Source organism: Paracoccus benzoatiresistens (genome assembly GCF_026913015.1).
GTDB classification, from domain to species: Bacteria; Pseudomonadota; Alphaproteobacteria; order Rhodobacterales; family Rhodobacteraceae; genus Paracoccus; species Paracoccus benzoatiresistens.
The window spans coordinates 1-56,665 of record NZ_JAPTYD010000010.1 but is presented as its reverse complement, the minus strand read 5'-3'; the positions used below and the strand labels follow the sequence as shown (position 1 = coordinate 56,665).

The window sequence follows — 56,665 nt, the reverse complement described above, 5'->3', positions numbered from 1 at the left end:
CGGGTTCGAATTCAGCAAAGGGCCGCATCCGGATCGCGCCGCCGACGTTGTTGATGAGGATGTCGATGCCGCCGAAGATGTCGGCGGCATGGCGCATCGCCGCCTCGGCCCCGTCCCAGGTTTCCAGGTCGGCGTTGAAGGCGGCGGCCTCGCCCCCGGCCTCGGCCGCGACATCACCCACGAAATCGGCCCGGTCCACGAACAGCACCCGGCCGCCCTCGGCCGCGGCGCGCAGGGCGACCGCGCGGCCGATGCCCTGCGCCGCCCCCGTCACCACCAGCACCTTGCCCGCAAAGCGCCCAGGGAAGATTGCCCCGGTCATGCGGTGGCCTTCAGGGGCAGGTTCGGGGTGAACTTCTCGTAATGGAAGCTGGCGGGCCTGATGCCCTGTTCGTCCAGATAATGCCGCACGGCATCGACCATCGGCGGAGGACCGCAGAGATAGACCTCGACCCCCGGACCGGCCAGTATCTCATCCGGCATGTGCTGGGTGACCCAGCCCTTGCGCGGGTGGTCCGAGGCCGGGTCAGCCACAACGGTCGCGAAGGTGAAGTTCGGCAGGCGGCTGGCATATCCGGCAAGCTGATCCACCAGCACCAGATCCAGATCGCGCGTCACGCCATAGATCAGGTGGATGTGGCGCCGCGACCCGGCCCGGGCCAGCACCTCCAGCATCGACAGGAAGGGCGCAAGCCCGGTGCCGCCCGCCAAGAACAGCAGCGGGCCGTCACCCTCGCGCAGGTAGAAGCTGCCCATCGGGCCGGTCAGGGTCAGCCGGTCGCCCGCCTTGGCGCGGGCCAGCCAGTTGCCCATCAGCCCGTCGGGGATTTTCTTGATCAGGAAGCCAAGCCGATGTTCCCCGGGAGCCGAGCTGAAGGAATAGGACCGGTGCCCGCCACTGCCCGGCACGTCGATGTTGACATACTGGCCGGGCAGGAAGGCGGGGGCGGCGTCGCCGTCGTCCACGGACAGTTCCAGCACCACGGCCGCGTCGTGATGCGGTTCGATCCGCGTGACGGTCGCCGCAAAGGTTTGCTGTCCCGTCTTGCACGATGCCGCCGTCACCGGCACCGACAGCACGCAATCGGAGGACGGCACCATCTGGCAAATCAGGACAAGGCCTTCGGCGGCCTCGTCCTCGGTCAGGGCGTCCTCGATGTAGTCCTCGCCCAGGTCATAGGCGCCGCTTTCGGCCCTGCATTTGCAGGTGCCGCAGACGCCGTCCGAACAGTCCATCGGCAGGTTGATCTTGTTGCGGAAGGCGGCATCGAGAACCTTCTCGCCTTTCTTGCAATCGACGAAGCGGGTCACGCCGTCCTCGAAGTTCAGTGCGATCCTGTAGCACATGGTCGCCTCCTCCTTGCGGTTGTGCGGGTCTGGCGGCCGTCAGACGTGATAGACGTCGATGACCTGGCGGATGTAGTCGTTCTTCAGGACGATCTTCTTGGCCGCGATCAGCAGGCCGTCGCCGTCCCGGCGCAGGGTCACGAACATGGTCCCGAAGAACTGGTCGGTGGTCTTGTAGCGGTGGTTCAGCGTGTGGAAGTTGTAGCGGACATCCACCTCGGCCCCGCGGTCCGCGACGATCTCGACGTTCAGGACGGCGTGGCTGGTGCGCGGCTCGGGCGTGGATGCGCCCGACCGTTCGGTCTTGATGCGGAAGACGCGGTCTTCCAGACCGTCGCGACTGGGATAGTAGATCAGCGAGATCTGGGACTGCGGATCATCGGTCGTCTGGTCGTTGTCGTCCCAGGCGGGCATCCAGTAGGTCACGTCGGGCGCATAGCAGGTCAGCCAGTCGTCCCATTGCCGGTCGTCCAGCAGGCGCGCCTCGCGATACAGGAAGGCGCAGATGGCGTTGTAATCCAGGCTGCTGGTGATGGTGTGATCAAGGCTCATGCCACTTCCCCCTGCTTTTCGGTGGCCAGCGCGTCGCGCATGACCCTGGCCCAGTATTCGTGCTGGCAGACGAACAGCCCCTCGTCCTCGCTGCGTTCGCCCGAGATCAGCGGGTTCAGGCCCATGCGGCGGGCGTTCTCGTCCGGGCCGTGGATCCACAGGGGCGCGCCGCGCGACATGTCGTTCCACAGGGCCACGCTGCCCGCATAGGCCGTCTGGCAGGCGCGGAATTCCTCGAGGTCGTCGGACGTCCCCATGCCCGAGACGTTGAAGAAATCCTCGTACTGGCGGATGCGGGTGGCGCGTTCCCCGGCGCTTTCGCCCTTGGGGGCGAAGCAGAAGATGGTGACCTCGGTCTTGTCCACCGACAGCGGGCGGACGACGCGGATCTGCGTGCTGAACTGGTCCATCAGGAACACGTTCGGATAAAGGCACAGGTTGCGCGTCTGGTTGACGATGAAGCCCGCCTTGTCCTCGCCCAGGCGGGCGGCGATTTCCTCGCGGCGGTTCCAGACCGGGCGAACCTCGGGGTTCTTCGTGTTGGTCCACAGCAGGATATGGCCGTTGTCGAACCCATAGACGCCCGCGACCGACTTGCTCCAGCTGTTGGCATCCACAGCCTTGGTGCCGGTTTCGCTGCGCCGGTCCATGGTCGTGGCATAGTTCCAGTGGACGGAGCTCACGTGATAGCCGTCGCAGCCGTTTTCCATCTGCAACTTCCAATTGCCGTCGTAGATGTAGGACGAATTGCCCCGCAGCACTTCCAGCCCCTCGGGGGCCTGATCGACGATCTGGTCGATGATCACGGTGGTTTCGCCGAGGTATTCCTCCAGCGGGGCCACGTCGGGGTTCAGGCTGCCGAACAGGAAGCCGCGATAGCTTTCAAACCGCGCCACCCGGGTCAGGTCGTGCGAGCCGTCCTTGGCAAACCCGTCGGGATATTGCGTGGTCTTGGCGTCCTTGACCTTGAGCAGCTTGCCGGTGTTCGAAAACGTCCAGCCGTGGAACGGGCAGGTGAAGCTGCCCTTGTTGCCCTGCTTGCGGCGGCAAAGCATCGCGCCCTTGTGGGCACAGGCGTTGATGACCGCGTTCAGCGCGCCGGTCTTGTCGCGGGTGATGACGACCGGCTGGCGGCCGATCCAGGTGGTGTAATAGTCGTTGATTTCCGGAATCTGGCTTTCATGCGCCAGATAGACCCAGTTGCCTTCGAAGATGTGCTTCATCTCCAGCGCGAACAGATCCTCGTTCGTGAAGATGTCGCGGCGGCAGCGGAACAGGCCTGCCTCGGCATCGTCCTGCACGGCAACGGCCAGCAGATGATCCAGATCGCGGGCCTTTTCGATGATCGCGGACATGCGTTCTCCTCCTCCAGGGGCGGCGCGGCCTGGCCCCTGCCATGATGCGGTGATGAAAGGATGGGTGGGGCTGGGCGGCCCTCCCTCCCGGGGGCCGCCCAGGGACGCCGCTCAGGCGGCGGCGCGGCGGCGCTGTTCGTTGACCTGGTTGTCCACGCCGTCGATCAGCGCGGTCAGGTGGATGTCGAAGCAGATCTCGGCGAAGGGACCGTTCAGGCCATTCGCGTGGATGCTGTCCTCGTCCGTGCGCTCGATGACGTGGGGGACCAGGCCCTCGCGTGTCGCATAGGCGAAATCGTCGTCGATCAGCGGATCGCCCTCGATGTTGATCTGGGTGGTCAGCTTGCGGTGATCGTCGGCGCTGACGAAGAAGTGGATATGAGCCGGACGCTGGCCGTGGCGGCCAAGCGCGGTCAGTACCTTCTCGGTCGGGCTGCCGGGGGGCACGCCATAGCCGCTGGGCAGGATGCTCTGGAACTTGTAGCGGCCGTTGTCATCGGTGATGATCGTGCGGCGCATGTTGAAGGGCGCCTGCTTGCCGGTCGGGTCGAAGTGGGAATAGAAGCCGCGCGTGTCGCAGTGCCAGACCTCGACCTTGGCACCGACCAGCGGCTTGCCGTCGGCCCCGTGGACGGTGCCGTGCATGACCAGCGTGTGACCATTGGTGTCGGTGCCGTCATCCAGCCGCGCAAAGCCCACTGATTCCGGCGCGCCGGCCACATAAAGCGGGCCTTCGATGGTGCGCGGGGTCGGGTTTTCGATCCCCAGTTCGGCGTCGATGGCGTCCAGACGCTCGTCCAGGAAATGGTCGATCCCCAAGCCCGGCGAGATCAGGCCCGCCTGACCGGCGGCGCCCAGGTCGTTCAGCCAGGCCACGCCGGTCCAGTATTCGTCGGGGGTGATGTCCAGGTCGTCGATGGCCCGGAACAGGTCCGACATCAGCCGATGCACGATCTGCTTCATGCGCGGATCGCCATCGTTGTTGTTCATCCCGCTGAGTTCCTTCAGGAACTCCTGCACATCGGGGCGGTCGAAAATCTTGACGGTCATTCTTCTCTCCTCCTGGATTGGCTTGGAAACTGGGCGGGCTGGCTCCCTCTGCCGTCCCGACCGGATGGCTTCAGGTGTCATCCTCGCGGATGGCGGACGGGTGGCGCAGCAGCGGCGTGACCCTGATCTCCATGAAGGGAAACAAGGGCAGGCCCGACAGGATGTCGTGCAGTTCGGCATTGTCGCGGACATCGAAGATGCTGACATTCGCGTATTGCCCGGCCATCCGCCAGATGTGGCGCCATTTGCCCTGGCGCTGCAGATCCTGCGAATAGGCCTTTTCCCGGGCCAGGATGTCCGCGCGTTCGTCGGCGGGCAGGTCGCGCGGGATCTTCACGTCCATGATCACGTGGAACAGCATGGTCACACCTTTCCGGGCAGGCTGATCGTCTTGCGGATGCCGTCGCGGGCGAAGAAGGCCACGCGATCCTCGTCCAGCGTCACGCCCAGGCCGGGGCCGCCGGGAACCGTCAGTTCGAAGCCGCTGTAGTCCAGGGGCTCGGCCAGGATGTCCTCGGTCAGCAGCAGGGGGCCGAACAGTTCGGTGCCCCATTGCAGGTTGGCGAAGGTCGCGAAGGCATGGGCCGAGATCACGGTGCCCACCGCGCCTTCCAGCATGGTGCCGCCGTAAAGCCCGATCCCTGCCGCATCGGCAATCGCCGCGACGCGCAGGGCATTGAAGGCGCCGCCGCTTTGTTCCAGTTTCACGGCAAAGACGTCGGCGCCCTGGTTGCGCGCGATCTCGAAGGCGCTTTCGGGGCCGGTCAGGGATTCATCGGCCATCAGCGCCACGGGGAAGCGGCGCACCAGCCGGGAAAGCGCGGCGGTGGAGGCGACCGGCTGTTCCACCAAGTCGCAGCCCGCATCGGCCAAGGCGGCCATGCCGAAGGCGGCGTCGCCCTCGGACCAGGCCATGTTCACATCGACGCGCACCGCCGCGCGGTCGCCAAGCGCGGCCTTGATGGCGGCCACATGGGCGATGTCCTCGCGGATGGAACGCGCGCCGATCTTCAGCTTGAAGACCCGGTGGCGGCGCAGATCCAGCATCCGCTCGGCTTCGCCAATGTCACGGGCGGTGTCGCCCGAGGCCAGCGTCCAGGCGACCGGCAGCCGGTCGCGCCGCCGCCCGCCCAGCAGTTCGCTGACGGGCAGTCCAAGGCGCTTGCCATGGGCGTCCAGCAGCGCGCATTCCACGGCGGACTTGGCGAAGCGGTTCTCGCGCACCATCTTGCCGATACGCGCCATGAGCGCCTGCACCCGCGTGGCGTCCTGGCCCATCATGACCGGCGCGAACCAGGTATCGATGTTGGTCTTCATGCTTTCGGGGCTTTCCCCGCCATAGGCGAGGCCGCCGATGGTGGTGCATTCGCCGATGCCCACGATCCCGTCGCTGCAATGGATGCGCACCAAGGTCAGCACCTGGCCGTTCATGGTCGCGACCGACAGCTTGTGCGGGCGAATGGTGGGCAGATCCAGGATCACCGTCTCGACCCGCGTCACGACGGGTGCGGCGGCAGAGGATATGGCAAGGGGGACATATGGCTGGTTCATGGGCAAAGATTGCCTTTTTCCGCCGCCCCGCGTCCAAGACCATTTGCGTTTGCAGCGATACCCTGAGGGTATTAAGATCAAGAATACGGGACCAATCAGCAAGTTGCCGCGCTTCAGGATACCCTGAACAGGTGTAATTTTCGACCCGCAAGCCCTGGGGAATCACCATGGACCTACGGCAAATGCGCTATTTCGTCGCCGTCGCGAACGAGCGCAACTTTACCCGCGCGGCCGAGATTCTGCATATCGCCCAGCCTCCGCTGAGCCGCCAGATCCAGCTTCTGGAGGAGGAGCTGGGCGTGGTGCTGATCGTCCGCAAAAGCCGCCCGGTCAAGCTGACCGATGCGGGACGGCTGTTCTATGAACAGGCGCTTCAGGTGCTGGGGCGCGTCGATCAGATGAAGGATGCGACGCGCCGTGTGGGCATGAACCGCAACCGCGTGCTGTCCATCGGCTTCGTGGCATCGACCCTGTATGGCGGCTTGCCGCTGCTGGTCAGGAAGCTGCGGCAGAATGCGCCTGAACTGGACATCCAGCTGCTTGAACTGCTGTCGGTCCAGCAGATCCCCGCGCTGAAGGAAGGGCGCATCGACATAGGCTTCGGCCGTCTCAAGCATGGCGATCCGAACGTCGTCGGCACCGTCCTGCGCGAGGAGCGGCTTGTGGCCGCCCTGCCCCGGGATACGCCCCTGGCGCGGGATCCCTTGCCGCTGCCGCTGGCTGCATTGGCGGGGCAGAAGCTGATCATCTATCCCAAGGAACCGCGTCCCAGCTATGCCGACCAGGTCATGAGTCTGCTGCAGAACGCCGACGTGCGCCCGGGGGATGTGCTGGAAGTGCGCGAGATCCAGACCGCGCTTGGCCTGGTCGCCGCCGAGTCGGGCATCTGCCTGATACCGTCATCCGCACGGCAGATGCGGTCGGACGTCCAGTATCGGGTCATCGAGAACCCGGAAGCGACCTCTCCGGTCATCCTCAATCACCGGGCGGGCGATACGTCGCGCTACATCGATCTGGTCAAGCAGCTCATCCGTGACATGTATGCCGAAAATCCGGACTGGCTTTCCGCCAACAACGTTCGCGCACTGGGCACCGGCCATGGCACATGACGGGTCGGGCTTGGCGCCCATGAAGCCTGAAGCTCAGCCGTTGAAACGCGCCCGATAGGCCGAAGGCGTCTCGCCGGTGGCCAGGCGGAAACGGCGCGAGAAATACGGGGGGTCGTCGAAGCCAAGGCGATAGCCGACCTCGGCCACATGCAGGCGGGTGAAGGCCAGAAGCCGCCGCGCTTCCGTCATCAGCACGGTCTCGATATGCCGCGAAGCGCCCTGGCCTGTCGCCATCCGGCAGATGCGGCTCAGATGCCCCGGCGTGACCGCAAGCGCCGAGGCATAATCGGCCGTGCCCCAGCCCTTGTCCATGTTCTGCGCGATCAGCCTTTCGAATTCCAGCATCCTGCGGCGCGCCAGGGGCTCGGCCGCCTGCCCGCCCCGCGCCGCGATTTCCGCGACCGAGATCAGCAGAGCCTGCGACAACGCGACCAGAAGCCCGGCGCGGAAATGTCCCGGGTCGCGGAAGGCGTGGTGGATCTGCCCCGCCAGTTCCGCGACACGTTCCCCTGCGCGCCGGCGGAACGGCCGTGACAGGTGGTGCGCCATGTCGCCAAAAGCCGAGGCCACGCCCGAAAGGATGCTGAGCGGAAAGGACAGGACCAGCCCTTCGCTGCCCATGCCGAACTTGAAGCCATGCACGAAACCTGCCGGCAGGAACAGAAATTCGCCGTCGCGCATCATCTCGGTTTCCCCGTCGATGCAAACCTCGGCGCTGCCCCGCCGCATGACGAAAAGCTGCGCCATGTCCCGGTGCCGATGCGGGGCGATCACCCAGTCATGCAGCCGCGCCCGGTCCCAGATCCGTTCGCAGTGAACGACGTCGGGAAAGGCTTCCGTTTCGCCAAACAGGCTGAAGATGGGGATCTGCAATCGCGCGCTCATGCACGAAAAATACCATCTCATGCCGCGCCCGTCCATTCGTGCCCCCCGCAGCCTGCGCTAGAGAACGGCCAGGGCACGGAACGGGAAGATCATCATGGATACGCAGGTCGTCATCATCGGCGCCGGGCCATCGGGCCTGCTTCTGTCGCAACTGCTGAACCGTGCGGGCGTCGCCACGGTGATCCTGGAGCGCAGCACGCGCGACCATGTCCTGTCGCGCATCCGTGCCGGCATCCTGGAATGGGGCAGCGTCGAGATGCTGCGCGAGGCGGGCGTCGGCGCGCGCATGGACGCCGAGGGCATCCCCCATGACGGCACGCTGATCACCGACGCCGACATGGTGGTCCATATCGATTTCAGGGCCCTGACCGGCAAGCAGGTCATGGTCTATGGCCAGACCGAGGTGACGCAGGATCTGTACCGGGCGCAGGACGCCATGGGCACGACGATCATCCATGGCGTGCAGGATGTGCGCATCCTGGACCTGGACGGCCCGCAGGCGTCGGTGGAATACACGCTGGATGGCCAACAGCACCGCCTGGGCTGCGCCTATGTCGCTGGCTGCGACGGCTTCCACGGCGTTTCCCGCAAGACCATCCCCGAGGCGAAGCGGTGCGAGTTCGAACGCGTCTATCCCTTCGGCTGGCTGGGCATCCTGTCGCGCACGCCCCCTGTCGCGGACGAACTGATCTATGCCAATTCACCCCATGGCTTTGCCCTGGCTTCGATGCGCAACGAAGGCCTGGTGCGCTACTACGTCCAGGTTCCGCTGACCGACCGGGTCGAGGACTGGCCGGACGACCGCTTCTGGGCCGAGTTCAGGCGCCGCATCCCCTCGGATGCCGCGGCGCGGCTGGTGACGGGGCCGTCGATCGAAAAGTCGATCGCACCCCTGCGCAGCTTCGTCAGCGAGCCGCTGCGATGGGGTCGGCTGTTCCTTGTGGGCGACGCCGCCCATATCGTGCCGCCGACCGGGGCCAAGGGGCTGAACCTTGCCGTGTCGGATGTCTTCTATCTGCACCAGGCGCTGATCGCGGCGCTGAAGGGTGACGAATCCGGCATCGATGCCTATTCCGGCCGCGCCCTGCGCCGCATCTGGAAGGCGATGCGCTTCAGCTGGCAGATGACGATGATGCTGCACCGCTTCGACGACGAGGACAGCTTCGCCGCCCAGATGCGCCGCGCTACGCTGGCCCATCTGGCGGAATCCGAAACGGCGCAGCGCGACCTGGCCGAAAACTATGTGGGCCTGCCCTACTGACCGGCCGCCTCCTCCAGCGTGGCGATCAGCGCCTGAGCCGGGGCCGACGGCTCGTCGCCCTCGCGCAGGGATATGCCAACCGGGCCGCCCAGAAGCTCGTTGCGGATCGGCAGGATGACCAGCGAACCCGCCTCGATCTCGGGGCGGACGACGCCTTCGGATATGAACCAGACGGTGTCCGACCGAGTCACGACCTCTCGTCCGAAGGCCAGCGAGACGTTTTCATAGGCGGGCTGCGGATCGGTGATGCCGACCGAATGCAGCCAGCTTCGCACCGAGGCCGAGATCATCGCCCCCGCCGGCGGCAGCATCAGGGGATGATGGACCAGCTCGGCATAGTCCCAGTCCTGCCGCAAAAGGGGATGGCCGGCGCGCACCACCGGCACGACCCGCTCCCAGTAGAGGCGCCTGAAGCGCAACCCCTCGGTATTGCCTGCGGGCGGCATCCGGCCCACGACCAGATCCAGCTGCCCTTCGCGCAGCAGGGACAAAAGCAGCCAGTTCGGCCCGGTCATCACGTCCAGCAGCACGTCGGGCCGGACGTCACGAAAGGCAAGCGCCGCGCGTGGCACCAGGCCCGTCGCGGCGGTGGGCAACACGCCGACATGCAGGCGCGGGCGTTCGGGCAAAGGCGACAGAACCAGCTTCTGCGCGCGTTCCAGATCGGCCAGCGCCGTGCCCGCATGGGTCTGATAAACCCGGCCCGCCGGGGTCAGCGCCAGCTTGCGGCCGGACCGGTCAAACAACTGGACGCCCAGGATCTCCTCAAGCTCGCGGATGGTCTTGGATGCGGCGGGCTGGCTGACATGCAGCGTCTCGGCCGCCGCCGACAGGCTGCCAAGGCGCGCGGTTTCAAGAAAGCAGCGCAGGTGGCGCAGGCGCAGGTGGGAATGAAGCATCGATAACTTGCAGGTTATGACAGGGTTGCAGCATTATAATTTTCCTCCGCTTCCCTGTCATGCCATAACCTGCGCAGGGGGAACGAGAATGCAGACCATTTCCACATCCGGCATCACCTTGCACATCCGCGACGAAGGTCCGCGCGATGGCCGCGTCCTGATGCTTGCCAATTCGCTGGGCACCGACCTGCGGGTCTGGGACGCGCTGTTGCCCTTGCTGCCCGCCGGGCTGCGGATCGTCCGCTTCGACAAGCGCGGCCACGGGCTGTCGGACGCCACGCCCGCGCCCTATACGCTTGACCAGCTGGTCGCCGATGTCGAAGGCCTGTGCGACGGCCTTGGACTGACGGACATCACCTTCGTCGGCCTGTCGATCGGCGGGCTGATCGGCCAGGGCCTTGCGGCCAGGCGGCCCGACCTGCTCCGCGCGCTTGTGCTGATGGACACGGCGGCGCAGATCGGAACGGCGCAGATGTGGCAGGACCGCATCGACGCGATCAACGCGGGCGGTGTGGAGGCCCTGGCGGACCCGATCCTGGAGCGCTGGTTCACACCCGCCTTCCGCGCCGCCAACCCTGAATTCGCCCTGTGGCGCAACATGCTGACCCGCACCAGCGTGGCGGGCTATACCGGCTGCTGCGCGGCCATCGCGGGCGCGGACCTGACCGAATCCACCCGCGCGCTGCGACTGCCTGTCATGGCGATTGCGGGCGACCAGGACGGGTCCACCCCGCCCGATCTGGTCCGCGCGACCGCCAAATTGTGCAGGGCGGAATTCCACATCATCCCCGACGCGGGCCACATCCCCTGCGTCGAACAGCCCCAGGCCACCGCCAGGCTGCTGACCGATTTTCTTGAAAGGACCGCCTCATGATCGACCGTCACGCGCGAGGAATGCAGACCCGCCGCGCGGTTCTGGGCGACGCCCATGTGGACCGGGCCGAGGCCGCGAAATCCGATCTGGACCAGCCCTTCCAGGACCTGATCACCGAATCCGCCTGGGGGACCGTCTGGTCGTCCGACGCGATCACGAAACGCGAACGCTCGATGCTGACGCTGGCCCTGCTGGCCGCGACCGGCAACTTCGAGGAAATTCCCATGCATGTCCGGGCCACCGCCCGCACCGGCGCGTCCAAGCGCGACGTTATGGAGGCGTTCCAGCATGTTGCCATCTATGCCGGCGTTCCCCGCGCGAACCACGCCATCAAGCTGGCAAAGCAGACCTATGCCGAGATGGAGGCGGCATCCGAATGAACGATCTTGGCCCGCTGATCCCGCGCGACCGCGAGATGCATCCCGAACCCTTCTGGCCCGACTACAAGACCTCGGTCGCGCGCTCGCCCCACCAGCCGCTTCTGTCGCTGGAATCCGGCCCGTCCGAGGAAACCGGCCCGACCTTCGGGCATTCCAGCTTCGGCCCGCTGGACAACAACCTGATCCTGAACTGGACCAAGGGCGCCGCCCCCGCCGTGGGCGAGCGCATCCTGATGCATGGCCGCGTGCTGGACGAGAACAACCGCGCCGTCCCGAACACGCTCGTGGAGATCTGGCAGGCCAATGCCGGGGGCCGTTACCGCCACAAGAAGGACACCTATCTGGCCCCGCTGGATCCGAACTTCGGCGGCTGCGGGCGGACGCTCACGGACGAGAACGGATACTACCAGTTCCTGACCATCCGTCCGGGCGCCTATCCCTGGCCGAACCGCGGGAACGACTGGCGGCCGATGCATATCCACATCTCGGTCTTCGGGCACAGCTTCGGCCAGCGCCTGATCACCCAGATGTATTTCGAGGGCGATCCGCTGATCCCGCTGTGTCCCATCGCCGCGACGATCCGCAACCGATCCCAGCTTGACCGGCTGGTGGCGCCGCTGGACATGGCGCATTCGCGGCGGCTGGATTTCCTGGCCTACAAGTTCGACATCGTGCTGCGGGGCCGCCGCCAGACCATGTTCGAGAACAAGCCCGAGGGGATGTAAGATGGTGCAACCGCTGAACCACCAACCCGAAACGCCGTCCCAGACCGCGGGCCCCTATGTCCATATCGGGCTGATGCCGACCTATGCCGGGAACGCCGGCTATTATGACGAGGAGATCGGGGTATCCCCCATTTCCGACGGCGCCAGGGGTGAGGTCATCGAGATCGTGGGCTCCGTCCATGACGGCACCGACTGGGCGCTGCGCGATGCGCTGATCGAAAGCTGGCAGGCGGATAGCGCGGGCAGGTTTCCGGGCCAGGACGGCGCCGATCCGGCGGTCAGCGGCCATTGCCGCTTTGCCGCCGACGCGGTGACCGGCGAATTCACCCTGCGCACCGTCAAGCCCGGCCCGGTGCCGTCACGCTATGGCAGGGCCTTCGCGCCGCATATCTCGCTTTGGATCGTGGCGCGGGGGATCAATATCGGCCTGCAGACCCGCATCTATTTCGAGGACGAGGACAATGAGGGCGATCCCCTGCTGGCCCGCATCGAACAGCGCCCGCGCGTGGACACGCTGATCGCGAAGAAGATCGGCGAAGGCAGGTACCGCTTCGACATCCGCCTGCAAGGCGAGGGCGAGACGGTGTTCCTGGACATCTGAGAAATCGTTGCAACCTTTACGGCGCGGTCCCCGGTGGCCGCGCCCTTTTGCATGGGGCAGGACATGACTGACGTTTTCGACCATCCCTGGCTGGGCGGGCTTTTCGCGGATCCCGACATGGCCGCGCTGTGGTCGCCCCAGGCCCAGATGGCCGGGATGCGCGCCTTCGAGGCTGCCTTCAGCCGCGCGCTTGGCCGGGCGGGACTGGCCGACAGCGCACGGGCCGAGACTGCAGCCAAGGCTGCCGAACAGACCGCGTTCGACATGGACGACCTGCGCGCGGGAACCGGACAGGACGGCGTCGTCGTGCCGCGTCTGGTCAGGCAGATCAAGGCGGCGGCAGGGGATGCGGCGGATGCCGTCCACAAGGGCGCGACCTCGCAGGACGTGATCGACACGGCGGCCGCGCTTGCCATGCGCGACACGCTGACGCTGGTCGATGCCCGGCTGGCGCAACTGGCCGCGGCGCTGGAGGATCTGGGCACCCGCTTCGGCGACCGCCCCCTGATGGGCCGCACCCGGATGCAGGCCGCGACCGAAATCACCGTCCGCGACCGGATCGCGCCCTGGCTGCTGCCCCTGGCCGACCACCGCGCCCGCATCGCCGAGGCACGCCCCCGCATCGTTCGGCTGCAACTGGGCGGCGCCTCGGGCGACCGCAGGGATCTGCGCGACAAGGCGGAGGCCGTGGCGGCGGACATGGCCACGGCGCTTGGGCTGGAAAATCCGGCCCGCGCCTGGCACGCGATGCGCGACGGGGTGGCGGAATTTGCGGGCCTCTTGTCGCTGGTCACGGGAACCCTGGGCAAGATGGGTCAGGACGTGGCGCTGATGGCACAGCAGGGGATTGCAGAGATCGAGCTGTCCGGCGGCGGCACGTCGTCGGCCATGGCGCACAAGCAGAACCCGGTTCTGGCGGAACTGCTGGTGACGCTGGCAAGGGTCAACGCAGTGCAGGTCTCGGCCCTGCATCAGGCCATGGTCCATGAACAGGAACGGTCGGGCGCGGCCTGGGCGCTGGAATGGATGGTGCTGCCGCAGATGGCGCAGGCCACGGGGCGCGCCTTGGCGGCGGCGATCCGGCTTGCCGGTCAGGTCAGGCGGATCGGCACGCCGGAATAGCAGAAAGGGGCGCCTTGGCGCCCCTTCCCCGTCACACCTTCTGGCGGATGACGGTTGACTGCACCAGCGCCAGTGCGCCCAGCAGGCCCACAACCGCGAAGACATAGAAGCCCCAAGGGTGCCCCAGTTCCATCGACACCAGCGTGCCGCCGACCAGCGGCCCGGCGATGGCCCCAAGACGCCCGACGCCCGCCGCCACGCCAAGCGCCGTCGCCCGCACGCCCGGCGGATAGTTCGAGGCCACGAAGGCATAGACCAGCACCTGCGCCGAGAAAACGAAGCAGCCCGTCAGGAACACCATCGGATAAAGCAGCACCGGCCCCATCCGGATCGACAGCACCGCCAGCAGGATGCCCCCGCACAGGAACCAGGCGACAGCCGCGACCTTCAGCCCGATGCGGTCGCCCACCCGGCCCGCCACCAGCAGCCCGCAGATCGCACCCGCATTCAGCAGCAGCAGCAGCCACAGCCCGCCGGTCAGGCTGTAACCCGCCGCCACCATCAGCTTGGGAAGCCAGGTGTTCAGCGCATAGACCAGCAGCAGGCCCATGAACGAGGTCACGCAGATCGCGATCGAATTGCGCAGGAACTGGCCGCGGAACAGCGTGGCCAGGGATGTGCGTTCCTCGGGGGCCGGGGTCGCGTCGGGCAGGTCCAGGCCGTGGCGCGCGGCGATGGCCTCGGCCTCGGCGCGGCGCCCGGTGGCGATCAGGAAGGACGGTGATTCCGGCAGCATCCGGTACATGATGGGCGCCAGGATGAAGCCCGGAATGGCGCCGACCGCGAACATCGCCCGCCAACCCAGCGAGGGCAGGACCAGCAGGCCCAGCAATGCCGTGGACACCGCCCCCACGTGATAGCCCGTCATCACCGTGGTCGAGGCCTTGCCCGCCCGGCCGCTGGAAAACTCGGTCACCATGGCGATGGCCGTGGGCAGGCAGCCGCCAAGGCCGAAGCCCGCCAGGAAGCGGAAGATGCCAAGCTGGACATAATCCTGCGCAAAGGCACAGGCCAGCGTCAGCAGCGAAAAGACCAGAACGGCAAAGATCATCACCTTGCGCCGGCCAAGCCAGTCGGTCGCGATGCCGATGGACAGCGCCCCCAGCGTCATGCCCACAAGGCTGATGGTGGATACGAAGGTCGCCTGCGCCGGGGTCATCCAGGGCAGTTCGCCGCCCGTCAGCGTGGGGATCAGCGCCCCCAGGACGACCAGGTCGAAACCGTCCAGGACAACGGCGATCCAGCACAGGACCGCGACAGCGCGCGCGGCGCCGTAAGAGGTTGGTGTCAAGTTTGTCTCCTTCCCATGGGGGATGGCGACAGGCTCCCTTGACCCGCTGCCGCGACCAGCGGCCGCCCTCATCCCCCGCGCGACACTATCATGCCGGGGCGATGAGACAATGCGCGACACTTATCCTGGGGCATGACATTTGCACCGGATCCTATATCCCTCCGGTTATGGTTTGCCTATGCCGCCCGAGGCATCCTCAGCCCCAGGATCCGGCGCGCCTGCTGCCAGGTCGCGACGGAACGGCCGTGTTTCGCGGCGATCTCGGCCGCGCGCCGGACCAGGGCCGCGTTCGACGGGGCCAGCCGTTCGCGGTCCAGGCGCACGTTATCCTCCAGCCCCGTCCGGGCATGACCGCCCGCGCCGATGGCCCATTCGTTCAGCACGATCTGGTTCGGCCCGATGCCCGCCGCGCACCACGGCGCATCCTCGCCGAACAGGCGCCGGACGGTGTGGACATAGTAATCGAACACCTCGCGGTCGGCGGGCATGGCGTTCTTCACGCCCATCACGAACTGCACATAGGGCCGGTCCCTGATCTGCCCCGCCTTCCACATTCCGTGCGCCTTGAGGATGTGGGACAGGTCGAAGGCCTCGATCTCCGGCTTGATGTCATGGGCCAGCATCCCGGCCGCCAGCCAGTCCACCAGATCGGGCGGGTTCTCGTAGACGCGCGTCGGAAAGTTGTTCGACCCCACCGACAATGACGCCATGTCGGGCCGCAGCGGCAGCATCCCGCCCCGGGCCTGGCCCGCACCGGACCGCCCGCCGGTGGACAGTTGCACGATCATGCCGGGGCAATGCTTCTCCAACCCTTCCTTCAGCCGCGCAAAGCGGTCGGGGTCGCTGGTGGGTTTCCCGTCATCGTCGCGGACATGGCAATGCGCGATGGTTGCGCCAGCCTCGAATGCCTCGTGCGTGGATTCGATCTGTTCCTCGATCGTGATCGGCACGGCGGGGTTGTTGTCCTTGGTCGGCAGCGATCCGGTGATGGCCACGCAGATGATGCAGGGATTGGTCATGGTAGGCCCTTTCCTCGAGTTACGTCCTTACACCCTTTCCAGTGCGACCGCGATGCCCTGCCCCACGCCGATGCACATGGTGGAGAGAGATCGCCTGCCGCCGGTCCGTTGCAGTTCCAGCGCCGCCGTGCCGGTGATGCGCGCGCCTGACATGCCCAGCGGATGGCCAAGCGCGATGGCCCCGCCGTTCGGGTTCACCCGCGGATCATCGTCGGCAATGCCAAGGTCGCGCAGCGTGGCAAGCCCCTGGCTCGCAAAGGCCTCGTTCAGTTCGATCACGTCGAAGTCGGCCTGGGCCAGCCCCAGCCGCGCCATCAGCTTCCTTGATGCCGGGGCCGGGCCGTAGCCCATGATGCGCGGGGGAACGCCCGCCACGGCCCCGCCCAGCACCCGGGCGATCGGCGTCAGCCCGTGCCGCCGTGCCGCGGCCTCGGAGGCCAGGATCAGCGCCGCCGCCCCGTCATTCACGCCCGAGGCGTTGCCCGCCGTCACCGTGCCGCCCTTGCGGAACGGCGCCTTCAGGCCTGCCAGCGCCTCCGCCGTCGTTTCGCGCGGGTGTTCGTCGCGGTCTACCCGTTTCGGATCGCCCTTGCGCTGCGGGATGTCCACCGGGGTGATTTCCTGCGCCAGGCGCCCGTTGGCCTGCGCTGCCGCCGCCTTCTGCTGCGAACGCAGCGCAAAGGCATCCTGGTCGGCGCGGCTGATGGCGAAATCCTCGGCCACGTTCTCGGCCGTCTCGGGCATCGAATCGACGCCGTATCGCGCCTCCATCAGCGGATTGACGAAGCGCCAGCCGATGGTGGTGTCGTAAACCGCGTTGCTGCGGCTGAAGGCGCTTTCCGCCTTGGGCATCACGAAGGGCGCGCGCGACATCGACTCGACCCCGCCCGCGATCATCAGATCGGCCTCGCCCGCCTTGATGGCGCGGGCGGCCGCGATCACCGCGTCCATGCCCGAGCCGCAGAGGCGGTTGATGGTGGTGCCCGGAACCTCGACCGGAAGACCGGCCAGCAGCGAGGACATGCGCGCCACGTTGCGGTTGTCCTCGCCCGCCTGGTTGGCGCAGCCATAGATCACGTCGTCAACTGCCTGCCAGTCCATGCCCGGGTTGCGCGCCATCAGCGCCCGCAAGGGAATGGCCCCCAGGTCATCGGCGCGCACCGAAGACAGCGCCCCGCCAAAGCGGCCGATGGGCGTGCGGATGTAATCGCAGATAAAGGCTTCGGTCATCTCATACCTCGGGGACGGTCAGGTCGGCCACCGCGCCGTCCAGATGCAGCGGCGCGCCGGTCAGGGATTGCAGTTCGTCAAGGCTGACGGCGGCCAGCTTCTCGCGCAGCACGAAGCGGCCGCCTTCGATGTCCACCACCGCCAGCGAGGTATAGATGCGGGTGACGCAGCCCACCCCGGTCAGAGGCAGGGTGCAGCGTTCCACCAGCTTGGGCTTGCCGTCCTTGGTGACGTGATCGGTGATGACGGCCACGCGTTTCGCGCCATGGACCAGATCCATCGCGCCGCCCACGGCAGGCACGCCCTTGGGGCCGGTGGACCAGTTCGCCAGATCGCCGTTCTGCGCGACCTGGTAGGCGCCCAGGATCGCCACATCCAGATGCCCGCCCCGCACCATGGCGAAGCTGTCGGCATGATGGAAGAAGGCCGTGCCGGGCTTGATCGTCACGGCCTTCTTGCCCGCGTTGATCAGATCCCAGTCTTCCTCGCCAGGCGCGGGCGCCTCGCCAAAGCCGAGGATGCCGTTCTCGGTGTGAAAGATCGCCTGCCGCCCTTCGGGCTGAAAGCGGGCGACCATCTCGGGGAAGCCGATCCCAAGGTTCACATAGGCGCCGTCGTGGATGTCCTGGGCTGCGCGCCAGGCGATCTGGGCGTTGGAAAGCTTTGTCATGCTTGCACCTGCGGGTAATGGGCGTTGGCGCGGTTGAGATCCTCTTCCTGCGCGGGGTCCGCCACGGCGACGATGGCGTCGACGAAGATGCCGGGGGTGACGACCGCTTCGGGGTCGATGCCGCCCGGCTCGACCGCGCGGCTGACCTGCGCGATGGTCCGCGCCGCAGCCATCGCCATGATCGGCGCGAAGTTCCGCGCCGCCATGCGATAGGTCAGGTTGCCAAGCGTGTCGCCGGTTTCAGCCTTGATCAGCGCGAAATCTGCCTTGAGCCAGCGTTCCTGGACATAGGAGCGCCCGTCGAAATCTGCGACCGGCTTGCCCTTCGCCAGATCGGTGCCAAAGCCGGTCGGCGTATAGAAGGCCGGGATCCCTGCCCCGCCCGCGCGGATGCGTTCGGCCAGCGTGCCCTGCGGGACCAGTTCCAGCTCGATCTCTCCGGCCAGGTATCTTTCGGTGAAGACGCGAGGGTCGGCCGAGCGCGGGAACGAGCAGATCATCTTTCTGACCATGCCCTGCTCGATCATCGCGGCGATCCCGACATGGCCGTTGCCCGCGTTGTTGTTGATGACCGTCAGGTCTTTGGGGCTGCCGGTTGCCAGGTATCGGTCGATCAGAGCGTGGATCAGTTCGATCGGGGCGCCAGATCCGCCAAATCCGCCAATCATCACCGTGGCGCCGTCGGGGATCCCTGCGACGGCTGCGGCCAGACTCGCGATACGCTTGTCCATGAAACCTCCTGCGTTTGGCCGTGGGTTAAGGCCTCTTCGGCACCTCCGCAAAGAAATCCGTTCGCATCTTGATCTTTGTTCGCATCCTGTAAGAAGCTGTGCGCATGGCGAACAAGAGGGATACCATCGGTTCACTGGGCAAGGGCCTGCGGGTGATCGAGGCGTTTCGCGCCGAACATCCGCGCATGTCGATCTCTGACGTGGCCGAGGCGACCGGCCTTGACCGCGCCACCGCGCGGCGCTGCCTGCTGACGCTGCACGACCTGGGCTATGCCGATTACGACGGCAAGTTCTTCACGCTGACCGCCCGGGTGCTGCGGTTGGGCATGGGAGCGCTGGCGGCGATGCCGCTGGCGCAGATGGTGCAGCCCTGGCTGGACCAGCTGTCGGACCGGATCGGGCAGTCCACGTCGGTGTCGATCCTGGACGGGACCGAGATCGTATATCTGGCCCGCGCGGCGCAGCGTCGGGTCATGTCGATCGGCCTGATGCCGGGATCGCGGCTGCCCGCGCATTGCACCTCGATGGGGCGCGTGCTGCTGGCGGCCCTGCCCGCCGATCAGGCCCGCGCGCTCGTCGAGGCCTCGGACCTGACGCCGCGAACGCCGCACAGCCTGACGGACCCAAACGAGATCATGGGCCGGATCGAGGCCGCCCGCCGCGACGGATACGCCGTCATCGACCAGGAGGTCGAACTGGGCCTGCGATCGATCGCCGTGCCGCTCTATTCGGTGCATGGGCGGGTGATTGCCGCGATCAACACGGGCGTCGCGGCGGTGCAGGCGGACGCGGGCGGCCTCGCGGCGCTTTACCTTGAACCGCTGCTCAAGGTGCAGGAAGGATTGAGGCGGGTGCTGCGATAGGCGCGGGGCAGCGCCGCCTGCCTGCGCCCATCGTCACGCTACACCCCTGCGGGCCCTATTCGGTCGTGTCGGCGCCTTCGGCGACCACCTTCGGCTTTCGCGACCGCTTCGGCTTGGGCGCGTCGCCCTCTGCCGTGGCGGTTGTTCCAGCCCGCCGGCCTCTGGTTCCCGTTGCGCCGGCTTCCGCCTGCCCGGACGCTGCCCTGGACTTCCGCCCTTTTGCAGCCTTTGTCCCCTCCGCGCCTTCTTCAGGCAGGGCTTTCGGCTTGCGGCCGCTGGTCACACCCGGCTGATCCGCCGCCACTTCGGCAGCCGCCTTCGGCCGGCGCGTCCGCTTTGCGGTGGGCGCGGATGATTGTGCATCCTCCTCCGCGGCGATCTCGCGTTCGGCCTGCGACCAATGTTCCCTGTCCTGGCCGTGCGGCTGGCCGGCCTGCTCCCACAAGGCATGCGCCCGGTCCCGGATCTTCTGGAGGCGTTCTTCGTCCATGATGAGTCCTCGTCTTGCCATAGCCTGAATCGTGGATCCTGCGAATTCAGGAGCCGGATCGCCGGCGGGTTGGATATCTGCGCCTCACCGTGGCACGGTCAGGCAACCTTGCCAATGGCTTCCGGCGCGCACCTGATCGTTCCCTCGGGCAGCCCCGGCAGGCCGCAGGTCGGAATCAGCACGCCTTGCCGCCGGAATATCTCCACCCCGCTCCCGTCGATGCGCAAGTGGGCAGAGCTTCCAGAAAGAGGGGACCCCGTCTCTATTCTCCATAGTTCCGCGTGAAGATCCGCCCGACATGCTCCAGTGCCGTCGGAAGGGCGTCCAGCCAGAAGATCCAGTCGTGGCTGCCTTCGCGCACCTGGAAACGGTGCAGGATCCCCGCCTGGTCCAGCGCGACATGGGCCGCCGCATTTCCCTCAAAGAAGGGATCGCCCGATGCGAGGTCCAGATACAGCCTCGGGATGCGGCGGAAGGGTGTCGGGTCGGTGCGGGCCGCGATCTCGACGATGTCGGATGTCCGCCAAGCCTCGTTGAGGCGGGCTTCCCCCAGCAGGCTCGGCCCGTATGCCCCCGAGAAGCGCTGGTCGAAGGCCTGCGGGTCCATCAGCGCAACCTGCCGGGGCGTGCGAAGCGCGGCGCTGAGCGCGGCGGCGCCGGCGAAAAGGTCGGGCCGCTGAAGCTGGTTCAGGATCGCGGCATGGCCCCCCATCGACAAGCCTAGAAGGGCGCGCATCTGCATGCTGCCGATGGCCTGGTGCGCCGCCTCGACCTTGGGGATGAACTCTTGCAGGAACATCGACCGCCAACGGTAGGATCCGTCGGCATCGTCCAGGAAATAGGTGGCGCGAGGATCGCTGGCCGGCCTGCGCCCGTCCGGCGCCACGGCAATGCAGGGGGGCATCTGGCCGTCCCGGATCATGCGGTCCAGAAGGATGTCGATCCCCGCCATCCGGAACCAGTCGGCGGGCTGCCCGTCCGCCCCCCCGTGCAGCAGGTAAAGGACCGGATAGCGGCGGCTGTGCTGCCGGTAATCGGGCGGCAGGTAAAGGGAATAGCCCACCACATGGCCCAGGATCTCGCTCTGGACGATCTTCGCCTCGTGCACGGTCCCCGACCAGGCCCGGATGCCCAGAAAGGGAATGGCCAATCCGGCGGCCAGAGCGGTGCGCCTTGTAAACCTGACCAAGTGTTCCTCCTGCATCGTCAAATCCGTCAGAAATCCCAGCGGTAGGACAAGCCCAGCGAGCCGCCATGGAACAGCTCGACCTGATCCGGGGACTGGTTCCAGGGCCAGCGGTTGTTGGCATAGTTCGAATAGTTCAGCGTCACCCGGTCGTTCAGCACATAGCTGGCCGAGTAGGAGTAATCCGCATCGCCCTCTTCCTGCGTGCCGGGCGGATAGGCCAGGGCCGTGAAGCGGACCGTCAGGCGCGGCGTCACGTTCACGCCGCAGTTGACCCCGGCGTTGGATGAGGCCGAGCGGGCGACGCTGACGAAGCCGGTGCAGGTCAGGGCCCGGTCCGGCATGGCCTTGCTGGCCAGCGGAAGCCTTGTAAGCCTTGTTGACAGTTGCAGGCGCCCCTCGCTCAGGCCCGCCAGCGCGCGGCCCCCCGCAAGGGCTGCGGTATAGTTCGCATAGGTCAGCGTCACCTGATCGGTGATGCGCCAGTTCAGCGCATAGCTGTAGGTCAGGTCTCCGCCATGCCGGTCCCCCGAGACCGGATAGGTGGTCAGGCCAACGCTGAAGGTCAGGCGGTCGCCGAACCGCCCGCTGCAACCGATATTGAGCGAGATCTGCCCGACCTCGGCCATGTCCTCTCGGCCAAGTCCGATGGCGCTGCCAAGGGCGCAACGCGTCAACGCCAGCCGCGGGGTTGTCGTCGCAGGCGCTGGCTGCGGTCTTTGAACGGCGCGGGGCGGTGGTGGCATTCGTGCCGGGGTTGCGTAAGCGACGGCGGCAGGGCGGGCCGGCGTTGCAGGTCGGGCAGGTCTGGCGGTCACGGCGGGACCGGGCAAGGATGCCTGCGGCCGATCCTCGTTGCGCCCCGGTCGGGTGAGCGGCAGGAGGTTGACCCGCTCCCGCGCGTCGCGCGGGGCTGCCGGGGATGACGTGGTCGGCCGTGGGCGCGGCGCCGGAGAGGTATCCGGGGTCGATTGCCGCGGGCTTCCGGGCGCAGCCGCATCGCCTGCGGCTGGCGCGGAAGCCGGAGCCTCGGCTTCCCGGCGATCGGCATCGCTCCCCTCCTCTCCCGGCGCAGGTCCCGGCCGGGGATCGCGATTGTCGGCGTTGCCGGGCTCAGGATCGCCCGGGGGCAAGGGCGCGGCCTCTGGCTGGCGTTGCGATCCTGCGGAATCCGACGGCGGGCGCGTTTCGCGGGGATTGCTCTCTTGCACGGGTGCGGGCGTTTGCGGAACCGGTCGTGGATCGGCCGCTTCCCGGGTAGGGGCTGCGGGAGTCGGCGCGACCGATACGCTCGGGGACACGGGCGCCGGCCGGCACACGAGAACCTCGGACCCGGGCGCAGGCATGTCGGTTTCGCCGACCGCTGGCACCGTCCAGCACAGGAATGCCCTCGGTTCCGCAGATGGCGGGGCGCTTTCGCGGGCCGCGGGCGCTGGCGCTGGCGCTGTTTCCGCGCGCGAGAGCGCCGGTTCGCGCGCGATTGCCCTTTGCGCTGCGGGTGGTTGCGCGGTTTGTCGAGAAGCGGGGGCCGATGCCGACCCCTCCTCCGGGGAAGCCGGCGCCGGTTCCCGCGTCAGTGTTCTCGGCCCTGCGGGTGTCGGGGCGATTGTCCCCGCAGCGCGGGAGGGTGCTGCCGCTGTATCCGCAGACACGGGCGCGGGCTTGCGCGCAAGCGTCCTTGGCTCTGCGGCTGGCGGAGGGGTTTGGCGGGCCGCAGGGGGTGGTGCTGCCGCCGCTTTCGGGGCGGCGGGCAAGGGCTCGCGCGCAGGTGCCTTGGGTTCGGCAGCCGGCCGGGCGGTCTTGCTGGCCGCGGGGGTGGGCGGCGTCACCCGTGGCTCGGGACCCAGGAGGCAGCTTCCAAGTTTTCGGGCTTGTGGCTGCATCCCTTCCGGCACCTCGCCGAAGTTCCAGTAGGTGCAGGTGCGGTCCCGGGGATTGCAGGAAATCTCGATCCGCCAGGCTTCCATATGGGCCCCGCCGCCGATCGTGCCCAGGCCGCCGGGATAAAGGCGATAGGACAGATCCGCCAGGCGGCCCTGCTGCCACCGCCCGGGAAAGCGGGCGTTCGGCACATCGGCATAGCGCACCTCCACGGAGGTGGCGCCGTCCGGTGCCACCGACAGGTCAGGGCCGGGACAGGACTGGGCACTCAGCGCCGCGGCGGGCACGCCGATCAGCAGCAGGACGGCACCCAGTGCGGCGGGCTTCACCGCGGCACATGCATCAGCGGTCCCGTGGCCCGGAAAGCCTGCGCCGCAAGGACAGTGGCGTTGGTGTTGGCCGTGAAGGAGCCGTTGACGCTGCCGTCGGCCTCGTAGATGCCCTCGGGCCAGCCGCGTGCCGGATCGGCGAAGGGCACCACGGCGGCAACCATTTCCTGCGTGTATTCGGTCGAGAAAAGCGCATCCCAGCCGAAGGCGGCCTTGGTCGAAAGGGTCCGGCGGCTGTCGATCCTGTCGCCGCCAAAGGTCAGCACGGCCCAGGGCGATCCGCCGCCCCAGACCGAGGCATAGGCGAAATGGGGTTCCTGCGACAGATGGCCTTCGCTGACGCCGGTCAGCAGCCCCGTGTTCCGATAGCGCATTTCCTGCGCGCGATAGACCACGGTCGCGAAGACATGGGTCAGCGCGTCGAAGCCGAATTCCAGGCCGTCGAACAGATAGGGTTCGCTGGTGGTCAGCGCGGGCGTGCTGTTGCGGTTCAGGCGCGTGTCCACGGGGATCGGCACGCCCTCGACCCGCAGGACCTGCAGGGTGCTGCCGACATCCATGGCCGCCGTGGCGTCGAAGCCCCACAGCATCATCCCCTTGGCGGCATAGCGTTCATAGCCGATTCGCCCTTCCTGGTTCTCGCGCACGGATCCCTCGATGACGGTGGCGCCGTTCAGCCGCCCTTCCCGGACCATGCGGTCCAGATCCCAGCCGTCCACGACCCGCACCACCTCGTCGGCCAGGTCCGGATAATGGCGCTGCACCAGTTCAAGCGCGATCAACAGCCGTCCGATGTCCAGGGCCGACCACCCGAGCCCGATCGACGTCGGGCGGTTGGCATAATCGACCATCTGCAGCGTCCGGGTGTCATAGGCCTTGTTGGGAAGGCTGTTTTCGAACAGGACCAGGCGCGACAGGGCGTCCACCACCTTGGCGGCACGCTGTCCGGCCTCGGCCTCGGTGATGAGTCCAAGCCGCTGGGCCGAGATGACGGCCACGATATAGGAGGCCGTTTCCCACATCGTCGTCGAGGGATACTTGTCCACCGACCCCACCAGCCCGGTGTCGGGATCGGTGTTGTTCCGGAAATAGGTCCAGGCGATGCGCGCATGTTCGTCGCTCTGCTGCGCGCGGCCGATGCCGTCCGCCAGCGGCAGGGGCACGACCTCGTCAAAGGCGGCAAGCGCGTCGGGTTCATCGGTACGAATGTGTCCGGCCCTTTCCAGATAGAAGATGAGCGTCACCCCCAGACACAGGGCGATGATGAAGATGATGTGGCTGCGCGCATTTGTCAGGTTGGTCCGCAGGCTCATTGATCGCTTTCTCCTGTCAGTTCGGCTTCGGGCTTCCACATCGCCGCCCTGATGATCCCCGACATGGCGAGGCAGTTGTTGAGGCCCCACAGGGCATTGGTCACGACGCCGGTCACGCTGTGGCCCGTATCGGCCCAGACCAGCGCCGCGCTGCCCCACAGCAGCGAGGCAATGGTCAGCACGACGACCGCGATCTGCGGCCGCACCAGCCGCAGGTGGCGCCCAAGCTGGCGGTCCTTTGGCGTGACGGGAAAGGAAATCTTGCGCCCCGACAGGACGGTGCCGATGGCGCGCAGCCCCAGCGGGAAGAACGCCAGGTAGCTGGACTTGCTGGCATAGCCCGCGATCCCCCAGGTGCTCGCCATCATCGCAAGCTCCAGCGAGATCAGGAAGGCCATGGCGTGCAGGAAGAACGGCAGGGTATAGGCCGACACGGGCGCGATGCCGGTCGCCAGATAGACAACCGGCGCGGCCAGGAAGACGACGTTCCACAAGGGCGCGAGATAGGACCAGAAGGTCGTGCCATACATCAGCCGCTGCGGCATCGTCAGGCCGCGCCGGAACAGCGGGTTGTCGTTCATCAGGATGTCCAGCGACCCGCCGGCATACTTGAAGCGCTGCACCGACCAGCTGAGCAGGTCCTGCGGCGACAGCATCCGCGATTCATAGGTCGGGTGAAGCACCGATTTCCAGCCCCGCTCGCGGTCCGAATGCAGCAGGATCGAGGTGTAGATGTCTTCCGACACGTGGAACCGGTAAGGGGCCAGAACCTCGGCCACCACCGCCTCGGTCCGGATGGCCGATAGCAGCCCGGTATCGACCACCGGCTCGCGGCTGGTCAGGGTGATTTCCTCCTCGGCGGCGATGACGCGCCTTTCCACGCTGGCGGCGAAGCTGCGCAGCGCGGCTTCCATCACCGCCTCGCGGCGGTGGACCGATCCAGCGCCGCAGCAGAAGGCGGCGTTGGCGCGGTTCCGGCGGCGCAGGATGACCTGGTAGAACATCTCGGCGTCGTTCACGAAGGGATCCTTGCCGATGCGGATCTCTCCCGCCAGACGCTCGACCGCCTGCCCGATCAGGTGGCCCGCCCGTCCCAGCCGGTGCGACAACCGTTCGGTCAGCGTCACCCCTTCGGGCAGGTCATAGAACCACTGCGGCGTCTGGACCCAGGCCATCTTCGGATCTCGGAAATGGCCCAGCGTGTTTTCCAGGATGGTCGGGAAGGGCCGGGTATCGGCATCGAAGATGACGATGAAATCGCCCGAGGTCTGTTCCATCGCGTGGCGCAGGTTGCCGGCCTTGAAGCCCTCGTTGGTGGCGCGGGTGATGTAGTTCACCCCCTGCTCGTCGCAGACCTGCCGCATCTCGGGGCGGCGGCCGTCGTCGCAGACATGGATGCGGATGTCGATCGGGTGGGGATAGGTGATGGCCCTGGCGTCGGAAATGCCCAGCCGGACCAGTTCGGGATCCTCGTTGTAGGTGGCGAAGAACAGGTCCACCGCTATCGGCCGGTCGGGTTCGGACAACCCGTCGCTGCCCGCCGCCAGGGTGTCGTGTAGCGTGGCCACAGGGGCCGGGATGGTGACCGGCTGGTCCTTCCACAGGTTGTAGATGAACAGAAGCAGCCCCAGATAGGCGCAGCTTTCCGCCACGACCAGCGGGACCGCGAACCACAGCGCGTCATGGTTCAGCGACTGCGTCCATCGCCACCAGATATACCATGCCCCCAGCAGGGCCGTGATCGTCGCCAATGCCTGCCAGACCAGTTCGCGCCCTGAGGAATAGGGCAGCGGCTCGGGCGGGCGGCGGTGTTCGAAGCGGCGGAAGTAATCGTCCATTCGTCAGCCTCTCTGGACCTGCTTCCGCCGGGCCTCCCACGGGGCGGGGCCAAGGCCGATGGTCCAGGCCAGCGCGCCAACGCGCGACAGCCCGACCGCCAGCAGCAGCGCGCCGGGCAGGACGACCGCGAAGCGGCTGGCGACCACCACCCAGGGCGCCATGTGCGGCGCAAGACCCGCGCCCAGCACCAGCGCGTCAAACAGATCGATCACCAGCGGATGCACTAGGTAGACGCCGAAGGTGAACTGCGCCAGCCAGCTCCAGCGCGGGGACCAGTCCTGGTACTGCGCCCCCAGGAACAGCGCGAACATCATCAGCGGCATGAGGAAATGGCCGTAGAAGGACCAGTTCTCGCGCACGCCCCAGGACCCCGTGAACAGCGCCGCGCCGAAGAACGGCAGCGTCGCCACATAGGCCATGGCGGCGAAATACAGCGCGCCCTTGCGGATCAGGCGGGATTCGCCGCGCGGGATGCCATCGCGCCACAACCCGTAAAGCGCGAAGGCCGCCAGCCCATAGCCCACATAGCCCATCACCTTGGTGGCCCGGACCAGGTAGTCGCGGAAGGCGGGATCAAGCCCCAGGCTCCAGATGTAGTCCTGGATGTGGTGCATGGCCCCCAGGGTGGCAAACAGCGCGATGCCCAGGATCGGAAAGCGCAGCGCCAGCCGCATGACCGGGTAGAACAGGAACAGCAGGAACAACGTCGGCAGGAAGTGCATGTGGTACTGCGACTTGCCCAGCAGGAAGAAGCCCAGCCACGCCCCCGGATCGGCCAGCTGCGCCCAGATCTGGGGCGCGTATCCCGCCACGTCGGCCTTCAGCAGGCGGAAGAAGGCATAGAACACCGTCCAGAAGGCGAAGGGCACCAGAAGCCGCCGCGCCTGTTCGCGCATGGCCTCGCCATAGGGCGGGCTGCGCCGGTCGATGCGCATCGCCATCAGGAACAGCGAGAAGAAGAAGAACATCTCGGAGCCCGAGAATTCGGCGACCGACCGCAGGAAGACCGGCACGGCGCGCTCCTGCGCCGTGGCGTCCGGGAAGACCCCGCCCGAGAAATCGGTGGTGCAATGGATCAGGACGACGCCCACGGCCGCGCAGACCCGGTTGGCGTCGAACCAGACAAGGCGCGGCTTGGCTTGCTTTTCCATCATGGTTCTCCGGGAATGGGGCACTGGCTGGAAGCCTGGGCCGAGATCGGCTGCGGCAGCGGCAGGTCGTGTTTCTCAAGGCTGCAATCGGCGGCCGCGATGGTGCCGTCGGCCTGCGGCACGGGACGGCAATACAGGAACTCGGACACGGGCACCGGGGGCTCGGCCGGCATGGTCTGGCAGTTGCAGCAGACGGGTTCCGGGCGAGGCTGCGGCAGGCAGCGGTTGACGCGGGTTTCCTGGTGCTGGAAGGCCGTGTCCCACAGCTGGGTGTTGCCGTTCAGCCGCTGCAGGATCGGCCCCTGCACCTTGTAGAGCAGCGCCGCCAGGATGATGCCGTTGTTGTTCGCGCTCTGGACCGGGATGAAGCCGTTGCCGTTCTCGTAAAGGCCCTCGTAGAAGCCGCCCTCGTCCGTGGACAGATCGGCGACGGAATCCAGCAGAAGATCGGTATAGGGCGTGTCCCACAGCGCCCACATGCCGATGGCGGCCTTGGCGGCGATGGCCGCGCGGTCGGGCTGATAAACGTCGCTGGGATCCAGCGTGTGCCAGGCAAAGCCATTGGCCCAGATCGCGTCATAGACGAAGAAGGGCTGGCCCTCGACCTGATGCTCGGACTTGGCGGTCATGATGCCGGTCTGCTCGAACCGGCGCTGCTGGACCAGGTAGATCCGGTTGGCGAATTCGGCGCGCCACCCTTGGGTCGCAAGGCCCGGGCGGCCCCCCTGCCGGTCGGTGGGCAGCTTCCATCCCAGTTCCAGCCCGTCCAGCAGATAGCTTTCGGTCAGGACATAGTTCATGTTCTGGAAGACGCGCGGATCGCGGGCGTCGATCGGGACGCGCACGTCATAGATCTCTGTAAAGGTCACGGGGTCGGGGGACAGCGCGCCCGCAACGTCGAAATCCCACAAGGCAAAGCCCTTGGCCGCGTATTCCTCGTATCCCAGGCGGCCTTCCTGGACATAGCGCGTCTCGCCCTTGCCCGTCACGATCGAGCCGCGCATCCGGCCGTCCTCGGTGATGGCATTGCAGAAGTTCCAGCGCAGCACCGTGTTGTCGATGCCGGGGGCGAGATAGGGATAGCGTTCCTTCAGGATCTTCAGCCAGACCAGCATCCGCCCGATGTCGAGGACCGAGAAACCGACCTCGCCCGGCTTGTTGGCATAGTTCACCTTTTCGCCGGTCTTGGTGTTGTAGACCTTGTTCGGCAATTCGCCCTGGAACAGATCCAGGTTGCGCAGGGTGCCGATCAACTGGTTGACCCGAAGGTCGAAGGTCCGCTTGTCGATGATGCCCAGTTCATGGGCCGCCACCAGGCCGCTGATATAGGACGCCGTGTCCCACAGCGTCGTGGACGGATAGGCGCCGACGGCGTTGACCAGGCCGGTCTCGGGCTGGAGCCTTTGCTCGAAATACGCCCAGGCCGTTTCGGCCATCTTCCGTTCGCGCGGGGTCAGGGGACCATGGCGGCCGAAGGGCTTGGCGAAATCGGAATCGCCCCCCTGCCCCGTTTCGTCCCCTGTCGCCGCGGGCGGGCTCTCGGGGGGCGCGGTCGTCCCGCCCTGGGCGGGGGTGGGGGTGGTGCCGGTCCCGAACAGCCGCTGCAGCACGCCCGGTTCCGGGTTGTCGGCAGGGGCCGTCGCGCCCTGCCCCATCAGCAGGATCACGGCCAGCATGCCGAAGGCGATCGAAAGCTTGCGGGAAGGGATCATCGTTGCTCCATCATGGCGCTGCCGTTTCCGCGACCGGCCCCAAGGATGCGGCAGCCCTGGAAAGCGCGGCCTCCATCCCCCGGATGAGGTCCAGCAGCCGGGCCAGATCGCCGGGCCCCGCCGACGAGGCCCGCAGGGCTGCTTCATGGCGGCGCGCCGCATCGGCGGTTTCAGGCAGGCCGAGGGTCGCCGCGATGCCCACCAGCGAATGGCAGGCTCTGAGAACGGCGGCAGCGTCCACCGCCTGTCCCGCCGCGGCCTTTTCGATCGTGGCGCGGTGACGGGCCAGATCCTCCCGGCTTGCCTCGATCAGCAGGGGCATGGCCTCGGGTCCGATCTGCCCTGCAAGGTCCGCCAGCCGGATCTCGGGCGCGTCATCGGCCCTGCCCTCGCAACCGTCGTCCGAAGGTGCGGCGACCTGCGCATCATGGGGCAGCCAGCGCTGCAAGGCGCGGTGCAGGGCGTCCAGATCCAACGGCTTGGTCAGCACCTCGTTGCAACCGGCCTCCAGGCAGGCGGTTCGTTCGGCGGCCCCCGCATGGGCGGTCAACGCAAGGATCGGCACCCCGGATTCCGGCCCGGCCAGCCTGCGGATGCGGCGGGTCGCCTCGATCCCGTCCATGCGCGGCATCGAGATATCCATCAGCACCAGGTCGAAGGACCGGCACGACACGGCCTCCAGCGCGTCCAGGCCATCCTCGGCAAACGCGACCTCCTGTCCCAGCCGTTCCAGCATCGAGCGGGCGACCAGCCGGTTGGTCGCGTTGTCCTCGGCCACCAGCACCGACAGCGGGGGAAGGATGCCTTCCGGCTGACGGCCATGGGCGTCGGGCGCGGGTTCGGCGGGGGCGGCCTCGACATCAAGCCAGAAGGACGATCCCTGGCCGGGCATGCTGGCAAAGCCGATCCGCCCGCCCATCAGTTCCGCCAGCGATCGGCTGATGGCCAGCCCCAGCCCGCTTCCGCCGAAGCGCCGGGTATAGGATGCGTCCAGCTGGTTGAAGCGGCCGAAGACCTGCTGCTGCCGGTCCACGGGAATGCCGATCCCCGTGTCGGACACGCAGAAGCGAAGCCCCAGCCTTCCGCCTTGCGGCGACCGGTTCGGGGGAAGGTCCACGGTCAGCGAGACCTGTCCCGCATGGGTGAACTTCACCGCGTTGCTGACAAGGTTGGCAAGGATCTGGCGGATGCGCAGCGGATCGCCGGTGATCCAGGCAGGAAGCTCCTCCTGGATGCGGGCCGTCAGGGCGACGCCCTTGGCGCGGGCGGATTCGGAATACAGATCCACCACGCCCGTCACCAGGGGCCGAAGCTCGAAGGGCCGTTCCTCCAGCTCCATCCGCCCGGACTCGATCTTGGACATGTCCAGGACATCGTTGAGGATCGCCAGAAGCGCCTCGGCGCTGGTGCGGGCGACGCGGATCTGCCCGCGCTGCCGGTCGTCCAGGGGAGTGGCCTCGACCGCGCTCAGCATGCCAAGGACGCCGTTCATGGGCGTGCGCAGCTCGTGACTCATGACGGCAAGGAAATCGGACTTGGCGGCGTTGGCGCGCTCGGCCTCGCTCAGGGCGTCGCGAAGCGCCCGCTCCTGCTCGATGTCGGTGGTCACGTCCTGGAGCGAACCGGTCAGCATGTCGGGCGCGCCGGCGTCGTCATAGTTCATCTCGGCCGTGCCCCGGATGAAACGTTCCCTGCCATCGGGAAGCAGCACGCGGCAGTCAAAGCTGGCCTGCCTCTGCCCGCCTGCCGGCCCGCCCTTCAGAAGCTCGGTGAAAAGCGCCTGGACATGGCCGAAATCCTCGGGATGGACGATCTGCCGCAGCGGCCTTGGCCCTTCTGCGGGATCGCAGCCCAGCACGACATAAAGCTCCGACGACCAGCTTGTCCGCCCGGTGCTGTAGTTGTGGCGGAAGCTGCCCAGATGCGCGATGCGCTGCGCCGCGGCCAGGCTCCGCTCGCTTTCGCGCAGGGCGCGGCGGGCCCGGGCCTCGACGGTGATGTCGCGGACCGTGGACACCATGCTGTGCGGCGTGCCGTCGGGATTGGCCGTCAGTTCCGACTGGACCTCCAGCTCGATGACCTCTCCGTCGGCGCGCAGGGCGCGGAAGGTCAGGTCGCGGCGGACCGGCGCCCTTGTCTCGGCCGATCGGGCAAACGCCTTGCGTTCGCTTTCCAGCACCTTTTCCGCATCGGCGGGCAGCAGCAGGGCCTCGAACTGGGCGCCGGTCATCTGGCCGTCCGGGTCAAGGCCATAGATGGTGGCGAATTCGGGGGACCAGGACACGGTGTCGCGCCCGTAGTCGCGCCGCACATTGCCGATATGGGCGATGCGCTGCGCCTCGGCCAGGTCGCCCATGACGGTGTTCAGCGACGTCTCGGCACGCCGCAGGACGCGATGCTGCATCCACAGGACGATCAGCGTCAGCACGCCCACCAGCAGCAGGAAGGACGCCAGCCGCTGCGCGATCAGGCTGATCCGGGCCAGTTGCCAGCGGTCGTTCGCCGTGATCTGCCCCAGCCTGCGGAACGCATCGACCAGATAGCGGTCAAGCTGCACAAGGTCCGGGCCCAGCAGGCCCGCGACCCGGTCGCGCGCGGCCGTTGCCTTCCCGGCCGGTCCCCCGAGTTGCGCCACCAGGGCCGCCACGCGGTCGCGGGTGCGTTCCAGCGTTTCGGCGTTTTCGGGCAGCACCGCCATCGCGCCGGGATAGGCCAGGACCACGCCGATCCTGTGGGCCAGAAGTTGCGTGCGTTCGTCAAGCAGCAGCCCCAGGCTTTCGTCGGGTTCCCCACCCATGGCACGGGCGGCCTGCCAGTCCAGCAGGGCGCCGTGCAGCGCGTCGATGCCCAGGTGAAGCTCGAACATCTCGTTGCGCATCGAGGTCGTGTCCGCCGTCTCCATGTTCTTCGACAGCACGAAGGGCGCCAGCGCGAGTGCCGAGAAGACCGCGACCACGATCACGGTCAGGCAGACATGCAGCAGCCGCTGCTGCCAGACCGGCACGACACGCCCGCCCTTCATCACGAACTCCGGTCGGCAAAGCGGAGCGTCAGGCAGTTCGACCCATCGCGGCTTTCGTAGTGAAGGGCATCGGACATGGCGACGATAAGGGGGATGCCCCGGCCGCTTTCCTCCAGGGGGTCGATATCAGCGGGATTGCGGGCCGCCTTGAAAAGCTCTGCCGGGACGGGTTGCCCGGGATCGCGGATCTCGACCCCGACTTCGGGCCCGACCTCGGGCGCGGCCTTGCGGACGGCAACGGCGATCCCGGCGCCCTGGGGCAAGCCGCCATGCAGGACGACGTTGTTCAGCGCCTCGGTCACGGCGATTTCCAGCCGGATCAGGCCTTCCGGGGAAAGCGTGTCCCCGACGAATGCGCAAACGGCCGCCATCGTGGCGTCCACCGATTCAAGCCCGCATTCGACATGGAAGCCGCGGCTTTCCATCGCTATCCGTCCAAGGCGGCCGAGGCCGCGGCGGGATCGGGAAATATCTGGAAGACCCGCTCCATCCGGGTGACGCGGAACATCTGCCGGACCGCGTCGCTGAGGCCGCAGACCACCACCTCGCCCCGGTTTCCGACCTTCTTCAGAAGCCCGACGATCGCGCCAAGCCCGGACGAATCGACGAAGCGCACCTGCGACAGGTCGATGATGATCCTGTTGCTGCCGTCGTCGATCAGTTGCGAGGCTTCCTGGCGGAAGGCGTTGGCGCCAAGCGCGGTCAGCCGGTCGCCCTCGGGGCGGATGACGCAGATGCCGTTCGATTGAACTTGCGAGTGGATCATGCAGAGGGGCTCCTTTCCAGAGCGAGTACCGTCAGGTCATCTTCGAGGGGCCGGCCGCCCCGCCATGCCGCAAGCGCGGTCACGATGGCGCCGGGCAAGGCCTCGACATCCTTGTGCGAGTGCTCGGCGATCAGGCCGCGCAGCCGGTCTTCCCCAAAGGCAGCGCCATCCGGTGCCTCTGCCTCGATGGCGCCGTCCGAGCACAGGATCAGGGTTTCCCCCGCTGCCAGATCGATCACCCCATTGCTGAAGTCGGCCGTCTTCAGCAGCCCGACCGGGAAGCCCCCGTCGCCCACGACCTCGGTCGTTCCGTTGCGCTTGGCGAGGATCGGACTGGGATAGCCGGCCTGGCAGAAGAAAAGCTGCCCGCCTTGCTGGTCGAGCACGCCGCAGAACATGGTGAAGTAGTCGGTCCCATCCTCGCGGAAGAAACGGTCGTTGAGGTCGCGCACCATCGCCGCCGGGTCGGGCGCGCCGGACCCGGCCGCAGCCTTGCCCGCGAAATACTGGGCCGTCACCAGATGGCCGATCGCGACCGACAGCAGCGCCGCATGGACGCCATGCCCGGCGACATCGACGGCATAGAAGCCCAGCCTGTCCTCGGAAAGCTGGTAATACCCGAACATGTCGCCCGAGACATAGGCCGACGGCTCGAAGGCCGATCCGAAGCGGCAGCCCCGGATATCCCGCGCCAGGTTCGGAAGCAGGCGCCGCTGCGCCGCGGCGGCAACCTTCAGGTCATGTTCGATGCGTCTTTTCGCAAGCTGCAGCGCGCGGTTCTTTTCTGACAGCACCTGTTCATGATCGACAAGGCGCGCGGCCGCCCGGATCCGCGCCGTCAGGACCGCCGCGTCCAGCGGCTTGGTCATGAAGTCGTCGACCCCTGCCTCCAGCGCCAGGCGCCGCTGCTCGGCCTGCCCGGCCGAGGTCAGCATGACGACATGGATATAGCGGCCCAGGTCGGCGGCCCGGATCCGGCGGGTGACCTCGTGCCCGTCGATGCCCGGCATGTCCAGGTCGCAGACAAGGATCGACGCGCCGCTGCTCTCGATCATTTCCAGCGCTTCCAGGCCGTCCTTGGCAACGACGGGCGTGAAGCCGATGCGGCTGATCACGGTTGATGCGAAGATGCGCTGTGTAGCGTCATCGTCGGCAATGACGACCTTGTCGGACTGGTGCATCTTCCGGGCGCGTTCTTGATCAAAAGGCATAATGATGAGTGTCTTCAGCGCAAATTCGACAGAAAATACATCTTACGGTTTAGGATTCATTAACATTAACAAATCCAGGTTGTTCCTGTCGAGGCGAAAGAAGCGGCCCAGTGGTCGCGATCAAGAATATGGCACGCGCAACAACAGGATCGTTGTGGATCTGCCATTTCCGCGCCCTGACCAGGGTGCAGCCGGTTCCTCCAATCGGTATGCGCGGCCTTGGTGCGCGTCTGGCCAGAACCTGCCCGGCAGTCGCCATCGCCCGATCGGCGTCAGGATCAATGCTGATAGGCAGGGATGATGGCGCGACTTCCGGCTACACGGGTGTGCGTGACGGCAAGCGTGCGATCTCTTTGCGACTCTTGTCGCCCGAGGTGTCGCAAGACGACCCCTACGGTTTAGGGTCTTCCAAATCCGTGATCTAAGACAAGATTGTGGGATTTGGCTCCGGCGGTAGGGATCGAACCTACGACCAATTGATTAACAGTCAACTGCTCTACCGCTGAGCTACGCCGGAACACGGGGGCCGTATAGCAATGCTGGCCGGGGGCGTCCAGAGGGGTCCGCGACGTTTTTTTTCACAAAGCCGAAAATTCGGTGTCCGGATGCAGATCGCCCAGGGGCGCGACCGCCCCCAGGTCGGTCAGGGCCAGCAGGTGGGCCAGCACATTGCGGGCTGCCGCAGGCAGCAGCACGGGGGGCACGTCATAGATGCGCCGGGCCAGGGTTCCCGCATCCGCCGGACCCTCGCGCAGGGCGGCCAGGATCTGGACGGTGCGCTGGCGGCGGTGCGCGGCCAGTTCCGCCAGCCGGGGCAGCGGAGCCTCGATCGGGTCGCCATGGGCGGGCAGCAGGCGCCGGGGCCCGATCTGCGCCAGCCGGTCCAGCGTGCGCAGGTAATCCGCCAGATCACCGTCCGGGGGCGAGATGATGGTGGATGACCAGCCCATCACCACGTCGCCGCAAAAAACCTGGTCGCCGCACAGGAAGGCCAGGTGGCCGCCGGAATGGCCGGGCGTGTGCAGGGCGGTCAAATGCCAGTCCGATCCCTCGATCACGTCGCCGTCGCGCAGGGTGATGTCGGGGTCGAAGGCTAGGTCCAGCCCCTCGCCGCCGCCCGTGACCCCCTGCCCTGCAAGGCGGCGCATCATCGGCGAGCGTCCGGCCAATGCGTCGCCATAGGCCAGCACCGGCGCTCCGGTCAGCCGCGCCAGGGCGGGCGCGCCGGCGCTGTGATCAAGATGCGCGTGGGTGACCAGGATATGGCTTATCCGCCCCTGACCCGCCGCCACGATCGCAGCCAGATGACCGGGATCATCCGGTCCGGGGTCGATCACCGCGACCTGCTCGCGGCCCAGCAGGAAGGTGTTGGTCCCCGGCCCGGTCAGCGGCGACGGGTTCGGGGCCAGGATTCGCAGCAGGTCTTTCGTCTGTCCGTCCATGCCGCTAGCCTTAGCACGACCGGCGGGGGTTTCCATGGCGAACCAGACAGAAGGCTGGCTGAAAGGCTTTTTCCCGCGCGGGCTTTACGGCCGCGCGGCGCTGATCCTGTTCCTGCCGGTGGTTGTCGTGACCCTTGTGGTCAGCGTCATGTTCCTGCAGCGCCATTTCGAGGACGTGACCCGGCAGATGACAACCAGCATGGCGCAGGAACTGGCCTTTGTCGCGGCGCGGATCGAGCGCGCCGACGGGCAGCGCAACGCGGGACGGGAAATCGCCGTGCCCCTTGGCATCGCCATCGGCGCACCCGAGACCGAGGGCGCGGGCGATCAGCGGCTGTTCTATGACTTTTCCGGTCGCGTTGTGATCGAGGAGTTGCGCGCCCATCTGCCCGAGATTCGCGCCATCGACCTGGCGCAGGACGAGAAGCGGGTGATCGTGACCATCGATGGCCAGGCCGGACCCTATTCCCTGTCCTTCGACCGACGCCGGGTCAGCGCCTCGAACCCGCACCAGTTGCTGGTGCTGATGGTCTTCACCTCGTTCCTGATGACGGGCATCGCCACGATCTTCCTGCGCAACCAGCTGCGCCCGATCACCCGCCTGGCCGAGGCCGCCGAGGACTATGGCAAGGGCCGGGTCGTCCCCTATCGCCCATCCGGCGCGACAGAGGTGCGCAGCGCGGGCGCGGCCTTTCTGGACATGCGCAACCGGCTGGAACGCCAGAATGAACAGCGCAAGATGATGCTGTCGGGGATCAGCCATGACCTGCGCACACCGCTGACGCGCCTTCGCCTCGGCCTGTCCATGATGTCGCCCGACATGCCCCCCGATGACGAGGAACTACGCGCGATGGAGGCCGACATTGCCGAGATGAACCGCATGGTCGATGCCTTCCTGGACTATGCCCGTGACGAGGCTCAGGACAGCGTGCCCGAACCCACGCCCGTGTCGGACTTCGTGGACAGCGTCGTGGCCGATGCGCGGCGGGCGGGCCAGCAGGTGACGCTGCGCAGCCTGGAGGGGGATGCGGAGGGTCGCGCGACCTTCCGCCCCGACATGCTGCGCCGCGCCCTGGAAAACCTGCTTGGCAATGCCGCGCGCCATGGCACCCGCGCCGAACTGGATGCCACCCTTGGACCCCGAAGTCTGCGCATCGGGATCGAGGACGACGGCCCCGGCATCCCCGACGATGCACTGGAAGTCGCGATGCGCCCCTTTACCCGGCTGGACTCCTCGCGCAACCGCAACCAGGGGGGCGGCGCGGGCCTGGGCCTTGCGATCGCTGCCGACGTGGCGCGCGCCCATGGCGGGCAACTGCGGCTTGGCCGGGGCCAGCGCCTTGGCGGGTTGCGGGCCGAAATCGTCATTCCACGATAGGCCGGGCGCGGAATAGCAGGCATTTTTCGTGTCATATTGAATGCCGCGGCACGCACCCCTAGATTGACGCAACGCAGGGGCCGTGGGTCGCCACGACGGGGCCACGGCTTCGGGCAGAAAGGAACGCATAATGAACGAATTCGCTGCTTCGACCTATCCGGTGCTGCCTTTGCGCGACATCGTGGTCTTTCCCCACATGATCGTTCCGCTGTTCGTGGGTCGCGAAAAATCGGTCCGCGCGCTGGAAGCGGTCATGGAATCGGACAGCCCGATCCTGCTGGCCGCGCAGAAGGACGCCTCGGTCGATGAACCGACGGAAGACGGTATCTACCGCGCCGGCGTGCTGGCCAATGTGCTGCAACTGCTGAAGCTGCCCGACGGCACCGTGAAGGTGCTGGTCGAGGGGCGCGAGCGCGTGCAGATCACCGGCTTCGTGCCCAATGACGACCACTTCGAAGCGACCGCCATCGTGATGGCCGAAACGCCGGGCGACGCCGCGACGGTGACTGCCCTGGTCCGGACTGTGGCCGAGGAATTCGAGCGCTACGTCAAGGTCCGCAAGAACATCCCCGAGGAAGTCGTAACCGCCGTCGCCGAGGCCAGAGAGCCCGGCAAGCTGGCCGACCTTGTCGCGGGTCACATGGGTATTGCACTGGACCGCAAGCAGGATCTGCTGGACACGTTGGACGTGGCCGAGCGGCTGGAAAAGGTCTATGCCCACATGCAGGGCGAGATGTCGGTCCTGCAGGTCGAGAAGAAGATCAAGTCGCGCGTCAAGACCCAGATGGAGAAGACGCAGCGCGAATACTATCTGAATGAGCAGATGAAGGCCATTCAGAAGGAACTGGGCGACGGCGAGGACGGCCAGAACGAGATCGCCGAGCTTGAGGAAAAGATCGCCAGGACCAAGTTCAGCAAGGAAGCCCGCGACAAGGCGGAATCCGAACTGAAGAAGCTGAAGTCTATGTCGCCGATGTCGGCCGAGGCCACGGTCAGCCGCAACTACCTCGACTGGCTGCTGTCGCTGCCTTGGGGCGTGAAATCGCGCACCCGCAAGGATCTGGTCGCGGCCGAGAAGGTGCTGGACGCCGATCACTATGGCCTGGAAAAGGTCAAGGAGCGGATCGTCGAGTATTTGGCCGTGCAAAGCCGCAGCCAGAAGCTGAAGGGTCCGATTCTGTGCCTCGTCGGTCCTCCGGGCGTCGGCAAGACCTCGCTGGGCCGTTCGGTCGCCAAGGCCACGGGACGCGAGTTCATCCGCATCAGCCTTGGCGGCGTGCGTGATGAATCGGAAATCCGCGGCCATCGCCGGACCTATATCGGGTCGATGCCGGGCAAGATCATCCAGGCCCTGAAGAAGGCCAAGACGACCAACCCGCTCATCCTGCTGGATGAGATCGACAAGATGGGCCAGGACTTCCGCGGCGACCCCGCTTCGGCGATGCTGGAGGTGCTGGATCCCGAACAGAACGCGACATTCGTGGACCACTATCTTGAGGTGGAATACGACCTGTCGAACGTGATGTTCGTGACCACGGCCAACAGCTACAACATGCCGGGGCCGCTGCTGGACCGGATGGAGATCATCAGCCTGTCCGGCTATACCGAGGACGAGAAGCGCGAGATCGCGCGCCAGCACCTGCTGCCCAAGCAGATCGCGGCGAACGGCCTTCGCAAGGGCGAGTTCGAGGTGACCGACGACGCGCTGACCCATGTGATCCGCTATTACACGCGGGAAGCCGGGGTGCGTTCGCTGGAGCGTGAGATCGCCAAGCTGGCCCGCAAGGCCGTGACCGAAATCCTGAAGGGTCAGGTCAAGTCCGTGACGGTGGATGCCGCCAAGGCCGAGGAATACTTGGGCGTGCGCCGCCACCGCTATGGCTTGGCCGAGAAGGAGGATCAGGTTGGCGTGGTGACGGGTCTGGCCTGGACTTCCGTCGGGGGCGATCTGCTGCAGATCGAGGCGCTGCGCCTGCCGGGCAAGGGCCGGATGAAGACGACCGGGAAACTGGGCGACGTGATGAAGGAATCGATCGACGCGGCCTCCAGCTTCGTGCGCTCGATCTCGCCGGAAATCGGGGTGAAGCCCCCGGAATTCGACAAGCGCGACATCCACGTCCACGTGCCGGAAGGGGCGACCCCGAAGGACGGTCCGTCGGCGGGCATCGCCATGGTGACCTCGGTCGTGTCGGTCATGACCGGCATCCCGGTCCGCAAGGACGTCGCCATGACCGGCGAGGTGACGCTGCGCGGCAATGTGCTGGCCATCGGCGGCCTCAAGGAGAAGCTGCTGGCGGCGCTGCGCGGGGGCATCAAGACGGTGCTGATCCCGGCCGACAACGAAAAGGATCTGGCCGAGATCCCGGACAACGTGAAGACGGGGCTGACCATCATCCCGGTCAGCAATGTCCGCGAGGTCCTGAAGCAGGCCCTGGTGCGGATGCCCGAGCCTGTCGAATGGGACGAGGCCGCCGAGGAAGCGGCCGAGGCCGCCCGGGCCGCCGCGTCCCGCGAGGAACGATCGGCTGGAAGCGCAGTCGCACACTGAAGACAAGAAGGGCCGGTCAACCCGGCCCTTTTCTTTTGGCCACGGGCCAAGCGCCAAATTCGGCAAGCTGGCACGACACACTTGCGCCGTCTTCGGGCAAGTTATCGTTCAGCGAATGCGAAGGATTTGTTTGGTGGAGCCAAGGGGAGTCGAACCCCTGACCTCTTGAATGCCATTCAAGCGCTCTACCAACTGAGCTATGGCCCCACCGGAGGTCTGCTTCGTCTTTCGACGTTGCGTGGGGGGTCTATAGGGGTGGGCGCGGCGGGGTGCAAGCGGAAAATGTCGCGCCTGCGAGAAGATTCTGAGGATGGTGGAAAGTCGGCGTTTCACTGCGGAAAACGACTGGCAGGATCGGCTGTCGCGCGCCGGATCGTGCAGGAGATGCCATGAGGGAAATGGTGGGCGGTGAGGGACTCGAACCCCCGACATCCTCGGTGTAAACGAGGCGCTCTACCAACTGAGCTAACCGCCCGCCGGCTTGCCTTCTAGCGCCCGTTGCAGGTCTTGGCCAGTGCCGATTTGGATGGTCTAGCCAATGATCCCCGAACCGGCGAACAGCGCCGGCAGGTCCACGGTGTCGCGCTTGTTCAGCGCATCGGCCTGGTCGCGCAGGAACGTGTCGGCCGCCGTCTGCCCGGCCAGCTTCATCCGGGCCAGCAGACCGGGCGCAGGCATCAGCTTGGACCGCGCGGTCAGGTCGTTCATCAGCACGTCGTCCAGGATCATGTGGACCAGCGGGTTCTTCATCGCGCGGTTCTGCAGGCGGTCTTCGGCAAACAGCTTCTTGACGAAGTTGATCGCGCGCAGGTCGGCCATCAGCGAGGCGTTGAAGCTGACCTCGTTCACGCGGTCCGCGATCTGGGCCGGGGTGCGCGGGAGACCCTCGCGCAGCAGGGGGTTGATGTTCACGATGACGATGTCGCGCGGAAGGCGGGGGTCATACAGCGGGAACAGCGCCGGGTTCGAGGCGAAGCCGCCATCCCAGAAGGCCTCCAGCCTGCCGGTCTCGGGGTCGGGGATCTCGACCGCGCGGAACAGGTTGGGCAGGCAGGCCGAGGCCATGACGGCATCCACCGTGGCTGCGGCATTGGTGAAGACCCGGATCCGCCCGGTTCGCACGTTGGTAGCCGCCACGAACAGTTGCGGGCCGCGCCTGTTGCTGAAATCGGGCCAGGGCAATTCGCGCAGGACGGGGCCGAGCGGGTTTACATAGAACGGGCCATAGTCATAGGGGCTGAAAAGGCGCGTCAGGTTGTCCAGCCAGGCGGCGGGCGAGAAAAGCTCCACCAGCCGGCCCATTCCGTGCGGCACCGGCATCAGCGAATGCATCCAGCGGACAATGCGGTTGTCGCTGATCTGCCCGATCCGCGCCCAAAGGTAGTCAAGGTTCTCTCGCGCGGCCCTGCGCCCCGCCAGCCCCTCGTGCCGCGACAGCCCCGCCTTCAGCGCCGCTCCGTTCAGCGCGCCTGCCGAGGTGCCGCTGATGGCCGAGATCGTCAGCCAGTCCTCGTCCAGCAGGCGGTCGAGCACGCCCCAGGCAAAGGCGCCATGCGCGCCCCCGCCCTGCAAGGCTAGGTTGATGTGCTTCTTGTCCATCGCCGCCCCCGTTTTTGCAGGTGCAGCATAGCCGGAAAGCCCGCGCGGTCCACGGGTGCCGGACTCAGTCCTCGGCGTTCGCCTCGGCCCGGCTCTTGCCCGCGACATCCAGCGCCAAGGTCGCGGCCATGAAGGCATCCAGGTCGCCGTCCAGCACGCCCTGGGTGTCGCTGGTTTCCTCGCCCGTGCGCAGGTCCTTGACCATCTGGTAGGGGTGCAGGACGTAGGAGCGGATCTGGTTGCCCCAGCCTGCCTCGCCCTTGGCGGCGTGCTGGGCGTTGATCTCGGCGTTCCGCTTGTCCAGTTCCATCTGGTACAGCCGCGCCTTCAGGGCGGCCATGGCGTTGGCGCGGTTCTGGTGCTGGGATTTTTCCGAGGACGTGACCACGATGTTGGTCGGCAGGTGGGTGATCCGCACGGCCGAGTCGGTGGTGTTGACGTGCTGCCCGCCCGCGCCGGACGACCGATAGGTGTCGATGCGGATGTCGCGGTCGGGAATGTCGATCTCGATATTGTCATCGACAACCGGATAAACCCAGACCGACGAAAACGACGTATGCCGCCGCGCCGCGCTGTCATAGGGGCTGATGCGGACAAGGCGATGCACGCCCGATTCCGATTTCAGCCAGCCATAGGCGTTGTGCCCGCTGACCTTGTAGGCGGCACTGCGGATGCCGGCCTCGTCCCCCGCCGTTTCCGACAGAAGCTCGACCTCGTAGCCCTTCTTCTCGGCCCAGCGGACATACATGCGCGCCAGCATGGAGGCCCAGTCGCAGCTTTCCGTGCCGCCCGCGCCCGCGTTGATCTCCAGGAAGGTGTCGTTGGCGTCGGCCTCGCCGTTCAGCAGGGCCTCCAGCTCCTTCTGGGCGGCCAGTTCGGCCAGCGTCTTGAGGTTCGCCTCGGCCTCGGCCACCAGCTCGGGATCGCCTTCCTCTTCCGCCAGCTCCACCATCTCGGCATTGGCCGACAGGTCGCCGTCGATGCGGCGATAGGTCTCGATCGCGTCCGACAGCGCCTGCCGCTCGCGCATCAGCTTCTGGGCGCGGGCGGGGTCGGACCACAGGTCCCCCGCCTCGATCATCGCGTTCATCTCCTCCAGCCGGTGCGGCGCGGTCTGCCAGTCCATGCGCTGGCCCAGCAGGGTCAGCGAGCGTTTGATGGCCTCGATGGTGGACTGCGTCTCGGCGCGCATGGGCGGCTCCTTCGGCTGGCGTCAGGTCAGGGGTGATAGCGCGGGCAGGCGCAAGCGGCAAGAGTTGCGACCCCGGTGCTGCACCCCTGCGGCCCCGCAGGCGTTGAACAGTTGTCACCTAGACGCTGCAAACCGTCATGACCGAGATCCAGGATCTGTTCCAGCCCTTGCAGTCCATTCCGCTGCCAGGCGTCGCCATGCGGCTTGGGCTCGCGGTGGTCCTTGGCGCCATGATCGGCTGGAAACGAGAGATCAGCGCCCGCGCGGCGGGGCTGCGGACGCATATGCTGATCTCGCTTTCTGCGGCGATGTTCACCATCGTGGCGATGGAACTGTCGCATTTCCCGGCCGACGAACAGGAAATGCCGCAGACAGCCCCCTGCGCCTGATCGAGGCCGTGGGGGCGGGCATGGCCTTCCTTGCTGCCGGGTCCATCATCTTCAGCGGCGGCAGCGTCCGGGGGTTACGACTGGCGCGTCGATGTGGCTGGCGGGTGCCGTGGGCCTTGCCTCGGGCGCCGGGGACGGCCTTCTGGCGGTCATGGGAACCGCGCTTGCCCTGGGCATCCTGTGGATGGCGCGGGTCATCAGCACGCCCGCGCATGGCGGGCGCAGGCCGGATGATCCGCAGGGTGGCGCGCCCGGCGACGGCGGTCAGTAAAGCCCGCCCGAAGACATGGTGCCAAAGTCCGTCTGGCGCGGGATCACCTTGCGTTCCCCGGTCGAGGTGGTGATGGCGGTCCCCGACCCCGATCCGGCGCCCGCTTCCCAAGGCAGGACGACATCGTCGTCGCCAAAGCCCGACACGATCAGCGGCGATCCCCAGTTGGGATCGGTGCCTTCGCGGAAATATTCGGCGACGACGTTCGGCCCCGAGGCATCATCCGACAGCCGCTGCCCGGTCGTGCGGTCGATCTTGACCCAATAGCCCCCCGGCGGAACCGCGAAGTCGGTGCCGCCGAACCGGGCCACGGCCTTGCGCATGAAGGCGTTGAAGACCGGCACGCACAGCGTCCCGCCATAGGCGTTGCGGCCCAGCGTGCGCGGCTGGTCATAGCCCAGATAGCAGCCGGCGACGATGTTCGACGAATAGCCGATGAACCACACGTCCTTGGCGTCGTTCGTGGTGCCCGTCTTGCCCGCGATCGGCACCGGCAGGTCCACCCCGCTGCCCGACCCGCGCTCCACAGCGCCTTCCAGCATCGAGGTCAGCTGATAGGCCGTCACCGCATCCATGACCCGTTCGCGGTTAGTGTCGATCACCGGCCCCTGCCCCGCCGGCAGCGCCTGCTGGCCGCAGGTTTCGCAGACCCGCTGGTCGTGGCGATAGATTGTGCGTCCGCGCCGGTCCTGCACGCGGTCAACCAGCGTGGGCTCCACCCGCTCGCCGCCGTTGGCGAACATCGCATAGGCCGCGACCATCTTGAACAGGGTGGTTTCCTGGGCACCCAATGCGTTCGCCAGGAACGGCTTCAGGTCGTCATAGACGCCGAAGCGTTCGGCATATTCGGCCACGCGCTCCATCCCGATGTTCTGGGCAATGCGGATCGTCATCAGGTTCCGCGACATCTCGATGCCGGTGCGCAGGGGCGTCGGCCCATAGTGCTTGCCGGTCGAGTTCTTGGGCTCCCACAGGCCGAAGGGCGTGTTGATGCTGATCGGCTCGTCCACGACGATGGTGGCGGGGGTATAGTTGTTGTCCAGGGCCGCGGCATAGACGAAGGGCTTGAAGCTGGAACCCGGCTGGCGCTGCGCCTGCGTGGCCCGGTTGAAGACCGAGGACTGGTAGGAAAAGCCCCCCTGCATGGCCATCACGCGGCCGGTGTTCACGTCCATCGCCATGAAGCCGCCCTGGACCTCGGGCACCTGGCGCAGGGTCCAGCGGATGAAGCTGCCGTTGCCGTCCTGGGTCATCGCGCGGACCAGCACCACGTCGCCCACATCGACCAGGTCGCCTGCCACCTGCGCGCGCGGTCCAAGCCTGCCGTCGGGGCCGCGCTTGCGCGCCCATTGCACGTCGGCGGCCGGGATCCAGTGGCCGTCGGCGTCCTCCTCGATCCCTTCGATGCCGATGCGTGCATCGCTGTCGCCGACCTCCAGCACCACCGCCGGGTGCCAGCCGGGGATGTCGCGCGGGACTTGCACCTGCCACAGGGCGCCGCGCCAGGCGGACTCGTTGGTCAACTGTTCAGCCGGGATCGTTTCGCGCGTGCCCCGCCAGATGCCGGTGCCGCGGTCGTAATCCTCCAGGGCCTGGCGCAGCGCGTCGGCGGCGGCGGATTGCAGGTCGGGGTCCACTGTGGCGCGAATGGTCAGGCCGCCGCCGAAGAATTCCTCGTTGCCGAACTGCGCCGACAGCTGGCGCCGGATTTCGTCGGTGAAATAGTCGCGCGGCGGAAGCTGCTGCTGGAAGGCCGGAAAATCGCCGTTCTGCACAGATTTCAGCGGCAGCTTCGCCTCGGCCTCATAGGTCGCCTCGTCGAGGTAGCCGTTCTGCCACATCTCGCGCAGGACATAGTTGCGCCGCTCGGTCACCCGGTCCTTGGCGCGGACGGGGTGGTAACGGCCCGGAGCCTGCGGCATGGCGGCCAGCATCGCGGCCTCGTGCGGGGCAAGTTCCGTCAGCGACTTGTTGAAATAGGTCTGGGCTGCCGCGGCCACGCCGAAGCTGTTCTGGCCCAGGAAGATCTCGTTCAGATACAACTCAAGGATCTGGTCCTTGGACAATGTCCGTTCCAGCCGGGACGCCAGGATCAGTTCCTTGACCTTGCGCTCCACGCTGCGGTCCGACGACAGCAGGAAGTTCTTCATGACCTGCTGCGTGATCGTGGAAGCCCCGCGCACCGACGATCCGCGCGATGCTACCGCCTGGTAGGCCGCCCCGATGATGCCGCGCACGTCATAACCGGGGTGGTTGTAGAAGTTCTTGTCCTCGGCGCTGATGAAGGCGTGCCGGACCAGGTCCGGGATCTCCTCGACCGGGACGAACAGGCGGCGTTCCTCGGCGAATTCGTCGATCAGCATCCCCTCGCCCGAATAGATCCGGCTGATGGTCTTGGGCGTGTACTGGGCCAGCGTCTCGTGGCTGGGCAGGTCGCGCGAATAGATCCAGAAGATCGCGCCCAGGGTCAGCGCGATGGCAAAGGTCGCGGTGACGAACCACGAGAAGATGGCACCGAAGAAGGACAGGATGGGGCGCAGCAAGGACATGGGCCTTTCGTGGACTCGTCCCGTCTATAGCGGCGTGCCCCGGCCCGGTCAAAACAACACTGGGCGATCACGGCTCCGTGTGGCGCCTATTGTCGCAGCATGGTGGCCCGGGCGGCTTCGTCGCGTGCCCAGCCGGTGATGGCCTCGGCCACCACCTTCACCATGCGCTCGCGCCACAAGGGGTTCAGCAGGTTCGCCCGGTCGTCGTGATCCGAGATGAAGCCAAGCTCCAGCAGCACAGAAGGGATGTCGGGCGACTTCAGCACCGAAAAGGTCGCCGCCTGCACGGGGCGTCCATGCATCCCGATGCCCATCAGCGACATGCGCGATATCAGCCAGTTGGCAAAGCGCTCCGAGCGCGGCTGCGTGTCGACGCGGGCGAAATCCATCAGCACGCCCGTCAATGCGTCGTCCTGCCCCTTCAGGTCCACGCCTGCCAGCAGGTCGTCGCGCCCGTGCCGAAGCGTCAGCTGTTCCGCCGCGCGGCGGTCGGCGGCGGGGTTCCAGACATAGACGGTGGCGCCCGCCGCCTGCGCTTCCGGCAGCGCGTCGGCGTGCAGCGAGATGAACAGATCCGCCTGGGCCTGCCGCGCCGCCGTCATGCGCCGTTCCAGGTTGACGAAGCTGTCGTCCTGCCGCGTCATCTGCACATCGACGCCCCGCGCCTGCAGGGCCGCCCGCAGTTCCAGCGAGAAGACCAGGACCAGGTTCGCCTCGCTTTCGCCTTCGGCCAGCGCGCCGGGGTCGTGGCCGCCATGGCCGGGGTCCAGCACGACGGTGAAGCGATCGTCCGGCGAAGGCGGCGGCACGTCGGCGGGGTCGGGCAGGTCGCGCAGCGCCGTTGTGGCCGAGGGGCGGGGCGCGAAGTCCTCGGCGCTGACCGGCGCCAGCGCCACGGTGATCTGCGACAGCGCCGCCCGCGCCTGCTGGCCCGCGCTGTCGATGCGGTAAGGGCCGGGCAGTTCGACCACGATGCGCGACCAGCCGTCGCCGTTCCGTCCCCAGCGGATCGCCGGGGCAAGGTCCGCGCCGAACAGATCCTGCGGCCGCGCCATGCCCAGGTCGGCGCCCCGCAGATCGATCACCAGCCGCGCGGGATCGCCGACCAGGAAGGCGCGATAGGGCACAGGCTTCGTCAGGGACAGCCGCAGTTCCAGCGGCTTCGGCCCGCCCCATCCCCGCCCCGTCGCGACCAGCGCGGATCCGCCCAGATCCAGACGCGCGGGTTCCTCTGCCCAGGCAGGCAGCGACAGCAGCGTCAGGATCAGGGCCAGCCATTTCATCGCGCGGCCATGAACTCCGTCAGGCGGCGCAGGCCCTCGGCAATATCCGCGGTCTCGCGGGCATAGGAAAAGCGCAGGGTCCGCGCCCCGCGCTCGGGGTCGAAGTCCAGCCCCGGCGTCACGGCCACGCCCGCCTTTTCAAGGATCTCCGCAGCGAAGCTCAGCGAATTTTTGGTCAGGTGCGAGACATCGGCATAGATGTAGAACGCCCCCTCCGGCGGGGCGATGCGGTCGAAACCCGCCCTCGGCAGCCCTTCCAGCATCAGCCGGCGGTTTTCGGCATAGACGGCCAGGTTGGCGTCGGCTTCCTCGGTGCAATCCAGCGCGGCAAGGGCGGCGACCTGGCTGGCATGGGGCGGGCAGATGAACATGTTCTGCGCCAGCCGTTCCACGGTGCGGACATGGTCCGGCGGCACCACCATCCAGCCGGCCCGCCAGCCGGTCATCGAGAAGTACTTGCTGAAGGAATTGATGACGAACACGTCATCCGTCACTTCCAGCGCGGAGTGGCAGCGGTCGCCATAGGACAGGCCGTGATAGATCTCGTCCGAGATCAGCGCCATGCCCCTGGCGCACGCGGCATCCGACAGCGCGCGCAATTCGTCGGTGCGCAGCACCGTGCCCGAGGGGTTGCCCGGCGAGGCGAGGATCAGCCCCGCGCAGCCATCGGGCAGCGCCTCGGGGCGCGGCTGAAAGCGGTCTTCGGGCCGGGTCGGGATGCCCACCGGCTCCAGCGACATGGCCCGCAGGATCTGGCGATAGCTGGGATAGCCGGGATAGCCCATGGCGACCCGGTTCCCCGCGTCGAACAGCGCCGAAAAGGCCAGGATGAAGGCCCCACTGCTGCCCGGCGTCACCACGACCCGCGCCGGATCCAGATCGACGCCATACCAGCGGCGATACAGGTCCGCGATCCCCTGCCGCAGCGCCGGCAGGCCAAGCGCGACCGTATAGCCAAGCGGTTGTTCCAGCGCGGCGGCAAGCGCGCGGCGCGCACCTTCGGGCGCCGGGGTCGAGGGCTGGCCGACCTCCATGTGGATGATGTGGCGGCCTTGCGCCTCGGCGCGGGCGGCGGCCTCCATCACGTCCATCACGATGAAGGGGTCGACCTGTCCGCGGGCGGATTTCCTCATTGCTCTCCTCATGCCCTTCGGGCCTTTTGTCTTTTTCTGCTGTCTTACGCCTGCCGGGCGGGCGCGGAAAGCCCCTTGGGCCGGGTGCCGGTCACGCAGCTTTGTCAGCCGGTTTCTTGCAAAGACCGCCCGCAGGGGGCAAGGTCGGACGAAGCCCATCACGAGGATTTCGATGAAACGCCTGATTGCCGCGCTGCTTCTGACCGCGACCCCCGCCATGGCCTTCGACATCGGGGCCATGTCCGAGGATGAAAAAGCCGCCTTCGGGGAGGCCGTGCGCGAATACCTGATGGCCAATCCCGAGGTTCTGGTTGAATCCATCAACGTGCTGGAGGAACGCCGGGTGGCGTCCGAGGCGCAGAACGACGTGGCCCTTGTTGCCGCGAACCGCGACGCGATCTTTCAGGACGGCCATAGCTGGGTCGGCGGCAACCCGGACGGCGACGTGACGGTGGTGGAATTCATCGACTATCGCTGCGGTTATTGCCGCAAGTTCAACGAACAGGTCCATGACCTTGTTGAAAGCGACGGCAATATCCGGCTGGTCCTGAAGGAATTTCCGATCCTGGGCCCGGACAGCGAAACCGCGGCCCGCTTTGCGGTCGCGGTGAAGCAGCTGGGTGGCGACGAGGCTTACCGGAAGGCCCATGACGAGATGATCGCCCTGCGCGGCGCCCCCTCTCCCGAGGCGCTGAAAAAGATCGCGTCCGAGATCGGGCTCGACGGGGACGAGGTGATCAACACCATGAACACCGAAACCGTGTCCGCCGTGCTGCGCGACAACCGGCAACTGGCCGAGCGCATGGCGATTATGGGCACGCCGACCTTCATCATCGGCGATACCCTGCTGCGCGGGATGCCCGCCGACGGGCTGGAACCCGCCGTCGCCGCCGCGCGCGAGGCCAAGGGCTGACGCGCCTCCGCGCCGGTCGCACCTGCCGCGCGAGCAGGTGCCTCCGGCGGGGACACTTGAGTGAAGAAGAAGCGGCTACTCGGCCGCCAGGCTATCCTCGTCGGGGCGCGCGATGCGGCCCAGGATGTGGTCGGCGGCCTTTTCCCCCACCATGATCGAAGGGCCGTTCAGGTTGCCGTTGGTGACGCGCGGAAAGATCGAGCTGTCGGCGACGCGCAGCCCCTCTACCCCGATCACCTTCAGATCGGGATCGACGACGGCCATGGGATCGCTTGCCGCGCCCATCCGGGCGGTCCCGCAGGGGTGATAGGCCGATTCGGCATGGTCGCGGATGAAGGCGTCGATCTGGTCGTCGGTCTGGACCTGCGCGCCGGGCTGGATCTCGTCGCCGCGGAATTCGGCGAAGGCGGGCTGGTCGAAGATCCGGCGGGTCAGGCGCACGCAGGCGCGGAACTCGGCCCAGTCGTCCGGATGGGACATGTAGTTGAAGCGTATCTCGGGCGGCGCCGCCGGATCGACCGAGGCGAGCCGCACGGTGCCGCGCGATTTCGAGCGCATCGGTCCGACATGGGCCTGGAAACCATGGCCCTGGGCGGCGGCCTTGCCGTCATAGCGCACGGCCAGCGGCAGGAAATGATACTGGATATCGGGATAATCCACGGCATCGGACGACCGGATGAAGCCGCAGCTTTCGAACTGGTTCGACGCGCCAAGCCCGGTCTTCTGCAGCAGCCATTCCACCCCGACCCGGCCTTTGCCCAGCAGGTTGTAATAGGTGTATAGTGTGATCGGCTTCAGCGCCTTGTACTGCATGTAGATTTCAAGGTGGTCCTGCAGGTTCGACCCCACGCCGGGCCGGTCGGCCAGCGGCGTGATGCCGTGGCTCCGCAGGTGGTCGGCGGGACCGATGCCCGACAGCATCAGAAGCTTCGGCGTGTTGATCGAACTGGCCGAGACGATGACCTCGCGCCCCGCCCGGATCTCCTCGGTCCGGCCCCTGTTTTCGATTTCAACGCCATAGGCGCGCTTTCCCTGAAACAGGATGCGGCGGGCAAGGGCGCGGATGACGGTCAGGCGGCCGGTCTTAAGCGCCGGGCGCAGATAGGCGTTGGCGGCGGACCAGCGACGGCCCCTCCAGATCGTGGCCTCCATGGGGCCGAAGCCCTCCTGGTTCTCACCGTTGTAGTCGGGCGTATAGGGCCAGCCGGCCTGCTGCCCAGCCTCGATGAAGGCGTTGAACAGCGGATTGCGGCGCTTGCCGCGCGTCACATGAAGCGGCCCGTCGGTGCCGCGCCATTCGGACGCGCCGCCATGCCAGGTTTCCATCCGCTTGAAATAGGGCAGCACGTCGTCATAGCCCCAGCCCGCCGCGCCGCTGTCGCGCCAGTGGTCGAAATCCTTGCGGTGCCCGCGCACGAAGACCATGCCGTTGATCGACGACGACCCCCCCAGCACCTTGCCACGCGGCGTGGCCAGCCTGCGCCCGCCCAGATGCGGTTCGGGCTGGGTCGCGAAGCCCCAATCGTAGCGCGGCATGTTCATGGGATAGGACAGCGCGCCCGGCATCTGGATGAAGATGCCGATGTCGCTGCCGCCATATTCGACCAGCGTGACGCTGTGGCCCGCTTCGGTCAGGCGATAGGCCAAGGCGCAGCCGGCGGACCCGGCGCCGACGATGACGTAATCAGCGGTCATGACGATCCCCTTAATACGGCGCCTCGACGGCGCCCATGCCCACATAGACGGTCTTGAGTTGCGAATAATGCTCGATCGCGGCGGTGCCGTTCTCGCGGCCCAGGCCCGACATCTTGACGCCGCCGAAAGGCATTTCCACGGGCGTCAGGTTATAGGCGTTGATCCAGCAGGTGCCGGCTTCCAGGGCAGCGACCACGCGATGCGCACGGGTCAGGTCCCGGGTGAAGACCCCCGCCGCAAGGCCGAAGCCGGTGGCGTTGGCGCGTGCCACGGCCTCGGCTTCATCGGCGAAGGTCAGCGTGGTCATCACCGGGCCGAAGATTTCGTCGCGGGTGATCGCCATCTCGTCGGTGGCATCGGCAAAGACGGTGGGCGGGATGAAGGCCCCCTCGCCCGCGCCGCCGCAGACCAGTCGCGCGCCCGCGTCCTGCCCGGCAGCGATGGCCGCGCGGATCTTGCCCGCCTGCGTCCCGTTGATGATCGGGCCGAACTGCGTGTCGGGGTCCAGCGGATCGCCCGTGCGAATCGTCGCCAGCCGTTCGGCCAGCCGGTCCAGGAACCGCGCCGCGATCCCCTGCTGCAGGAACACCCGCGTCCCGTTCGAACAGATCTGCCCCGAGGAATAGAAATTCGCCAGGATCGCCGCGCCGACCGCGTCCTCGAGGCTGGCATCGTCGAAGACGATCAAGGGCGACTTGCCGCCAAGCTCCATCGTGACATGGCGCATCCCTTCGGCGGCGGCGGCATAAACGCGGCGGCCGGTGGGAACCGATCCGGTCAGGGAAACCTTTGCGACGCGGGGATCGGTCACAAGCGCCGCGCCGACCTCTCCGCGGCCTTGCACGACGTTGAAGATGCCTGCGGGCGCACCGGCCTCGATCAGGATTTCCGCCAGCTTCAACGCGCCCAGCGGCGTTTCCTCGGACGGCTTGAAGACCATCGCGTTGCCCATGGCCAGCGCGGGGGCGGCCTTCCAGCAGGCGATCTGGCTGGGATAGTTCCAGGCGCCGATGCCCGCGCAGACACCCAAGGCCTCGCGGCGGGTATAGGCCCAGTCGCGTCCCAGGGGAATCATCTGGCCGGTCACGGTCGCGGCCAGCCCGCCGAAATATTCCAGCGCCGCCGCGCCCGAGGCCCAGTCGGCCACCAGCGTTTCCTGGATCGGCTTGCCGGTATCCAGCGTTTCCAGCCGGGACAGTTCCTCGTTCCGGTCGCGGATGATCGCGGCGGCGCGGGACAGGATTCGGCCCCGGTCGGCGGGCGCCATGGCCGCCCATGCGGGCTGCGCGCGGGCGGCAGCCTGGCAGGCCAGCGCCACCTGATTCGCGGTTGCCTCGCGCAGGGAGGCGATTTCCTGACCCGTATAGGGGTAGAGGACGGGCAGGGCCGCGCCCTCGCCCTCGACAAAGGTGCCGTCGATGAACAGGCTGGCGGCGGGTTGGGCGTTGTGAGTCACGACAGGGCCTCGTCCAGGTAATCGAAGATCATCTTTTCGGCGGCCTTGGCCTCAATGCCGCCAGGGGTCAGCACCGCGCGCAGATAAACCCCGTCGATCAGCGCCCCGACCGTTTCGGCCACGCGGGCGGGATCGGCGACCAGGGGGCGCAGCGCCAGCATCAGATTCGAGCGCAAGCGGCGGTGATACACGCGAAGCAGGCGCGCAGCTTCGGGATTGATCAGCGCAAGTGCGTAAAAATTGATCCACGCGCTGACGGTCTCGCGCTGGAAATTCTGCGGCGCAAAGCTGGCATGGATGATCGCATCCAGACGACCCCGCTTGCCATGCCCCGGCAGGCGTTCGGCCACCGACCGGCCATAGGTCCGCAGAATGTAACGCATTGCGGATAAAAAGATTTGTTCCTTCGATCCGAAATAGTGATGCGCCAGGGCAGGCGACATCCCTGCCCGCTTGGCGATCTGCGCCACGGTTACCTCCAGCGACCCCGCCCGGCCGACCTCGAAGATCGTGGCGTTGATTAGCGCGGCTTTTCGGATAGGCTCGGCCCCGATCTTGGGCAAGGCGGCACCTGTGTAAAGAAGTTGTTGCTATTTGAAGCCCGTGTATCGTTAATTGATCAACCAATCAAGAACAGGGAGCTACGCATGATTCACAAAAGCCTGACCGCGTCGCTGGTGATCGGCGCCTTGCTTGCGGTCCCCGCCTTCGCGGCCGAGCCCGAGGAATGCCGCGAGGTTGTCTTTTCCGACGTGGGCTGGTCCGACATCACCGCAACGACCGCCCTTGCCACGACCGTCCTGCAGGCGCTTGGCTACGAGACCGAGACCAAGCTGCTGTCCGTGCCGGTGACCTATACGGCGCTGTCCACCGATGACGTGGACATCTTCCTGGGCAATTGGATGCCCACGATGGAGGCTGACATCGCCCCCTATCGCGACGCGGGCACGGTGGACACGGTGCGCACCAACCTGACGGGCGCGAAATACACGCTGGCCACCAACAAGGCGGGCGCGGAGCTGGGCATCACCGATTTCAGCAAGATCGCCGAACACAAGGACGCGCTGGACGGCCAGATCTACGGGATCGAGCCCGGCAATGACGGCAACCGCCTGCTGCTGGAGATGGTGGCCGAGGACAAGTTCGGCCTGGGCACCTTCGAGGTCGTCGAATCCAGCGAACAGGGGATGCTGGCGCAGGTCGCCCGTGCCGATGCCGCGGACAAGCCGATCGTCTTCCTGGGGTGGGAACCCCATCCGATGAACGCGCAGTTCGAGATGACCTACCTTCCCGGCGGCGACGAGATTTTCGGCCCCAACCTGGGCGGCGCCGAGGTTCGCACCAATACCCGCCGCGGTTTTGTCGAGGAGTGCCCCAATCTGGGCAAGTTCCTGCAGAACCTGGAATTCACCCTGGCCATGGAAAACGAGGTGATGGGCAAGATCCTGAACGACGGCCAGGATCCGCTTGACGCCGCCAAGGACTGGCTGACGGCCAATCCCGACGCCGCCACGCCCTGGCTGGAGGGCGTCACGACCGTTGACGGCAACGACGGCCAGGCCGCCTTGACCGAGGCCCTGTCCGGCTGATCGCCGGACCACCCGACAGCATGACAACAGGACCAAGGAAAACCGCATGGAGCAGATGACGGCGTTGGTGACAGATAACAAGTTACCCGTTGGGCGAACGGCCAAGTCGATCTTCGACTGGCTGAACGCCAATGCGGCGGGGCTGTTCAACACCATCTCGGGCGCACTGGAATGGCTGATCGGCGGCATTCTTGCCGCGCTGGAGGCACCGCACCCGCTGCTGTTCATCCTGCTGGCCGTGGCGCTGACCTGGGTCTTGCAGCGCAGCTGGAAGACCTGCCTGCTGGTCGCCCTGGGGCTGCTGTTCGTCCTGAACCAGGGCTACTGGGACGAGATGATGCAGTCGCTGACCCTGGTGCTGGCGGCCTGCCTGGTCTGCATGGCGGTCGGGGTGCCGATCGGGATTGCCGCGGCGCATCGGCCCCGGCTTTATGCCTGGATGCGGCCCGTGCTGGATCTGATGCAGACGCTGCCGACCTTCGTCTATCTGATCCCGGCCATCGTGTTCTTCGGCATCGGCATGGTGCCGGGCCTGCTGGCGACCGTGATCTTCGTGCTGCCCGCGCCGATCCGGTTGACGCAGCTTGGCATCGCATCGACTTCGCCCGCGCTGATCGAGGCCGCGACAGCCTTTGGCGCCACCCCGCGCCAGCTTCTGTGGAAGGTCGAGCTGCCAAGCGCGCTGCCGCAGATCATGGCGGGACTGAACCAGACGATCATGCTGTCGCTGTCCATGGTCGTCATCGCCGCGCTGGTCGGCGCCTCGGGCCTTGGCGTGCCGGTCGTGCGGGCACTGAACAGCGTGAACACCGCGCTTGGCTTTGAATCCGGTTTCGTGATCGTGGTGGTGGCGATCCTTCTGGACCGGATGCTGCGGATGGAGGGTCGCAGATGAACACCATTCCCAATGCCGTCGAATTCGACCGCGTCTGCATCGTCTTCGGCGACCACCCGGAAACCGCCCTGCCCTTGATGGACCAAGGCAAGGAGCGTGGCGAAATCCGGACCGCCACCGGCCAGGTGCTTGGCGTCCACGACTGTTCGCTGAACGTCCGGCAGGGCGAGATCCTGGTGCTGATGGGTCTGTCCGGGTCGGGCAAGTCCACGCTGCTGCGCGCGGTCAATGCGCTGAACCATGTCTGCCGGGGCGAGGTCCGGGTCTGGGACGGCGGCAAGATGATCTCGGTCAGCGGGGCCGGCAAGCGGGCGCTGCGCGACATCCGCCTGCGGCACGTGGCCATGGTCTTCCAGCAGTTCGGCCTGCTGCCCTGGCGCACCGTGCGGGAAAACGTCGGCCTGGGGCTGGAGCTTGCGGGAATGCCGGTGGCCGACCGCAAGGCGCGCGTGGACCATCAGCTCGAAACCGTCGGGCTGACGGAATGGGCCGAACGCAAGGTCGGCGACCTGTCGGGCGGGATGCAGCAGCGCGTGGGCCTTGCCCGCGCCTTCGCGACCGAGGCGCCGATCCTGCTGATGGACGAACCCTTCAGCGCACTGGACCCCCTGATCCGTGCGCGCCTTCAGGACGAATTGCTGGAACTGCAGGCCAAGACGCAGCGCACGATCATCTTTGTCAGCCACGACCTGGACGAAGCCTTCAAGCTGGGCAACCGCATCGCCCTGATGGAGGGCGGGCGCATCGTCCAGATCGGCACGGCGCGCGACATCATCGCCAACCCGGTCAACGACTATGTCGCCGATTTCGTGGCCCACATGAACCCGCTTGGCGTGCTGACCGCCGCCGATGTCGTCCAGCCGGGCGAGGTGGCAGAGGGCGTGGGGGGCGATCCCGTCCCGCGCGACATGCCGGTCCGCCAGGTCATGGGGCTTTTGGCGGACAAGACCGCCCTGCCGGTCCAGGGTGGCGGCTATATCACCCGCGACGCGGTGCTTGCGCGACTGATCGACCCGCGGGGTTGATCAGCTGTTCTGCAGGTCGCGGTGATAGCGGATCAGCAGCGCCAGCCCAAGGGCATAGAGAAGCAGCGACACGCCAAAGACATAGGCTATGCTGACATATTCCCCGGCATAGAACGGATAGAAGGATTTGCGCATCTGCCCGACGATATGGACCAGCGGGTTGTACCACAGGTAATCGGCGAAGGGCCGGGGAAGGTCGTCATAGACGAACAGCACGCACGAAACCAGGATCAGCGGCCGGTTCAGAATTGACCAGACCTTCGCCCACCAGGAAAAGGCCTCGTTCAGGAAGCAGTTCATAACGCCCACGGCCGCGCCGAAGAAAAAGGCCATGAACAATGCCAGCGCGATCCCTCCCGCCTGGGGATCGGTCCGGGTTTCCTGGAAGATCAGCAAGGCGGCAAAGATGATATAGGCGACCAGCATCTGCGTGATGCCGTTCATGATCATCCGGCCCAGCAGCGCGTCCATGAAGGTCACCGCCGGATAGGCCAGCAGCGCCTTGGAATAGGTGACCGACTGCGAAACCCTGGTGGAGATCGCCATGAAGAACAGGAAGGGCACCATGCCTGTCGCATAGAAGATCGGAAAGTTGGTGCCGATCGGCGGGCTTGCCAGGACAAGCGAGAATATCGCGGTCAGAAGAACGATGCTCCCCACGGGCTCGGCCACGGCCCACAGATATCCTCCCGCCGACTTGCCGTTCGTCGTCGACATCTCGCGCAGGACAAGGGCGCTGATCGCGCGCATACTGGCGAAGGACCGGTGCCGGTGCGACAAGCGCAGCTTTTCAGGCGTGCCCTGATTGGCAGCGACCGAGGGAAAGGTGATCTTGGACATAGGCTGTGACCTGCCGCTTGTCTGTTCACGCCCCCGTCAGGGCGCTGGAACTG

Annotated in this window: 52 protein-coding genes and 3 tRNA genes (1 of these 55 cut by a window edge); 17 read left to right on the top strand and 38 right to left on the bottom strand. The window is 66.8% G+C overall.

Translation table 11 applies throughout. From position 1 onward, the window contains the following. From benD to OU682_RS09665, 7 genes are all read right to left on the bottom strand, one after another. A protein-coding gene (benD, locus tag OU682_RS09695; RefSeq protein WP_268941900.1) for a benzoate diol dehydrogenase BenD crosses the window boundary here: on the bottom strand, positions 1-322 show its beginning. Its footprint begins 464 nt before the window's first position; only the first 322 of its 786 coding nucleotides appear in the window; it begins with the start codon at positions 320-322; its stop codon lies beyond the left edge, outside the window. Beyond that, positions 319-1,347, bottom strand: coding sequence for a benzoate 1,2-dioxygenase electron transfer component BenC (gene benC, locus OU682_RS09690; RefSeq protein ID WP_268941899.1), 1,029 nt, complete (start codon positions 1,345-1,347; stop codon positions 319-321). The genes benD and benC overlap by 4 nt, the downstream gene beginning before the upstream one ends. A 39-nt stretch (positions 1,348-1,386) precedes the next feature. Next, positions 1,387-1,899 carry a benzoate 1,2-dioxygenase small subunit gene (gene benB / locus OU682_RS09685; protein ID WP_268941898.1) on the bottom strand — a complete coding sequence of 171 codons (513 nt, stop codon included), beginning with the start codon at positions 1,897-1,899 and terminating at the stop codon, positions 1,387-1,389. After that, complete coding sequence (locus OU682_RS09680; protein ID WP_268941897.1) at positions 1,896-3,254, bottom strand: SRPBCC family protein; 1,359 nt, start codon at positions 3,252-3,254, stop codon at positions 1,896-1,898. Before OU682_RS09680 ends, benB begins: the two co-directional genes overlap by 4 nt. A 111-nt stretch (positions 3,255-3,365) precedes the next feature. Then, the gene (catA, locus tag OU682_RS09675) at positions 3,366-4,304 is read right to left on the bottom strand and encodes a catechol 1,2-dioxygenase (protein WP_268941896.1); all 939 of its coding nucleotides are present in this window, start codon (positions 4,302-4,304) and stop codon (positions 3,366-3,368) included. Between the two features lie 70 nt (positions 4,305-4,374). Then, the gene (catC, locus tag OU682_RS09670; protein ID WP_268941895.1) at positions 4,375-4,665 is read right to left on the bottom strand and encodes a muconolactone Delta-isomerase; all 291 of its coding nucleotides are present in this window, start codon (positions 4,663-4,665) and stop codon (positions 4,375-4,377) included. A 2-nt stretch (positions 4,666-4,667) separates the two neighbouring features. Further along, positions 4,668-5,855: a muconate/chloromuconate family cycloisomerase gene (locus OU682_RS09665; protein ID WP_268941894.1), complete on the bottom strand. Its 1,188-nt coding sequence runs from the start codon at positions 5,853-5,855 to the stop codon at positions 4,668-4,670. A gap of 167 nt (positions 5,856-6,022) precedes the next feature. On the opposite strand from OU682_RS09665, the gene OU682_RS09660 reads away from it, so the two are divergent. Continuing rightward, positions 6,023-6,964: a LysR family transcriptional regulator gene (locus tag OU682_RS09660; RefSeq protein WP_268941893.1), complete on the top strand. Its 942-nt coding sequence runs from the start codon at positions 6,023-6,025 to the stop codon at positions 6,962-6,964. A gap of 33 nt (positions 6,965-6,997) precedes the next feature. Here the strand turns inward: OU682_RS09660 and OU682_RS09655 are convergent, their stop codons facing one another. Further along, complete coding sequence (locus OU682_RS09655) at positions 6,998-7,837, bottom strand: helix-turn-helix domain-containing protein (protein ID WP_268941892.1); 840 nt, start codon at positions 7,835-7,837, stop codon at positions 6,998-7,000. Between the two features lie 106 nt (positions 7,838-7,943). On the opposite strand from OU682_RS09655, the gene pobA reads away from it, so the two are divergent. Then, positions 7,944-9,110 carry a 4-hydroxybenzoate 3-monooxygenase gene (gene pobA / locus OU682_RS09650; protein WP_268941891.1) on the top strand — a complete coding sequence of 389 codons (1,167 nt, stop codon included), beginning with the start codon at positions 7,944-7,946 and terminating at the stop codon, positions 9,108-9,110. Here the strand turns inward: pobA and OU682_RS09645 are convergent. Beyond that, complete coding sequence (locus tag OU682_RS09645) at positions 9,104-10,009, bottom strand: LysR substrate-binding domain-containing protein (protein WP_268941890.1); 906 nt, start codon at positions 10,007-10,009, stop codon at positions 9,104-9,106. The genes pobA and OU682_RS09645 overlap by 7 nt on opposite strands. A gap of 88 nt (positions 10,010-10,097) precedes the next feature. On the opposite strand from OU682_RS09645, the gene pcaD reads away from it, so the two are divergent. The 5 genes from pcaD to OU682_RS09620 all read left to right on the top strand — a co-directional run bounded on the left by pcaD (position 10,098) and on the right by OU682_RS09620 (position 13,711). Further along, on the top strand, positions 10,098-10,883 hold the full coding sequence (gene pcaD / locus OU682_RS09640) for a 3-oxoadipate enol-lactonase (RefSeq protein WP_268941889.1): 786 nt from the start codon (positions 10,098-10,100) through the stop codon (positions 10,881-10,883). Further along, on the top strand, positions 10,880-11,263 hold the full coding sequence (gene pcaC / locus OU682_RS09635; protein WP_268941888.1) for a 4-carboxymuconolactone decarboxylase: 384 nt from the start codon (positions 10,880-10,882) through the stop codon (positions 11,261-11,263). Before pcaD ends, pcaC begins: the two co-directional genes overlap by 4 nt. Further along, entirely contained in the window at positions 11,260-11,988 is a 729-nt protein-coding gene (gene pcaH, locus OU682_RS09630) for a protocatechuate 3,4-dioxygenase subunit beta (protein ID WP_268941886.1), read from the top strand. The genes pcaC and pcaH overlap by 4 nt, the downstream gene beginning before the upstream one ends. A 1-nt stretch (position 11,989) precedes the next feature. Beyond that, positions 11,990-12,589 carry a protocatechuate 3,4-dioxygenase subunit alpha gene (pcaG, locus tag OU682_RS09625; protein ID WP_268941885.1) on the top strand — a complete coding sequence of 200 codons (600 nt, stop codon included), beginning with the start codon at positions 11,990-11,992 and terminating at the stop codon, positions 12,587-12,589. A 63-nt stretch (positions 12,590-12,652) separates the two neighbouring features. After that, the gene (locus tag OU682_RS09620; RefSeq protein ID WP_268941884.1) at positions 12,653-13,711 is read left to right on the top strand and encodes a 3-carboxy-cis,cis-muconate cycloisomerase; all 1,059 of its coding nucleotides are present in this window, start codon (positions 12,653-12,655) and stop codon (positions 13,709-13,711) included. Between the two features lie 31 nt (positions 13,712-13,742). Here the strand turns inward: OU682_RS09620 and OU682_RS09615 are convergent, their stop codons facing one another. The 5 genes from OU682_RS09615 to OU682_RS09595 all read right to left on the bottom strand — a co-directional run bounded on the left by OU682_RS09615 (position 13,743) and on the right by OU682_RS09595 (position 18,652). Further along, a complete protein-coding gene (locus tag OU682_RS09615; protein WP_268941882.1) occupies positions 13,743-15,002 on the bottom strand; it encodes an MFS transporter in 1,260 nt (419 codons plus the stop codon). Between the two features lie 176 nt (positions 15,003-15,178). Beyond that, a complete protein-coding gene (locus OU682_RS09610; protein ID WP_268941880.1) occupies positions 15,179-16,021 on the bottom strand; it encodes a 3-oxoadipate:acetyl-CoA acetyltransferase in 843 nt (280 codons plus the stop codon). A 27-nt stretch (positions 16,022-16,048) separates the two neighbouring features. Next, positions 16,049-17,251, bottom strand: coding sequence for a 3-oxoadipyl-CoA thiolase (gene pcaF, locus OU682_RS09605; RefSeq protein WP_268941878.1), 1,203 nt, complete (start codon positions 17,249-17,251; stop codon positions 16,049-16,051). Position 17,252: 1 nt separating this feature from the next. Further along, positions 17,253-17,921, bottom strand: a complete 669-nt coding sequence (locus OU682_RS09600) for a CoA transferase subunit B (RefSeq protein ID WP_268941877.1) — start codon at positions 17,919-17,921, stop codon at positions 17,253-17,255. Continuing rightward, positions 17,918-18,652, bottom strand: coding sequence for a 3-oxoacid CoA-transferase subunit A (locus OU682_RS09595; protein ID WP_268941875.1), 735 nt, complete (start codon positions 18,650-18,652; stop codon positions 17,918-17,920). Before OU682_RS09595 ends, OU682_RS09600 begins: the two co-directional genes overlap by 4 nt. A gap of 104 nt (positions 18,653-18,756) precedes the next feature. On the opposite strand from OU682_RS09595, the gene OU682_RS09590 reads away from it, so the two are divergent. Further along, positions 18,757-19,515 (top strand): IclR family transcriptional regulator domain-containing protein, encoded by a 759-nt coding sequence (locus OU682_RS09590; protein WP_268941874.1) that lies wholly within the window; start codon positions 18,757-18,759, stop codon positions 19,513-19,515. Between the two features lie 55 nt (positions 19,516-19,570). On the opposite strand, the gene OU682_RS09585 is transcribed toward OU682_RS09590, so the two are convergent. The 11 genes from OU682_RS09585 to OU682_RS09535 form a co-directional block, all read right to left on the bottom strand. After that, positions 19,571-20,005: a DUF2934 domain-containing protein gene (locus OU682_RS09585; RefSeq protein ID WP_268941873.1), complete on the bottom strand. Its 435-nt coding sequence runs from the start codon at positions 20,003-20,005 to the stop codon at positions 19,571-19,573. Between the two features lie 262 nt (positions 20,006-20,267). After that, positions 20,268-21,194: an alpha/beta hydrolase gene (locus tag OU682_RS09580; protein ID WP_268941872.1), complete on the bottom strand. Its 927-nt coding sequence runs from the start codon at positions 21,192-21,194 to the stop codon at positions 20,268-20,270. Between the two features lie 26 nt (positions 21,195-21,220). Beyond that, positions 21,221-21,820: a hypothetical protein gene (locus OU682_RS09575; protein ID WP_268941871.1), complete on the bottom strand. Its 600-nt coding sequence runs from the start codon at positions 21,818-21,820 to the stop codon at positions 21,221-21,223. Between the two features lie 1,577 nt (positions 21,821-23,397). Then, the gene (locus OU682_RS09570; RefSeq protein ID WP_268941869.1) at positions 23,398-24,714 is read right to left on the bottom strand and encodes a DUF3131 domain-containing protein; all 1,317 of its coding nucleotides are present in this window, start codon (positions 24,712-24,714) and stop codon (positions 23,398-23,400) included. After that, positions 24,711-26,552, bottom strand: a complete 1,842-nt coding sequence (locus OU682_RS09565) for a glycosyltransferase family 2 protein (protein ID WP_268941868.1) — start codon at positions 26,550-26,552, stop codon at positions 24,711-24,713. Before OU682_RS09565 ends, OU682_RS09570 begins: the two co-directional genes overlap by 4 nt. Positions 26,553-26,555: 3 nt before the next feature. Further along, on the bottom strand, positions 26,556-27,707 hold the full coding sequence (locus OU682_RS09560; RefSeq protein ID WP_268941867.1) for an acyltransferase: 1,152 nt from the start codon (positions 27,705-27,707) through the stop codon (positions 26,556-26,558). Next, complete coding sequence (locus OU682_RS09555; protein ID WP_268941866.1) at positions 27,704-29,416, bottom strand: DUF3131 domain-containing protein; 1,713 nt, start codon at positions 29,414-29,416, stop codon at positions 27,704-27,706. The genes OU682_RS09560 and OU682_RS09555 overlap by 4 nt, the downstream gene beginning before the upstream one ends. 10 nt (positions 29,417-29,426) lie before the next feature. After that, positions 29,427-32,438, bottom strand: a complete 3,012-nt coding sequence (locus OU682_RS09550) for a hybrid sensor histidine kinase/response regulator (protein ID WP_268941865.1) — start codon at positions 32,436-32,438, stop codon at positions 29,427-29,429. Then, the gene (locus OU682_RS09545) at positions 32,438-32,863 is read right to left on the bottom strand and encodes an ATP-binding protein (RefSeq protein WP_268941864.1); all 426 of its coding nucleotides are present in this window, start codon (positions 32,861-32,863) and stop codon (positions 32,438-32,440) included. Before OU682_RS09545 ends, OU682_RS09550 begins: the two co-directional genes overlap by 1 nt. A gap of 2 nt (positions 32,864-32,865) precedes the next feature. Further along, complete coding sequence (locus tag OU682_RS09540) at positions 32,866-33,204, bottom strand: STAS domain-containing protein (RefSeq protein WP_268941863.1); 339 nt, start codon at positions 33,202-33,204, stop codon at positions 32,866-32,868. Beyond that, positions 33,201-34,385 (bottom strand): PP2C family protein-serine/threonine phosphatase, encoded by a 1,185-nt coding sequence (locus OU682_RS09535; protein WP_268941862.1) that lies wholly within the window; start codon positions 34,383-34,385, stop codon positions 33,201-33,203. Before OU682_RS09535 ends, OU682_RS09540 begins: the two co-directional genes overlap by 4 nt. Positions 34,386-34,525: 140 nt before the next feature. Here OU682_RS09535 and OU682_RS09530 point away from each other — a divergent pair, with 140 nt between their 5' ends. Next, the gene (locus OU682_RS09530; protein ID WP_268941861.1) at positions 34,526-34,840 is read left to right on the top strand and encodes a hypothetical protein; all 315 of its coding nucleotides are present in this window, start codon (positions 34,526-34,528) and stop codon (positions 34,838-34,840) included. Between the two features lie 17 nt (positions 34,841-34,857). On the opposite strand, the gene OU682_RS09525 is transcribed toward OU682_RS09530, so the two are convergent. Continuing rightward, positions 34,858-34,932 (bottom strand) — tRNA-Asn (locus tag OU682_RS09525). A gap of 61 nt (positions 34,933-34,993) precedes the next feature. Then, a complete protein-coding gene (locus OU682_RS09520; protein WP_268941860.1) occupies positions 34,994-35,857 on the bottom strand; it encodes an MBL fold metallo-hydrolase in 864 nt (287 codons plus the stop codon). 34 nt (positions 35,858-35,891) lie between these two features. Between OU682_RS09520 and OU682_RS09515 the strand changes: the two genes are divergently transcribed. Both OU682_RS09515 and lon read left to right on the top strand, forming a co-directional pair. Next, on the top strand, positions 35,892-37,235 hold the full coding sequence (locus OU682_RS09515) for an ATP-binding protein (RefSeq protein ID WP_268941859.1): 1,344 nt from the start codon (positions 35,892-35,894) through the stop codon (positions 37,233-37,235). 130 nt (positions 37,236-37,365) lie between these two features. After that, the gene (gene lon, locus OU682_RS09510; RefSeq protein WP_268941858.1) at positions 37,366-39,783 is read left to right on the top strand and encodes an endopeptidase La; all 2,418 of its coding nucleotides are present in this window, start codon (positions 37,366-37,368) and stop codon (positions 39,781-39,783) included. A 131-nt stretch (positions 39,784-39,914) separates the two neighbouring features. Here the strand turns inward: lon and OU682_RS09505 are convergent. The 4 genes from OU682_RS09505 to prfB form a co-directional block, all read right to left on the bottom strand. Then, a tRNA-Ala gene (locus tag OU682_RS09505) sits at positions 39,915-39,990 on the bottom strand. A gap of 192 nt (positions 39,991-40,182) precedes the next feature. Beyond that, positions 40,183-40,258 (bottom strand) — tRNA-Val (locus tag OU682_RS09500). A 56-nt stretch (positions 40,259-40,314) separates the two neighbouring features. Beyond that, positions 40,315-41,382 carry a patatin-like phospholipase family protein gene (locus OU682_RS09495; protein ID WP_268941857.1) on the bottom strand — a complete coding sequence of 356 codons (1,068 nt, stop codon included), beginning with the start codon at positions 41,380-41,382 and terminating at the stop codon, positions 40,315-40,317. Between the two features lie 64 nt (positions 41,383-41,446). Next, positions 41,447-42,574: a peptide chain release factor 2 gene (gene prfB, locus OU682_RS09490; RefSeq protein WP_268941856.1), complete on the bottom strand. Its 1,128-nt coding sequence runs from the start codon at positions 42,572-42,574 to the stop codon at positions 41,447-41,449. Between the two features lie 137 nt (positions 42,575-42,711). Between prfB and OU682_RS09485 the strand changes: the two genes are divergently transcribed. Together OU682_RS09485 and OU682_RS09480 are read left to right on the top strand one after the other, a co-directional pair. After that, a complete protein-coding gene (locus OU682_RS09485) occupies positions 42,712-42,963 on the top strand; it encodes an MgtC/SapB family protein (RefSeq protein ID WP_268941855.1) in 252 nt (83 codons plus the stop codon). Positions 42,964-43,054: 91 nt separating this feature from the next. After that, on the top strand, positions 43,055-43,234 hold the full coding sequence (locus OU682_RS09480; protein WP_268941854.1) for an MgtC/SapB family protein: 180 nt from the start codon (positions 43,055-43,057) through the stop codon (positions 43,232-43,234). Here the strand turns inward: OU682_RS09480 and OU682_RS09475 are convergent. The 3 genes from OU682_RS09475 to OU682_RS09465 form a co-directional block, all read right to left on the bottom strand. Continuing rightward, positions 43,228-45,777: a penicillin-binding protein 1A gene (locus OU682_RS09475; protein WP_268941853.1), complete on the bottom strand. Its 2,550-nt coding sequence runs from the start codon at positions 45,775-45,777 to the stop codon at positions 43,228-43,230. The two genes, OU682_RS09480 and OU682_RS09475, sit on opposite strands and share 7 nt — an antisense overlap. A 92-nt stretch (positions 45,778-45,869) precedes the next feature. Beyond that, positions 45,870-47,066, bottom strand: coding sequence for an N-acetylmuramoyl-L-alanine amidase (locus tag OU682_RS09470; RefSeq protein ID WP_268941852.1), 1,197 nt, complete (start codon positions 47,064-47,066; stop codon positions 45,870-45,872). Then, complete coding sequence (locus OU682_RS09465; protein WP_268941851.1) at positions 47,063-48,199, bottom strand: pyridoxal phosphate-dependent aminotransferase; 1,137 nt, start codon at positions 48,197-48,199, stop codon at positions 47,063-47,065. Before OU682_RS09465 ends, OU682_RS09470 begins: the two co-directional genes overlap by 4 nt. 172 nt (positions 48,200-48,371) lie before the next feature. On the opposite strand from OU682_RS09465, the gene OU682_RS09460 reads away from it, so the two are divergent. Further along, complete coding sequence (locus OU682_RS09460; protein ID WP_268941849.1) at positions 48,372-49,112, top strand: DsbA family protein; 741 nt, start codon at positions 48,372-48,374, stop codon at positions 49,110-49,112. 75 nt (positions 49,113-49,187) lie between these two features. Here the strand turns inward: OU682_RS09460 and betA are convergent, their stop codons facing one another. From betA to betI, 3 genes are read right to left on the bottom strand one after another with little or no spacing between them, the layout of a single operon-like run. Further along, positions 49,188-50,807, bottom strand: coding sequence for a choline dehydrogenase (betA, locus tag OU682_RS09455; RefSeq protein ID WP_268941848.1), 1,620 nt, complete (start codon positions 50,805-50,807; stop codon positions 49,188-49,190). A gap of 10 nt (positions 50,808-50,817) precedes the next feature. Beyond that, a complete protein-coding gene (gene betB, locus OU682_RS09450; RefSeq protein WP_268941847.1) occupies positions 50,818-52,263 on the bottom strand; it encodes a betaine-aldehyde dehydrogenase in 1,446 nt (481 codons plus the stop codon). Then, positions 52,260-52,826 carry a choline-binding transcriptional repressor BetI gene (gene betI, locus OU682_RS09445; RefSeq protein ID WP_268941846.1) on the bottom strand — a complete coding sequence of 189 codons (567 nt, stop codon included), beginning with the start codon at positions 52,824-52,826 and terminating at the stop codon, positions 52,260-52,262. The genes betB and betI overlap by 4 nt, the downstream gene beginning before the upstream one ends. Before the next feature lie 84 nt (positions 52,827-52,910). Between betI and choX the strand changes: the two genes are divergently transcribed. The 3 genes from choX to choV are packed head-to-tail and all read left to right on the top strand — an operon-like array spanning position 52,911 to position 55,772. After that, positions 52,911-53,852: a choline ABC transporter substrate-binding protein gene (gene choX, locus OU682_RS09440; protein WP_268941845.1), complete on the top strand. Its 942-nt coding sequence runs from the start codon at positions 52,911-52,913 to the stop codon at positions 53,850-53,852. Between the two features lie 46 nt (positions 53,853-53,898). Beyond that, complete coding sequence (choW, locus tag OU682_RS09435) at positions 53,899-54,747, top strand: choline ABC transporter permease subunit (protein ID WP_268941844.1); 849 nt, start codon at positions 53,899-53,901, stop codon at positions 54,745-54,747. Beyond that, positions 54,744-55,772: a choline ABC transporter ATP-binding protein gene (choV, locus tag OU682_RS09430; protein WP_268941843.1), complete on the top strand. Its 1,029-nt coding sequence runs from the start codon at positions 54,744-54,746 to the stop codon at positions 55,770-55,772. Before choW ends, choV begins: the two co-directional genes overlap by 4 nt. On the opposite strand, the gene OU682_RS09425 is transcribed toward choV, so the two are convergent. Next, entirely contained in the window at positions 55,773-56,612 is an 840-nt protein-coding gene (locus OU682_RS09425) for an ABC transporter permease (protein WP_268941842.1), read from the bottom strand. Between the last annotated feature and the right edge of the window lie 53 nt (positions 56,613-56,665).

Coding starts and splice junctions, on each gene's coding strand:
- OU682_RS09680 (WP_268941897.1), bottom strand. CDS start 3,254: ATGTCCGCGATCATCGAAAAGGCCCGCGATCTGGATCATCTGCTGGCC.
- pcaC (WP_268941888.1), top strand. CDS start 10,880: ATGATCGACCGTCACGCGCGAGGAATGCAGACCCGCCGCGCGGTTCTG.
- OU682_RS09425 (WP_268941842.1), bottom strand. CDS start 56,612: ATGTCCAAGATCACCTTTCCCTCGGTCGCTGCCAATCAGGGCACGCCT.
- OU682_RS09460 (WP_268941849.1), top strand. CDS start 48,372: ATGAAACGCCTGATTGCCGCGCTGCTTCTGACCGCGACCCCCGCCATG.
- OU682_RS09495 (WP_268941857.1), bottom strand. CDS start 41,382: ATGGACAAGAAGCACATCAACCTAGCCTTGCAGGGCGGGGGCGCGCAT.
- pcaG (WP_268941885.1), top strand. CDS start 11,990: ATGGTGCAACCGCTGAACCACCAACCCGAAACGCCGTCCCAGACCGCG.
- pcaH (WP_268941886.1), top strand. CDS start 11,260: ATGAACGATCTTGGCCCGCTGATCCCGCGCGACCGCGAGATGCATCCC.
- choV (WP_268941843.1), top strand. CDS start 54,744: ATGAACACCATTCCCAATGCCGTCGAATTCGACCGCGTCTGCATCGTC.
- OU682_RS09485 (WP_268941855.1), top strand. CDS start 42,712: ATGACCGAGATCCAGGATCTGTTCCAGCCCTTGCAGTCCATTCCGCTG.
- OU682_RS09565 (WP_268941868.1), bottom strand. CDS start 26,552: ATGGACGATTACTTCCGCCGCTTCGAACACCGCCGCCCGCCCGAGCCG.
- choW (WP_268941844.1), top strand. CDS start 53,899: ATGGAGCAGATGACGGCGTTGGTGACAGATAACAAGTTACCCGTTGGG.
- pobA (WP_268941891.1), top strand. CDS start 7,944: ATGGATACGCAGGTCGTCATCATCGGCGCCGGGCCATCGGGCCTGCTT.
- OU682_RS09545 (WP_268941864.1), bottom strand. CDS start 32,863: ATGGAAAGCCGCGGCTTCCATGTCGAATGCGGGCTTGAATCGGTGGAC.
- OU682_RS09535 (WP_268941862.1), bottom strand. CDS start 34,385: ATGCACCAGTCCGACAAGGTCGTCATTGCCGACGATGACGCTACACAG.
- OU682_RS09550 (WP_268941865.1), bottom strand. CDS start 32,438: ATGAAGGGCGGGCGTGTCGTGCCGGTCTGGCAGCAGCGGCTGCTGCAT.
- OU682_RS09660 (WP_268941893.1), top strand. CDS start 6,023: ATGGACCTACGGCAAATGCGCTATTTCGTCGCCGTCGCGAACGAGCGC.
- OU682_RS09470 (WP_268941852.1), bottom strand. CDS start 47,066: ATGAAATGGCTGGCCCTGATCCTGACGCTGCTGTCGCTGCCTGCCTGG.
- benB (WP_268941898.1), bottom strand. CDS start 1,899: ATGAGCCTTGATCACACCATCACCAGCAGCCTGGATTACAACGCCATC.
- OU682_RS09575 (WP_268941871.1), bottom strand. CDS start 21,820: ATGGCCGAGGTCGGGCAGATCTCGCTCAATATCGGTTGCAGCGGGCGG.
- catA (WP_268941896.1), bottom strand. CDS start 4,304: ATGACCGTCAAGATTTTCGACCGCCCCGATGTGCAGGAGTTCCTGAAG.
- OU682_RS09620 (WP_268941884.1), top strand. CDS start 12,653: ATGACTGACGTTTTCGACCATCCCTGGCTGGGCGGGCTTTTCGCGGAT.
- OU682_RS09645 (WP_268941890.1), bottom strand. CDS start 10,009: ATGCTTCATTCCCACCTGCGCCTGCGCCACCTGCGCTGCTTTCTTGAA.
- OU682_RS09590 (WP_268941874.1), top strand. CDS start 18,757: ATGGCGAACAAGAGGGATACCATCGGTTCACTGGGCAAGGGCCTGCGG.
- OU682_RS09585 (WP_268941873.1), bottom strand. CDS start 20,005: ATGGACGAAGAACGCCTCCAGAAGATCCGGGACCGGGCGCATGCCTTG.
- lon (WP_268941858.1), top strand. CDS start 37,366: ATGAACGAATTCGCTGCTTCGACCTATCCGGTGCTGCCTTTGCGCGAC.
- OU682_RS09515 (WP_268941859.1), top strand. CDS start 35,892: ATGGCGAACCAGACAGAAGGCTGGCTGAAAGGCTTTTTCCCGCGCGGG.
- OU682_RS09560 (WP_268941867.1), bottom strand. CDS start 27,707: ATGATGGAAAAGCAAGCCAAGCCGCGCCTTGTCTGGTTCGACGCCAAC.
- catC (WP_268941895.1), bottom strand. CDS start 4,665: ATGCTGTTCCACGTGATCATGGACGTGAAGATCCCGCGCGACCTGCCC.
- OU682_RS09600 (WP_268941877.1), bottom strand. CDS start 17,921: ATGACAAAGCTTTCCAACGCCCAGATCGCCTGGCGCGCAGCCCAGGAC.
- OU682_RS09520 (WP_268941860.1), bottom strand. CDS start 35,857: ATGGACGGACAGACGAAAGACCTGCTGCGAATCCTGGCCCCGAACCCG.
- OU682_RS09540 (WP_268941863.1), bottom strand. CDS start 33,204: ATGATCCACTCGCAAGTTCAATCGAACGGCATCTGCGTCATCCGCCCC.
- OU682_RS09610 (WP_268941880.1), bottom strand. CDS start 16,021: ATGACCAATCCCTGCATCATCTGCGTGGCCATCACCGGATCGCTGCCG.
- OU682_RS09465 (WP_268941851.1), bottom strand. CDS start 48,199: ATGAGGAAATCCGCCCGCGGACAGGTCGACCCCTTCATCGTGATGGAC.
- pcaD (WP_268941889.1), top strand. CDS start 10,098: ATGCAGACCATTTCCACATCCGGCATCACCTTGCACATCCGCGACGAA.
- betA (WP_268941848.1), bottom strand. CDS start 50,807: ATGACCGCTGATTACGTCATCGTCGGCGCCGGGTCCGCCGGCTGCGCC.
- OU682_RS09595 (WP_268941875.1), bottom strand. CDS start 18,652: ATGGACAAGCGTATCGCGAGTCTGGCCGCAGCCGTCGCAGGGATCCCC.
- choX (WP_268941845.1), top strand. CDS start 52,911: ATGATTCACAAAAGCCTGACCGCGTCGCTGGTGATCGGCGCCTTGCTT.
- OU682_RS09555 (WP_268941866.1), bottom strand. CDS start 29,416: ATGATCCCTTCCCGCAAGCTTTCGATCGCCTTCGGCATGCTGGCCGTG.
- prfB (WP_268941856.1), bottom strand. CDS start 42,574: ATGCGCGCCGAGACGCAGTCCACCATCGAGGCCATCAAACGCTCGCTG.
- OU682_RS09480 (WP_268941854.1), top strand. CDS start 43,055: ATGTGGCTGGCGGGTGCCGTGGGCCTTGCCTCGGGCGCCGGGGACGGC.
- pcaF (WP_268941878.1), bottom strand. CDS start 17,251: ATGACCGAAGCCTTTATCTGCGATTACATCCGCACGCCCATCGGCCGC.
- benC (WP_268941899.1), bottom strand. CDS start 1,347: ATGTGCTACAGGATCGCACTGAACTTCGAGGACGGCGTGACCCGCTTC.
- OU682_RS09570 (WP_268941869.1), bottom strand. CDS start 24,714: ATGAGCCTGCGGACCAACCTGACAAATGCGCGCAGCCACATCATCTTC.
- OU682_RS09665 (WP_268941894.1), bottom strand. CDS start 5,855: ATGAACCAGCCATATGTCCCCCTTGCCATATCCTCTGCCGCCGCACCC.